This is a genomic window from Microvirga massiliensis (genome assembly GCF_001006805.1).
Lineage (GTDB): Bacteria > Pseudomonadota > Alphaproteobacteria > Rhizobiales > Beijerinckiaceae > Microvirga > Microvirga massiliensis.
On sequence record NZ_LN811357.1, the window covers coordinates 283027 to 340697 of the forward strand.

Below are 57671 nucleotides of genomic sequence, written 5' to 3' on the forward strand. Positions count from 1 at the left end.
TCTCAGCCATGGCGCACCTCGCGGCTCGGGATGCGGATCATCACAATGGCGGTGCAGACGATGGGCAATGCATAAGGAGAGCGGATCTCCGGCGGTCGTACCGGCGATGTCCTGGTCAATGGCACTGTCGCATCGTTGGGCTGCTCGTGGGCGGCGGCTCGGGGCATGGTCGACTCCAGTGACACCTGGCATTTTCTGATTTTCAGAAATTTCTGTCAATCAGAAAATCGGCTGCCCTTAGCCATGCGTCCGACGCGGTGGACCGTTGCGCTCCACACCGAGTTCAGCCTACATGGCGTCGCCGCCGCGAAGATTGGAGTGCGCCTTTGGCCAGTTCTGACGTCATCCTCGAAACAGAGGGACTGACCAAGTCGTTTCTGGGTTTCGTCGCCGTCCAGGACGTCACGTTCACTCTGCGCCGCGGCCACATCCACGCGGTGATCGGCCCGAATGGCGCCGGGAAGACGACCTTCTTCAACCTGCTCACGAAGTTCCTTCAGCCGACCCGCGGGCGCATTCTCTACAAGGGCGAGGATATCACGGGCCTGAAGCCGGCCGAGATCGCCCGTCGCGGCGTGGTGCGCTCCTTCCAGATCTCGGCGACCTTTCCTCACCTGACGGTGCTCGAGAACGTGCGCATAGCCCTGCAGCGCCACACCGGCACCGCCTATCACTTCTGGAAGCCGGAGGAGACGCTGCACGTCCTCCACGAGCGAGCACGGGAGTTGCTGCGTGAGGTCGGTCTGGAGGGCGAGGCCGACCGGCTTGCCGTCGAGCTCCCCTACGGCCGCAAGCGCGCCCTGGAGATCGCGACGACGATTGCTCTCGAGCCGGAACTCATCCTTCTCGACGAACCCACCCAGGGTATGGGCCATGAGGACATCGACCGCGTGAAGGCGCTGATCCAGCGCGTCGCGAAGGGACGAACGGTCCTGATGGTCGAGCACAACATGAGCGTCATCGCCGACATCTCGGACCGGATCACTGTTCTCCAGCGCGGACAGATCCTGGCCGAAGGACCCTATAGCGAGGTCTCGAAGGATCCTCGCGTCATTGAAGCCTATCTGGGCCAGGGACACTGAGCCGTGACCGATTCTCCCTTCCTCTCCATTCAGAATCTGCACGGCTGGTATGGCGAAAGCCACGTCCTGCATGGCGTCGACGTCAAGGTCCATGAAGGCGAGGTCGTGAGCCTCCTCGGAAGGAATGGCGCCGGCCGCACGAGCACGCTCAGAGCCATTCTCGGTCTCCTGTCCCGCCGTGAGGGCTCGATCCGGATCGCCGGCAAAGAAACGATCTCGATGGCTCCCTACAGGATTCCCCGGCTCGGGATCGGCTACTGCCCGGAGGAGCGCGGCATCTTCGCGAGCCTGACCACCGAAGAGAACCTGGAATTGCCCCCGCGGGTGGCCGAGGGCGGCATGAGCGTCGAGGAAATCTACCGGATTTTCCCGAACCTCGCCGAACGGCGCTCGAGCCCGGGCACGAAGCTGTCGGGCGGCGAGCAGCAGATGCTCGCCATCGCGAGAATTCTGCGCACCGGGGCGAAGCTCCTCCTCCTGGACGAGATCTCGGAGGGACTTGCGCCCGTGATCGTGCAGAAGCTCGCCGATACCATCCGCTTTCTGAAAGGCCGCGGATACACGATCGTAATGGTCGAGCAGAATTTCCGGTTCGCAGCGCCTCTGGCAGATCGCTTCTACGTCATCGAGCACGGCAGCGTCGCGATGGAGCTCAAACAGGCGGAGCTCGAGGCACGGCAGGAAGAACTCGCCCGCTTCCTCGGGGTATGAACAACCATTCTGGAATAGTTTAGGGAGAGAGCATGCGTACATTCCTGATGACGACCGTGGCCGGGGTCGCGATGGCCGTGGCGAGCCCCGGCATGGCCCAGCAGATCTCAGACGACGTCGTGCGGATCGGCATTCTGACCGACCTGTCGGGTGTCTACGCAGATTTCGGCGGCAACGGTGCGATCGAAGCGGCCCGTCTGGCGATCGAGGATCACGGTGGCAAGGTACTCGGAAAGCCGGTCGAACTGATTTCCGCGGATCACCAGAACAAGGCGGATGTCGCGGCGAGCAAGGCGCGGGAGTGGTTCGATACACAGGGCGTCGACCTGATCGCCGAGTCCCTCAACTCCTCGGTGGCGATCGCGGTCTCAAAGGTCGCGACCGAGAAGAAACGGCTCCAGATCGTCACCGGTGCGGCGACGGCCCGTCTGACGAACGAGGACTGCGGCCCGTTCACGATTCACTACGTCTTCGACACCTATGCACTGGCGCACGTCACGGGTTCCGCGGTCGTGAAGGCCGGTGGCGACACCTGGTTCTTCCTCACGGCCGACTACGCCTTCGGGCACAGCCTCGAGAAGGATACCGGCGACTTCGTGACGGCGGCAGGCGGCAAGGTTCTCGGCGCAGTACGGCACCCGCTCTCCGCGTCGGACTTCTCGTCCTTCCTGCTCCAGGCCCAGAGTTCCGGCGCCAAGGTCGTCGGACTCGCGAATGCCGGCGCCGATACGGTGAACTCGATCAAGGCTGCCTTCGACTTCGGCCTCACACCCAAGCAGCAGCTCGCCGGTCTGCTCACGCTGATCACCGACGTGCATGGCCTCGGCATCGAGCAGGCACAGGGACTCTACACGACGGAAGCCTGGTACTGGGATCAGGACGACGCGAGCCGGGCCTTTGCGAAGCGTTATATGGAACGCATCAAGAAGATGCCGAACTCGAACCATGCCGGCGTCTATTCGGCGGTCGCGAACTACCTGAAGGCGGTCGAGGCCGCGAAAACCGACGAGACCGAAGCCGTTACCAAGCAGCTGAAGTCCATGCCCATCAACGACATGTTCGTGAAGAACGGCAAGATTCGCGAGGACGGTCTGCACGTCCATGACATGAAGCTGTTCCAGGTGAAGTCACCGAGCGAGTCGAAGGCGCCCTGGGATTATTACAAGCAGATTGCCGTGGTCCCCGGCGACGAGGCCTTCCAGCCGCTCTCGAAGTCGCGCTGCCCGCTCGTCAAGTCCTGATTCCGTGAATACGCGCCGCGGGAGTCTGCTCCCGCGGCGCAAGTAGCAATCCCGAAAGGCGTCTGATGGAGATCTTCGGCAAGCCGCTTCCCGCCCTCGCCTCGCAGATCGTGCTGGGGCTCGTGAACGGCTCGTTCTATGCGATGCTGTCTCTCGGGCTGGCGGTGATCTTCGGGACGCTCAACATCGTGAACTTTGCGCACGGTGCCTTCTACATGCTCGGCGCGTTCGGTGCTTTCTTCGCACTGACGGCGCTCGGCGTGAACTACTGGTGGGCGCTCCTGCTCGTTCCGCTCGGGGTTGGCCTGATCGGTGTTCTGGTCGAACGCGGGCTGCTGCGCTGGCTCAAGGGCCTTGACCCGCTCTACGGCCTTCTTCTCACCTTCGGGCTGTCGCTCATCCTGGAAGGCGTGCTGCGCGACTTCTACGGCTCGTCCGGGCGCTCCTACCCTCGCCCGCCGGCGCTCAACGGTGTCTGGAATCTCGGCTTCATGGTCCTGCCGGTCTCGCGCGCCTGGGTCATCGGGGTCTCGCTGGTCGTCTGTTTCGCGACTTGGTTCGTCATCGAACGGACCAAGCTGGGCGCCACCCTGCGCGCCGCGACCGAAAATCCGTCTCTTGCGCAGGCCTTCGGTCTCAACGTGCCGCTCCTCGTGACGCTCACCTTCGGTTTCGGCGTCGCCCTCGCCGGGCTCGCCGGCGTACTTGCGGCCTCGGCGGTGCAGATCACGCCGCTCATGGGCTCGAACATCATCATCGCGGTGTTCGCCGTCGTGGTGATCGGCGGCATGGGCTCGATTCTCGGGGCCATCGTGACCGGTCTCGCTCTCGGGGTGATCGAGGGCCTGACCCGCGTCTTCTGGCCGGAGGCCTCGGCAACCGTCGTGTTCCTCGTGATGGCCATCGTGCTCCTCGTGCGGCCTGCCGGCCTGTTCGGAAAAACCTGATGACGAAGTCCCCGCGTCCGTTCCTCGTCTTCGCCGCCCTCGTCGCGATCGGGATCGTTGCCCCGTTCCTGGGGCTCTATCCCATCCTTCTGATGAAGCTCCTATGCTTCGCCCTGTTCGCCTGCGCGTTCAATCTTTTGCTCGGCTTCGTCGGGCTGCTCTCCTTCGGGCACGCCATGTTCTTCGGCGGGGCAGCCTATGCCGCGGGTCACGCCATAAAGGTGTGGGGCTTCTCACCCGAGCTCGGTCTCGTGTTCGGGACGCTCGTGGCGGCGCTGCTCGGCTTGGTGGTGGGGAGCCTCGCAATCCGGAGGCAGGGCATCTACTTCGCCATGATCACCATGGCGCTTGCGCAGATGTTCTATTTCTTCGCGCTGCAGGCGCCCTTCACGGGTGGCGAGGATGGCCTCCAGGGCGTCCCGCGCGGAAATTTGTTCGGCATTCTTCCGATCGGCAACGATCTGACGCTCTACTACGTCGTGCTCGTGGTCGTCGTCGCGGCTTGGCTCCTGATCGCCCGTATCGTGCACTCCCCGTTCGGACAGATCCTCCAGGCGATCCGGGAGAACGAGCAGCGCGCCACGTCGCTCGGCTACGACGTCGACCGGTTCAAGCTCGTCGCCTTCGTGCTGTCTGCCGCCCTTTCGGGCCTCGCCGGCGCCCTGAAGACGATCGTACTCGGCTTCGCAACCCTCACCGACGTCCATTGGGCTACGTCCGGCAGCGTCATCCTGATGACCCTGATCGGGGGCATCGGCACTCTGACGGGTCCTGTCCTCGGGGCTTTCGTGATCACCGGCCTCGAGAACGTCCTCGCCGACCGCGTCGGGTCCTGGGTCACCGTGGTGCTCGGTGTGATCTTCGTCCTGAGCGTGCTGTTGTTCCGCCAGGGGATCGTCGGCACGCTGAGCCACCTGTGGCCACGCTCGAAGGCGAGAGCGTGACTCGGCGCACCGGTGCAGGCGCGGCGAACGGAAACGTGAACCAGCGTCCCTGAAAACTGCCTTTTGCGGAGGGAACGACCCTCCGCCCCCGAGGAGAATTACACTTCTTCGATTTGCTGTTGGCTCCGACGGTCGGGTCTGCCCGAACCGCTCGCACGCAAACACATTCCAACTCGAGCCTGACTTATCCGGGGACCTACGGCCTGCTGGAACGAAGCGCACGAGCGGCACCGGGTCCGGACAGTGTCCTCGCGCAAGCTTCCTATAGCCCTGACGTAAAAAAGCCTTCGATCCGCCCCACATTACGTTACGTAGGGGGATCGTCGATCCCCTATCGAGAGCACGGCTCGCGAAAGTGCTTGCCGGTTTCGCGAGTCGGTCGGGCTCCAGTTGCTAGCGTGAGTGCCATCTCCCGCCCAACCGGCATCCACTTGGGGGGAGAGGACCTCTCGAGCGGAGAGACGCCAAATGGAACATCGGGCGAAAGACGCGCTCCTCACAATCGCCGACGTGACGGCTCAGGAAAGAGGCTTTTTAACCCGCCGTGAGCGCCTCCTGCGCTGGGCCGAGTGCCTGGAGCAGGATCCCTCGCGCCGGCTCCGGTCTCTCGGTGAGATCGAATTCGTGCCCGCTGCCGAACGCCGGGACATCCGCGCCGACGAATCCCCGCTGACCGTCGCCTTCGCGGATCCCATCCTGCGGGCGGACGGCCTCGCGAGCGACCGCCTCGGCGATGCGATGGACTATTTCGAAATTTCGGAATGGCGTGCCCACCGGCTCCTGTGCTCCTGCATGAACGGGTGGCACATCCAGGCCGGATCGTTTGCGAAGAAGCTCCGCCGCATGAGCGATCCCCGGGCGGATCTCCGCACGGGCGCTGTGGTTGCCGGAGCCGTGGGACTGCCGCTGCTCCTGATGCTTCTGATCTGATTGCAGAGGATCGAACCGGCCGCGACGAGCGGCCGGTTCAATGATCATTTCCGACGAGCATGCGGTCGGCACCTGATGCTCACCGCGCAACTGTGGCCGCTCTTAGCCAATCTCACTCGATCCGCACCGTCACACTGACGGATGCGCCCTTTGCATCAATGACGGAGAGTTGCACGAAGCCGGCGCCGTCGGGACGCCATGACGCGTTCCGGCGCAGCAAGCCGGTCTCCACCGGCGCGCCGTTGACGAGCCAGGTGAGCGGAGGCGAACCACCCGTCGCCTTCATGACGAGCCGGCTCCCGCCCTCCACCCCGCCAGTCATACCGAGTTCGACGCGCGATCCGTCGATCGGATAGCTGATGTGCAGGGGCGCCTGCGCGAGGGACAGCAATGTCTTCGGCACGTCGTTGCGCACATGGCGAAGCGGCGGTGGCAAGTTTGCGGTGGTTGCAACGAGCGCATGGGTCGGACGAGCGATCGGCTGCGGTTCAATCCCGAGCCGCGCAAAAGCATCGAACAGGATCGGCGCGGCAACGACCCGGCCCACGAGCCCGGGAACCGCACTGCCATCCGGCCGACCGACCCAGACGCCGATCGTGAAGTCGCGGTCGAACCCGACGGCCCAGGCGTCGCGGTATCCGTAGGACGTGCCTGTCTTGTAGGCGATACGGTTTGCGAGCGCCCGATCCGGCGGCGGCGCCCCTCGGAGGATGTCGGCGACATACCAGGCCGCGACCGGATCCGCGATCGCACCGCTTTCGGTCACAGGATCGGAGTCTTGCCTGCGGCGCAGCACCGGCACCGAGCCACCTCGCGCCAGACCCGCATAGAGCCTCGTGAGATCGGTCAGCGTCACGCCGAGGCCTCCGAGACCCACCGCCAGCCCCGGCGGTGCATCCCGCGGCAGCACCGCCTGCGCACCAGCGCTGTCGAGGCGAGCGAGCAGTCGCGCAACACCGACCTGCTGCAGAAGTTCGACGGCGGGCACGTTCAGCGAGAGCTGGAGCGCGCGCCGCGCCGTCACGATGCCGAGATGATGGAGGTCGAAATTCTCCGGCTGCCAGATTCCGAAGCGGGTCGGGCGATCGTCGAGCAGTGTCTCGGGATGGGCGATGCCCTGCTCGAAGGCGAGAGCATAGATGAAGGGCTTCAGCGCCGATCCGGGCGAGCGGATCGCGGTGGTCATGTCGATGGCCCCCGCACGCTCGCTGTCGAGATAGCCGGCGCTCCCCACAAGGGCCCGGATCTCGCCGGTCGCGTTATGGACGACGATGATCGCCACCGACAGCCGTGGGCCGAGTTGTGCCGCTCGCTCACGCGCCAATCCCTCGAGCGATTCCTGCAGGCGGCCGTCGATCGCAAGGCGGTGCACGGCATCAGCGGGACGCTCGGTTATGGCTGCCTCGGCCAAGTGGGCAGCATGCATGGGGAAGGCCTGCCGCCCTGCCGGCAGCGCCTCCGCACTGGCTCGGCGAACCTCGTCCTCGGCCACGAGGCCGGCGGCAGCCACGCGCTCGAGGACTCGATCACGAGCCAGCCGCGCCGCCGCGGGAAAGCGATCCGGGCGCCGTGCTTCCGGTGCCTGCGGCAGCGCGACGAGGAGCGCTGCTTCGGTGGCCGACAGGCGCTTCGGCTCCCGTCCGAAATAGGACAGGCTCGCGGCACGGACGCCTTCGAGATTGCCGCCGTAAGGCGCGAGCGCGAGATAGAGTTCGAGGATCTGCGACTTCGACAACCGCTGCTCGAGTTGAACGGAGCGGATCATCTGGCGCAGCTTCGCCGCGAGCGAGCGTTCGGCGCGCGGCTCGAGAAGGCGCGCCACCTGCATCGTGAGCGTCGAAGCTCCGGACACCACGCGTCCATGCCAGGCGAATTGGAATGCAGCACGAAGGAGCGCGCGCGGGTCGATGCCGTGATGGGACTCGAAGCGGGAATCTTCGTACGCCTTCAGCATCGCGAGAAAGCGAGGATCGACATCGCCGATACTTACCGGGAGACGCCAGCGCCCGTCACGCGTCGCGAAGGGACGCAGCAGGTTTCCATCGCGGTCGAGGACGACCGTCGAGCGCTCCTCTGCGACAGCAAGATCGAGCGGCGGCAGCGCGCGTGCGAGCAAAATCGCGCCCACGGCTCCTGCGAGAACCACCGCAGTAATGCTACCGCCCACTGCGAGAAGGCTCTTACGCAGCCTCGTCCTGCGCCCTGACGACTCCGGTTTCATGGTCAGGGTCGTGCGGTGACGATCTCGACCGTTCCGGTGGCGGTGCGTCCGAAGTTTTCCGGGCGGTACATGTCCTCGATCTGCGCCGGCGGGTGCACGTAGCGGCCGGGCGCAACTGCACGGACGATGTAGGCCACCATGAACGATGCCGGGCCGTTCGCAGGCCGGTCGAACGCCGCCACAAATCGGTCGTCCCGATATTCGGCATGCGCGGGTTCGATCTCCGTCTTCAGCCAATCGAGCGCCGCAACGGAGCCGCTGCTGACCAGATTCGGATTGTCGATCTCGAAGCCGGCCGGCAAGCGGTCGACGAGGAGAAGGCGCGCGGCGGTGCTCGTCGCGTCATTGATCTTGAGGACCGTGACGAGGCGATCGTTCTGGCGCACCTGGGCGGGATTCACCGCCGTTCCGTCGAGGCGGAAATAGGACCGCTCCACATTGTAGCCCCGCGACAGGGGCGGCTCGGGTGCCAGCGGATTTCCGGCCACACTGACGACGAGTTGCACCGGTACCGCGCCCGCATTGGCGATGGTGAGCGGCTGCCGCGCCAACATCTCGTCGGAGAGGCGGCGCTGGAATGCGCCTTTGTGCTCGGCGCCGTCGACGCGGAACATCATTGCCTTTGCGTCCGGCAGAGCCGCGTCGGCCGCAAGCACCATCCAGGCATTCTCCTGCGTGCTCGTAGCACGTCCAGTGGCCCGTTCGTCCTCCAGGATTTGCGCAACCGGCTGCACGAGATCCGAGGCTCTGCCTGCTTCGCTCGCGAGCGCGAGGAGCCCTGCGCCGTCGCGCAGGCGCGATCCGTAATCGGCACGGTACGTGTTCCGATCCCGGATCTCTCGCAGCCGAGCCAGAGCGGCGGAGAACACCGTCTGTGCGCGACCGCGATCGCCGAGCAGTGCGAGTGCCGCGCCGATCTGCGCGCGCGCGAGGGGCGACTCGAAGGCAGCGAGCTTCGTGTCTGCGAGATAGCGGAGATCTCCCATCACGGGCCGCCCATTGCGGGCCAGCACGTAAGCCGCATAGGCGAGTTCCGCTGCGCTTTCCTCGACATTCGTCGTGTTGGCGACGAAGTTGCGCAGCCGGTCGAGCGCCTGGCCGAATGCCGATTGCGGCAACGTGAAGCCGCGCTCGCGGGCACGGGTCAGGAAATCCGTCACATAGGCATCGAGCCAGAGATCGTCGCCACCAACAGTCCACAGTCCGAACGAGCCTGCCGAATCCTGACGCGCAAGAAGGCGCTCGATCGCATCGCGCACACGCTCGTCGACGTCGAGATCGGGGCGCAAGGCTTCCGCTGCAGCGAGGCGGTTGACGTAGAGCAACGGCATTGCCCGGCTGACGATCTGCTCCGAGCATCCATAGGGAAACCGGTCGAGCGCTGCCAGGAGACCTGGAACGTCGAGCGCAGCCAGCGTCGTGAGGGACACGGTTGTCTCGGCCGTGCCCGGCACGAGATCGGCGACGAGATCGTGGGAGAGCGTCACACTCGCGCCGGGATCGAGCGTTCGCACGGTACGCCGCACGAGTCCGCCGCTCCCCGGCTGCACGCGCAACGCGTAGCTCTGGGTCACGGCAGTTCCCTCGCCCGACACGGTGACATCGATCGTCGCGGTTCCCGGACCTGCTGCCGTCACGGGCAGGGTCAACGTCGCCCGACTCTGCGGATCGAGGCGCAACGTAGTGCGCAGCGCATCGACCGGCACGATGACCGGTCCCTTGATGTCGACATCGACCTGGTACTCGCCACCCCTCCCCTCGACATTGTCGACCTGAATGAAGAACCGAGACTGATCGCCGATCGACAGGAAACGCGGAAGCGTGCCTGTGACCACCACGGGATCGCGGATCACCGTCTCGGCCACCGCGTGGCCGACGCGGTCCTTCGTCCAGGCCACGGCCATGATCCGCGCAGTCCCGTTGAAGGACGGGAGTTCGAAATCGGCCCTGGCGGAGCCATCCGCCGCGACGCGCACGATTCCCGAGAAGCGTGCGAGCGGCTCCTGTGTCGGCGGGATACCTTCGAGCGCAGCGGGTTCCGCGTCGCCTCCGGAGCGGATTGCGCCGCGCGTGCCCTGCATGCCGTCGATCAGGTAGCCATAGAGATCGCGGATTTCCGTCCCGAGCTGACGCTGCCCCAGGAAATAGTTCTCCGGGTTCGGAGACTCGTAGGCGGTCAGGTTCAGGATGCCGACATCGACCGCAGCAACCGTGACGCGCGCCTCCTCGCCGGGCGACAGGCCGTCGACGCGCACCGGGATCGTCAGCGTTCCGCGTGGCCTGACCTGCGCCGGCGCATCCATGGTGACCGCGAGAGTTCGCGCCGATCGATCGACCTCGAACCATGCGAGCCCGAGCGCCCGCCCTGGCATTCGCCGGGCAGCCTGATCGAGCGGGCGGTGAGCCATGGCGACGACATAGGCGCCCGTCCCCAATCCGGCCTCGACCGGCAGCGAGATCTCGATGCCGTCGGCCGGCACGTCGACGACCCGGATGGCCTGAACCCGGCCGCCGACGATCGCGAGGGTCGCCTTGCCGCCGAACCGCGGCGACAGACGAACCTTCATGATGTCACCCGTCCGGTAGCTCGCACGATCGAGGTTCAGGTCGAGGAGATCCGGCGTCTCGGCGGTGACCTCTCCGGACCATCCCACCGTGAAAGAGAGGCTCGTATGCGCGCGCTCGCCGAGTTCCGGCGCGGCGATGTCGAGGCGGTACGATCCCCAGTTCACCGGCGCCGTGATGCGCGCGACCGCATCGGCGGTCAGATCGAGACGACCATCGGCTACGCGCCGCACGGACTGGATCGGTTCGTAACCCCACCGGCCTTCGCTGTTGTACCATTGATACCGCTTCTCGACCCGCGACAGCGTCCAGGCGACACCCGATTTTGCGAGGCGCCGGCCATCGGGCGCCGCCAGCACGGATTCGAAGGTCGCGGTGTCGCCGTCCTTCAGTTCGCCGAAGGCCTTCCTGATGCCGATGACGGGTCCACCGGGGAGGATCGGAAGCACGATCCTGCGCTCCACGGCGCGTCCGCCGGGCTCGCCGACCCGCAGGACCACGCGTGCCTGCGTCGGGCGCGGCGCCGTCACCTCCTGGATGGGCGCCCGCACGGTTGCACGGCCCTCAGCATCCGTCGTGACCGTCTCCTCGAGTTCGACGGTCGAGGCTTCGAAATCCTCGTCATCGAGTCCGACCGTGAAGCCCTCGAGGCCCGGAACTGCGCTCACGCTCGCCTCTTCTACGGACACTTCGCCAGAAATCTCGAGGCCTGAGCCGGGTGCGCCGAAGAGATAGCGCGTCTCGACATCGATCTCTGCGGGCTCTCCCGGTCGCAAGCGTTTCGCCTTCGGCGTCAGCACCACATCGAGCCGCTCGGGGACGTAATCCTCGACGAGGAAGCTCGTCTCGCCGACGGCACTGCCCTTCGGATCCGTGAAAGCAGTAACGCGCCAGGTGCCGCGCATGGCTCCGGGCAGAATCGGGACCGACAATATGCGACCGCCGAGTCCCTGATCCTCGACGACCATGCGGCGCGCCTCGACGCCGTCCGGACGCTTTACCACGAACGTGAGCGGGACACCTGAAACGGCAACGCCACCGGAATCGCGCAGGAGGGCGGAAACGAAGGCCGTCTCTCCGGTGCGATAGACGCCGCGCTCTGCGTAGAGGAACGCATCGACTCCCGCGGCCGGCGGACGTCCCTTAACGCCGCGGTCGGTCAGGTCGAAGGCCGAACCGGTGAGATCGAGAAAGCCGTAATCCGTTTCGAAGCTCGCAACAACGAGACCGGGCGCGAGACCGCCCTGCCCGCGCGCGAGACCGGGATCAAACACCGCATATCCATTCGCATCCGAAGTCTTCGTGGCAAGGACCTCGTTGTTGCGCGCAACGAGGCGCAGTTCGACATTGGCCACGGGCTCGGCGCTCGCGAGCGAACGCACGAAGACGTGGACACCGTCCTTGCCCTTGAAGGCCGTCAGTCCGAGGTCCGAGACGACGAACCACTGGGTTGCCGTGGGCTCCCAGTCCGAGCCGTTATCGGGCGCACCTTTCGGCCGTGCGGTCATCACATAGACGCCCGGCTGAAGGACGCCCACCGCCTCGGTGACGGGGAATGCCGTGATGACGTCGCGGTTCAGGTCGGAGGTCGTATCGAGCGTCCCGGACCAGATTTTGAATCCACTCTCGGAAGCAATCTGCGCAGCGGAGGACCGGCTCAATTGCGCCAGAAATTCCTCCGACCGGACCGTCGGCAGCAGGCTGCGGTCCCCGATCCGGGCAATGTCGATCTCGACCTGCGAGGTGTTGACGGAGACAACGGGAATGCCTTCCTGTCCCGTTCGCGGCAACACATAGGTGCGGCCCGTGAAGCGGACCTGCGGCGAGCGATCCCGTACATAGACTTCGTAATCGGCATTCTTCAGGAGCGTTTCGTCGACCGCGGACGGCAAGCCCTGGCGCAACACGAAGGCATAACGCTGGCCGTGCTGAAGCCCATCGACACAGAGCTGATTTCCCTCGGCCGTCACCGCCGCATTCGCCGTGCCGGAGATCGCCACGAACGGCGCAAAATCGACCTTGCCGTTCGCCAGCGGATCCGAGAACTGGAAGCAGACTCGCGGCGACGCGGAATCGGAATCGATCCTGTAATCGACGATACGGAAACCATGCATTTCGCGGAGCGACTCGTACGTCTGCCGCACCGTCGGATCATCGGCGATCTGCAGGCTCGCGCGATAGGTATTGAGCGCGGGGTGCCACATCTCCCTGAGAACATAGATCTCTGCGAGGGTCGCGAGGGCGCGTGCCTCGTCGGCGCTCGTCGTCGCGCGCAGATAGGCCGTATGAGCCGCGACCGTCATCCGTTCCTGCAGGCGATAGCGCTCGCTCCAATCTGCCGGCTGAACCGCCTGGGCGGAGCGCGCATAGGCGAGCCAATTCGCGGCATTCGAGGGCTCGGTCGCGATTGCGGCAGTTGCCAGCGCAAGCGCGCGGCGGGGGTCGCGCGCGAGGACCGCCTCCGCATCCCGTCGCATCTGCGCCGCGCTGCCGCCTGCCGTGCGTCCGGCTTCGCCCTTGAGCTGCGCCTCAAGCCGCTGTCCTTCACCAGCCAGCGCCTCCGGCTGATAGGTTTTCTGGGCAGCTGCCGACGAAGCCGACAGGAGTGCAGCCGCAAGAGCGACGACATAATGGATTGTCCGGATCATTTCGCACCCCGCGGCAGATCCCGGGAGCCTATTCCTGTTCGATGACGCGCGGAAGATCGCTCCGAGCCCTCACCTTCGAGTCACGATGCCGAACGAGATTGCTTGCAATCGTCGTCTGCTCTGCAACGATGCACCGCCAGAGGGTTCGTCACACATGCTCGTGCGTGTCGGCGTCTGCATCGCCGCACTTCTCATGATCGTCCTCCCACCGGGTGCCGTTGCGCAAAGTCAACCGGCCGCATCGGCACGCGCCATGCAGCAGGCGTTCCAATCCGCAAAAACAGCCTTCGAGATGCTCCCGGAACAGGAGCGACGCCGGATCCAGGAATCTCTCGCCCTGATCGGAGATCTCAGGGCCGTTGAAGGTACGGGTTTCAGCCGGCCCGTCCTCGATGCGGTTCTCGCATTCCAGCGCAGAGCTCGACTTGAGGCGACGGGTCTCGTCGATGCCAAGACGCGCGCTGCGCTGGCAGCAGCCGCGAAGGGGCCTCGCGAGGCGAGCGGTTTCAGGCTGATCGATGACGAGCGCACCGGCGTACGGATCGAGGTTCCCGAGCGCGTGCTCCCGAAGCGAAGCGTGAATCCGGGCGGCGGCTCACGCTGGCAGAGCGCGGACGAACGGGTCACCCTCGACACCCGGCCCGTTCAGGAAGCGGGCGCTACCCTGCAGTCCCTCTATGATCGCAACCTTTCGATCCGCGCACCCGGCCGCCAGGTCACCACGAAGCGGATCGGTCCCGACTCCTTCGTGATCGCGGGAGAGACGCCGACCGGTCGATTCTACACGCAATACGGCAGCGGTCCGGACGGCCTGCGTGGATTCTCGATCGGCTACGACAAGGCGCTCTCGTCCGAGATCGATCCTCTCGTCGTCGCGATAGCGGCAAGCTTCGCGCCGTTCCCAGCGCCCGCCGCGCCTTCCGCCGAAGATCGTTCGGCCGCCGCGAGCGAGGCCAACCGCCCGCGCCTGATCGCGACGGGACTTGTCGTAGCGCCCGGGCGCATCGTCACAGCAGCCTCCATCGAGACCTGCAGGGATCTTCGCGTGGGCGATCGCGCCGTGAAGGTCCTTCCGGTGACGGGTCCGCTCCGGATCATCGAGACCGACCAGATCCAGCAGACCACGAGTCCCGGCGCGCGTGCGGCGCCGCTGACGCCCGAGACCGCGCTCCTCGCTCTGTTCTTCATGCTCGATCGCGGACAGCCGACTCTGGTCGCGGCATCAGCGCTCGCCATGCCGGACGGCACGGTCTCGGGGCCGCTGCAGCATGGCGCCGCCGGGGCGCCGCTCTTCGATCGCTCGGGCCGGCTCGCGGGCTTCGTCGGAGATCTGGCGCCGCCGCGATTCACTGCCGGCATTTCGCCCTCGGCCCACCATCCGCTCGTCCTGGCCGCGGCCACCGATGCGATCCCAGCCTCTGCCCCGCAGGCGACCTCCGCGGGAGAACGCAGTGCAGGAGACCTCGCGGCGGCATTTCGCGGCGCAATCGTGCCGCTCTTCTGCGGTTCATGAGCGCCATGTCCGAATCATCGTATCGCCGCCGCCTCACCGCTGATCTCCGCAACTGGCAGGAGAACGGCTGGGTCACGCCGGAAGGCGCGGCGGCCATCCTGCAGTCACTTCCGGTCTCTCGCGTGCGCGGCGGTTTCTCGGGCCTGATCGCCATCCTCGGCGCCGTTCTGCTCGGTCTCGGCACCCTGTCTTTCGTCGCAGCGAATTGGGAGGCCATCCCACGCCCGATACGGCTCCTGCTCCTGATGCTCGCCCTCGGGGGAGCCCACGGCCTTGCGGCTCACCTGTGGACGCAAGGTCGAATTCTTGCCGCGGAAGCGAGCATGCTTCTCGCCGGTCTCGTCTTCGCGGCGTCCATCGCCCTCATTGGACAGAGCTATCATCTGTCGGGTGAGTTCAGCGACGCTGTTCTCCTGTTCGCAGGCGGCTGCCTCGGAGCGGCTTTCTTGGTGCATTCGACAGCCATGATGGCTCTCGGTATGGCCGGCGCCCTGTTCTGGTCCGGGCTGATCACGGAAGCGACCGAGGCGCCGCACTGGCCCGGCTACTGGCCCGTTCTGGCAGGGCTGGCACTCGCCGTGCACCTCGACAACCGCATCGCCCGCATGGCGGCGATCTCCGGGTGCCTCGGCTGGATCGCGCTCGTGCTCTATGCGCTCGGCCAATCGGGGGACTGGCCCGCCGGCGGTGTTCTTGCCACCGGTGCCGTCACGGCGCTGGCCCTATGGGCGGTCGGCGTCACCGTCACGAACCACCCGAATGCAGCAATCGGACGCCTGGGCTCCGACCTTCTGGTCCCGGCCCTAAGTGCAGTGCTCCTCGCGCTCTTTGCATTGCAGGTCGTGCCGCTCGCAGAGACGCCGGACCGCCGTCTCGACTGGCTGCCGTTCGCCTGTCTCGGCGCCCTCGTGCCGGTTGGTCTCGCGGCCTTCGCCTTGTCTCGGACGCGCGCCTCCCGGACCGATCTCGGTGCCGTGGTGCTCCTGGCGGGCGGGAGCCTTGCACTCGCGGCCCTGTCGCCGGAGGACGGATTCATGGCGCGTCTTGCCGGCGGTGCCCTGGTCCTGCTCGGCGGGGTTTGGGTCGCCGCGCTCGGCCACGAGGGCCGCAACGGATTCGGCTCCCGTACCGGTCTCGTCGCGTTCGGTGCCGAAGCGGTCTATCTCTACACCATCACGCTCGGTACGCTCCTCGATACGGCTGTCGCGCTGTTCGCAGGCGGGCTCCTCTTCATCGCCGTGTCCTATGCGCTTCTTCGGTTTCGACGCCGCCTCGGTGCGGCAGGAGCAACCTCGTGATCGCCCGTCGCATTCGCCGCGGTGCGCTGGCGGCTTTCCTGCTGCAGGCCGCGCTGCTTGCCTGGCTCGTTGCCGACCGGGCCATTCTGCTGCGAACCGGCACCGAGATCCGACTCGCCGTGGTCCCCGTCGATCCGAGAGACCTGTTGCGGGGCGACTACGTCGTCCTCGCGACGCCGCTCTCGCGAATCCGCACGGACGTGTTGAGCGGCGACGATGCATTCAGCATCGGAGAGACGGTTTTCGTAGCTCTGGAACGTAGCGGGGACGCGTGGCGGCCCATCGCCGTGCACAGGAAGCGACCTGCCGACGCACTCGTTCTGCAGGGCCGCATCTCGGGGCCTGACGGGGTCGCGGATTGCACCGATCCCTGTCGCGCCTATCGTGTGGAATACGGCCTCGAACGCTTCTTCGTCCCGGAGGGAAAGGGCCGGGAGCTCGAGCGTCTGCGCAACGGCGAGCAGCTCGAGGTCGACGTGGCGGTTGCCGGAAGCGGCCGCGCCGCACTCAAGCGCCTTATTCGAGACGGGCGAGTTCTGTACGAGGTGGATCTGCTTTAGGGCAATCCGGGAGCAGAAGCCACGTTCCGCCTTCGAGTGCTGCCGGAGGAGCGTGGCGGCCGGACGCACTCGCCCTAGCTTGCGCCTCAATGGAGGGTTGCATGTCGGAAGTCGGCAAGGCCCAGGAGCCGTGGCAATGGGACGAGGCCACATGGCGTGCCAAGATCGCGCGCGTTCGGGCCGGACGGTCTCTCAAGCCCGTCCGGTGGAAGGGGAGTGCGCGCTGCGCCGTTGCCCTGTCGTTCGATGCCGACCATGAAACGGCGGAACTCAGATACGGAGGACAGTCGGTCGGGAAGCTCAGCCAGGGACAGTTCGGCGGTCGTGTCGGCAGCCCGCGCGTCCTGCGCCTCCTCGAGCGTTACAACGTGCCCGCGACATTCTTCATGCCGGGCGTGTCGGCTCTCATCCATCCGGACGAGCCCAAGGCCGTGGTGGATTCAGGCCATGAACTCGGTATCCATAGCTGGATCCACGAGTTCAACTCCACGCTGCCCTTCGAGGCCGAGCGTGAGCTCGCGTTCCGGGCGCGCGATACGCTCGCAAAGCTTTCCGGCAAGGAGCCCGTTGGCATGCGAACGGCCTCCTGGGACTTCAGCGACCATACGTTGAAGATCATTCGGGAGATGGGCCTACGCTACGACTCCTCGCTGATGGCCGATACGGAGCCCTATGAGCTCCTGGAGGACGGCCAGCCGACTGGGATCGTCGAAGTCCCGGTCGAGTGGATTCGCGATGACGCCGTCTATTTCAACATGGACCGGGCGAGCGCAACGCGGCCCTACACGAGCCCCGACGCGGTCTTCGACATCTTCCGCCGCGAATTCGAGATGGCCTACCAGGAGAAGGGCCTTTTCGTCCTTACGATGCATCCGCACGTCATCGGGCAGCGGTCGCGCATCTGGATCCTCGAAGAGCTCATCCGGTTCGCGCGATCTCTCGACGGCGTGTGGTTCGCGACCCATGCCGACATCGCCCGCTACTGCGCGGCCGAGGCGGATCTCGGCACGACGATGCCGCCACCGAGTGTGAGCGGGGTGCGCCGTTCCTGACAATCCTGCTCTGCCGTCCCGCGGGCCTGCACTGCGACCGGCCAACCAGCCCCTCACAACGGCCCCGAGATGAGCCCCCCGTCGACCTGGATCACAGTGCCGGTGATATAGCTCGCCGCGTTCGACCCGAGAAAAACGGCGAGCGCGGCGATCTCCTGCGGTTCCGCCAGGCGCCCGAGCGGGATCGTTTCTTGGATCTCAGCCTCGACCTCCTCCGTGGAACGCCCCTGCCCGCTCGCCTGACGGGCAATCAGGGCCGAGATCCGCGGGGTCCGCGTCCAGCCCGGACAGATGGTGTTCACGAGGATGTTGTCCCGGGCGACTTCGGCCGAGAGCGACTTTGCCCATCCGATGGTCGCGAGCCGGATGCTGTTGGACAGCATCATCGCCGGCATCGGCATCTTCACGGAATAAGACGAGACGTTCAGAATCCGGCCCCACCGCTGGCTGCGCATGCCCGGCAGGACATGGCGTGTCGTCCGCAGGGCCGAGACATGCGTCAGCTCGTAAGCGACACGCCACACCTCGTCGCTCGTATCCTCGAAGGTCCCGGGTGGCGGCCCGCCCGCATTGTTGACGAGGATATCGACCGTCCCGAACGCGTCGAGAACATGCCCGCACATCCGGTCGACATCGACGGCATCTGTGAGATCCGCCGCGATGGCGACGACCTCGGCGCCCGGCCGCGCCTCGAGAGCCGCCTGCGCGCGCTCCAAGCGGGCGGGATCGCGGCCGCAGATCGCGACCCGCACTCCCTCGGCGAGGAACCCCTCCGCAATGGCCTTCCCGATCCCGTCACTGCCTCCCGTGACCAGCACCGACCGGCCCCGCAGCCCCGTTTCCATGCTTCCCTCGCAAGCCCCATCCGGACGCCGAATTGCCCCCTCTCGGCGCCCGGGCAGCCCGATACGCCATCGATGGGCTTCCAGATCAAGCGGCGAGGTCGAGTGCCCTTCCGTCAGGGGCCGGCCGCGCCATCTTCGAGGAACCCCTCCTTTCGTGCAGGCTGAGGAGAAGGAACCGGCCCGGCGCGGATCACCCGCTCCATATTCGAATGGCCAAGCATTCGTGACTTTGACGGAGAAACCGGGTCCACTCCGACCCATCCGTCACATCCTCGAACAGGAAGCCCTCATGAGCAAAGCACTATCCGCTGCACCCGTCCTTCTCATTCACGGGGGTGCGGGCGCGATCGCGCGCGGCGAAGCGAGTGCGGAGCGTGAGGCGGCTATCCGAAAGGACCTGCGCCGTTCTCTCGAGGAAGGCTGGGCCGTGCTCATCGAGGGCGGCAGCGCTCTCGATGCGGTCGAGCGAGCCGTCCGGGTCATGGAGGACAGCCCCTGCTTCAATGCCGGCCACGGCGCAGCGCTCACCAGCGAAGGGACGATCGAGCACGATGCCGCGATCATGAACGGGCGGGACCGCGCGGCCGGGGCCGTCTCCGGCACAACGCGGATTCGCAACCCGGTCTCGGCCGCACGCGCCGTGATGGAGCTTACGCCGCATGTCCACCTGACGGGCGCCGGGGCGGAGCAATTCGCCCGGCAGGAGGGGCTGCCTCTGGCTCCGCCGTGGTATTTCTTCACACCCGAACGGCTCGCTGCGCTCGAGCGCGTCCAGGCCGCGAAGAAGCGCCGCACAACCGCGACGGAGCGCGATCGCCATGGCACTGTCGGCGCCGTGGCACGCGATCGGGCCGGCGGGCTCGCCGCGGCGACCTCGACAGGCGGCTATGCGAACAAGATGCCGGGCCGGGTCGGCGACAGCCCGATCATCGGCGCCGGCACCTTCGCGGATAACCGCACCGTGGCGTTCTCAGGAACCGGCCACGGGGAGATCTTCATGCGGCTCGTGCTGGGCCATCGCCTGTCCTGCCGAATCGAGCTCGAAGGCCTCGATCTCGCGGAGGCGAGCCGGCGCGTGCTGGATGACCTCGGTGCCTTCGGGGGCACCGGCGGTTTCATCGCGGTTGATCACCGGGGGGAGATCGCCCTGCCCTTCAACACGCCGGGCATGTATCGCGGCATTGCGCGCGAGGGGCACATCGCCGTGGCGATCTTCGGCGACGAGACGCTTTCGACCTGAGAGGAAATTGTACCGCGTGCCCTCAACGACTTCGATCCGGAAGTATTCCGGCTGGGTTCGCCGGCCGTTTCCATGCGGGTTTCTACCGACGCGATGATCGAGTTCAACCGCGGCCCGGCGAAAAGCTGTCCCGGGACCGGGCGCAAGCCGGGGGTCCGACGTCGCTGCTTGAATGCTTGTTCGCCCTCAGCCACGACGTTGAAGAGGGTACGTTCCTGACATATCCACCCCATGAGCGGGCCGAACTGCCTGTCCACGTCTTCGATACGGCCCTGGGCATAGGCAGAATCATTGCCCTGATCGCATTACGACTGCAGGGTCGAGACGTGCGGCGCGGTCGGCCGGAAGCAACCCGAACAGAAGCCCGATGCCGGTCGAGCAAGCGACTGCCAGGAGAGCCATTGTCGTGTTGAATTCGACCGGCCAACCCGCGGTGTAACTGATCATGCGAGCCGCTGCATAGCCGGAGGCCAGTCCAAGAATTCCGCCAATCGTGCAGAGGAGAGAGGCCTCCGCGATGAACTGGTAGCGGATGTCACGAGGGCGGGCACCAACCGCAAGCCGAATGCCCACTTCCATCGTCCGCTCGGTGACCGATACGAGCATGATGTTCATGACTCCGATTCCGCCGACCAGGAGCGAGATACCAGCAAGGATGGAGACGAGCAGCGTGAACTGGCGATATGCCTGATCTCGGGCTTGTGTTACCTGGACGAGATTGAGGATGCGGAAATCGTCATCTTTTCGCTCAGTAATTCTGTGACGCAGCCTCAGCAGCTGTCCGATTGACTTCTCCGCCTCGCTCAAGGACGCCGTCGAGACGGTTTTGACGAGAATGGACTGAACGGCGTCAGGATTGACCTGGTTGCGGCCAACCGTGAAAATCTTCGCTGTCGTCAACGGAACGAGCACGACGTCATCCTGATCCCGGCCGGAAAAGTCTTGCCCCTTCTCGGCGAGCACCGCCAGCACGGTATACGGGGTATGTTCGATCCGTACGATGTGCCCGATCGCATCCCCTTCCGGGAACAGCTCGCGTGCCACCGTGTGCCCGATCAATGCGACCTTCGCGGCAGTGGTTAGATGATCGCCGCTGAAGATGTCACCCTTTGACGGCTTCCACTCGCGCGCCGCCAAATACTCGGGCGTCACCCCCGCAACGAGCGGGAACCAGTTTCGATTGCCGGCCACTGCCGTCTTCCTGTCCGCAACATAGGGCGCCGCAACGACGATGCTGGAAATTTCGCGGGCAATGGACCGCGCATCCGCAGCCGTCAGCGTGAGGTTCGATCCTGCCTCGTGGCGCACGCCTTGCTCGCGTTGCGTACCAGGCTGGATGAGAAGCAGATTTGAACCGAGGGAGTCGATCTGCCTCGATATCTCAGCGCGAGCTCCCTCGGCGACGGAGACGACGATCAGCACGGCCGCGATGCCGATGACGATGCCGAGGACAGCGAGCAGCGAACGCAGCATTTGTGCCCGAAGCGAACGAAGGGCGAGACGAACATACGCGCCGGCGCGCATCAGGAAAGCTCCCGCCCATTGGCGGATGCCAGTCGGGAGATCGCCGAACGTTCGTCGCTCGTGACTGCACCGTCTCGCAGGCAGATGATCCGCCCGGCCTGCGCAGCCACGGCAGGATTGTGAGTCGCAACGAGCAAGGTCAGGCCGGCGCGGTGCAACTCCTGCAGCAGCGACAGGATCTCCTCTCCAGTGCGGGTGTCGAGTGCGCCGGTTGGCTCATCTGCGAGAAGCAGCTCCGGATCATTGATGACGGCCCGGGCAATGGCCACACGTTGCTGCTCGCCGCCCGACATCTGGGCCGGCCGGTGGTCCGACCGCATTCCGAGCCCGACCCGCCGGAGCAGGCGCTCGGCGAGGGTCCGTCCGTCAGCCCGCGCCTCATCACGATAGAAAAGAGGAAGTTGAACATTCTCAAGCGCAGTCAGGCGCGGCAACAAGCCAAAATTCTGAAAGACGAATCCGATGCACGTGTTTCTCACCCTGGCCAACCGACTCCGATCGAGGCTGGACATGTCGGTCTCATCGAGAAAGTAGCGCCCTTGGGATGGACGATCGAGGCACCCGAGGATGGACAGCAAGGTCGATTTCCCCGAGCCGGACGGGCCTACGACCGCAACGAACTCTCCACGCTCGATCTCGACTGAGACGTCCGACAGCGCCTGAACCACCTCGCCGCCGACGAGATATCGCTTTCCGATGCCCTCAAGTCTGACCAACCGTCCCATATTCGTGCTTCCGGCCCGCATTCCGCCTGGAGCGAAGCAACTCAAAAGTCCAAAGTGACTCCGCGACTGAATCGCTCTCGGGTCAGTCGCGATAGCCAAGGGCGACTTGCTCGCCGAGCCGTAGATCAGGCGATACGATTTCTGTAAGAGAATCGCTGCTTGCGCCCAGCGATACCGTCGTTTCGGCGAGCCCTCCCGATTGCGTCAGGACCCAAAGCACACCCTTCCCCGGCTCGACGCTGCGGCCTCTTCCTCCGGACGCGCGATCGAAACTCAATGCAGCATTGGGTACAACCATCACATCGTGATGCTCCTGGATCACGATTTGCAGGTCGGCGGTCATTCCCGGCAGGAGAAGGCCATCCGGATTGAGAGCGGAGGCTATGACCGTATAGGTTACGACGTTCTGCACCGGATGCGGCGCCTTGCGAATTTCGAGCACTCGCCCCCCGAAGGAGCGACCAGGATAGGCATCGACCGCGAAGGTGGTCCGTTGCCCGACCTGCACCGAGCCGATATCAGCCTCATTAACCGATGCATTGACGCGCATGTCCGCCAGATCGCGGGCGAGAGTGAACAGCGTGGGCGCCTGAAAGCTGGAAGCAACCGTCTGACCGAGCTCCACGCTGCGCCGAATCACAATGCCGTTAATGGGTGATCGGATCACCGTGCGTCGTAGATCGATCTCGGCGCGCGTCAGAGCGGCGCGTGCAGCAACCGTCTGGGCCGAGCGGACCTGCTCGCGTGCCTTGGTGGAGGCCAATTCCGCAGCCAGAGCTTGAGCAGCGGCACGGGCTCGGTCGACCTCTCTCGGGGAGGTAGCCCCTCCCCGAGAGAGGGAGCTCTTCGCCTCGAAGTCTCGCAGGGCTTCATCGTAGCGAACTTGAACGCCCTCGATCGCCGCCCTAGCATCTTCGAGTTCCGCCTCAGCGACCTTTAGTGCAGCCTTAGCTTCCTGGACACTTGCTTCGTAAGTCGCACTGTCCAGGGCTGCGAGAGGATCACCTTCCCGCACCATGGAGTTGTGATCCGCCATGACCTTGGCAATCTGCCCGGAGAGCTGCGAGCTGATCTCGACCGTATCGACAGCTTCGAGTGTTCCAGCCGCGGTTATGCCGCGGACGATATCGCCTTGCACCACGGATGCGTAGCGCAAGGTACGCTCCTGGCCGCCGATACCGGACGGCACTTCCCAGCGGACCGATGAAAGAAAGATGACAAACGCGAGACCGACAACCCACTTGGCCGCGGCCGAGCTCTCGTGGCTCTCACGCGGAGAGCCTTCAAGCATGGGATGGAATGCACTTCTCTCGCTCCTGTCCATGATCGCTCGACACGTATCAAAGACGGCATACCCCCCAGGCCCTGGCCGGGACTGCTTGCGCATCCGGCGGCCACGACAGGCCCAGACATGTGGTGACTGCTATGTCACTGCACTCTCTGCGTCCTCAGGATTGTCCGGATCTTCGCACAATGGCTGAAACGATTGTCTTGCGCAGCCAACTGCCAAGCCATGACCCAACCTCAGTGTTCAAGATCACGCGACTGCGGCAGGGGATACGCATCAACCACTTGATATTACAGCGCAAACCATGGCTGAAACAGAAGGCGGAAGTGCGGCCGCACGCCGTCGCCGTGTAAAGATTTCGTGTATTATTTGCAGGGGCGAGGGACAGAAGAAGGACCCCCTCAATGAGACACCCCATTGCAGCCGCTATCACCATAAGCTCGTCGGTATTCCTCGCTGGGTCCGGAGTTGCCTTAGCCGCCAACCCTCATACCGGCACGTCCACCGGGCAGCCGAACAAATCGTGTGAGGACTTCGCAGACACTGCGAGGCCCGGCAACGCCATGTCAGCACCGGGCTCTGCCTTCAATCCTGACGGAAAGGCAGGAACCGTCTACGCGGGAGAGCAACCGCAAAACTCGAACAATCAGAATAGTGTCTCCCAGTATGATGTCGCGTGCTTCCAGCAGTCGCCTCCATAGAGCATTGGTGACGTAGGTCAGACTCACCATCAGAATGCAAGAACGCCATGCATGAGAGCTGATTCCGGGATGACGGGATCAGCTCTCGAAACGGTTCGACTGAGCATCCGGACGTGCAGTAGCGCGCCCAGCCGTGACTTTCGGCAATGACTGCTCGAATAACCTCGGTGCTCGCGAACACTTCGCCACGACCAGCCCGACAATCCCGATTGGTGACCACATCCAGACTTGTCGACCGTGAAATCGCATCGGACCATTACAATCACTCATGATCCAATCCACTCCGCCGCGCCCCTACCGTTGACCGCTTGGCAATGGCTCGAGGATCCTGGCGAGGAGGTGTCAGCTTTCTGCAGATGACCGACTTCGTTCTTCCGACGAATTTATCGCCAGACAGGCGATTAAGGCCTTAATCGCCTGCTCTGAACGGCATTTGTTCTGAACGGCATTGCTGCGGCGACCAGCAGTGCCATAATCATCCTGTTCCGTCGCTCATTCCGCCGTACGAAAGTGGCGATCTCGATAACGTTCTCTACCAAACTCGTCACGACGGCTCGTTCCGCGAACTCGCTGCTATTCAATCCGTTGCCGACTGATGACACTGCCCCTCGCTTCGTCGCCCCTATCGGCGCAGCAGGCTTTCGCGACAGCGAGAAGTAAAGAATCGACAATCTTGCGGTTTCTCTTTTCGCTGATGCGTATTCTGACCTGTCAGGAACCGATTCGAGCCGAACCTGTTGGACCCGAGAATGTGGCAGGAGCGCAAGGGGCAAGGGTGCCGAGAATACTGACCTACAACGTGCATCGCTGCATCGGGACGGACGGGCGTCTGCGCCCCGAGCGGATCGCCGAAGTCATCGCATCCTGTCAGCCGGATATCGTCGCTCTCCAGGAACTCGATGTCGGGCGTGCGCGAACCAACCATGTCGATCAGGCGGAATTCATTGCACGCGCGCTCGACATGCAGTTCCACTTTCATCCTGCCCTGCATCTCATCGAGGAGAAGTATGGCGACGCGATTCTGACCCCGAGGCCCGCGAAGCTCGTGAAGGCGGCATCCCTTCCGGGACTGGCCGGACGTCCAGCCCTCGAACCGCGCGGGGCATTATGGACCTCGGTCAATGTCGGCGGCGCGGAGATACAGGTCATCACCACCCATCTCGGGCTACGCCGCGACGAGCGTCTTGCGCAAGTCGATGCCCTGCTGGGTCCGGAATGGCTCGGCCATCCGGCCTGCCGCGAGCCGATCATTCTCGCGGGCGATTTCAATGCCCTGCCACGATCCCGCGCCTATCACCGTCTCACGGCACGTCTGGCGGATGCCCAATGCTCACCGCTCGTCCGGCAATCGCTGCCAACCTTCCCGAGCCGCCTTCCCTTCCTGCGGCTCGATCATGTCTTCGTCAGCCGATCGATCCAGGTGCTCAGGGCCGAGACGATCCGTACACCGCTCGCCCGCGTGGCCTCGGATCATCTCCCGCTTCTCGTGGAGTTCCAGATCCTGCACCGGAATCAGGGTCGTGCTCCCGTTGCCTGAGTCGATCGGTTCCCGTTCCAGGTGTCGGGACGGACACGGATTGCCTCTGTTGCGTTGTAGGATCCTGAGAGCCCCAGACGTCGAGGAGATCGGGTGAGCACTGACCGAAGATGCGAAGATCCGGCACGGGCTTCGACCGGGAGCGCCGGCGGACGACGGACGGCCGGGAAGAAAACTCTCTTCCGAGGCTGGGGGCCGATCATCGCGATCGCTGCCATTTCCCTGGCTGTATTCCTGCTCTATCGCACGTTGAGCCGCTACAGCCTTGACGAGATCACTTCCTCTGTCATGGCGATTCCCAAGTCACGGCTCATCATGTCCGGTGCATTCGCTGCCGCGAGCTATACCTGCCTGACGGGCTTCGACTACCTGGCGCTTCGTTATGTCGGCCGGCCGCTTGCATATCCCAAGGCAGCGCTCGCCTCTTTCACGAGCCTCTCTCTCGGCCACAACATCGGGCTGGCATTTTTGAGCAGCGGGGCCATACGCTACCGTTTCTATTCCCGTTGGGGCCTCACTGCAGGCGAGGTCGCGAAGGTGATCCTGTTCTGCGGCGCCACGGTCGGTCTTGGTCTTGCAACACTGGGCGCCATGGCCCTCCTCCTGCGTACGGAACTGGCGCAGCAGATCACCGGACTGGAAAGACCGATCGTGCTTGCCGCGGGGTGGGCATGCCTTCTCGCGGTTGCGGCCTATCTCGTACTCGCGGCCATGCGCTGTCGCCCCTTGAGGATCTATCATTGGACATTCGAGGTGCCGCCACTTCGCCTCGCGATCGCGCAGGTGATCGTCGGGTCGTGCAACTTCGCCTTCGTCGCGGCCTGCCTTCACCAGGCGCTCGCCGCGGTCGCCGATGTCGCTTATCTCGGGGTAGCATCCATCTACGTGATTGCGAACACGGCCGTGCTGATCAGCCATGTCCCGGGAGGCCTCGGGGTCATCGAGAGCGTGGTCATGTACTTCTTGCCCCAGGCCGATGTCATCGGGCCTCTGGTCGTCTTCCGCTTCGTCTACTTCCTCGTGCCGCTCGCGCTCGGCGGGGCGACGCTCGCCGTCACGGAGTTGCTGTTCAGACGCCGGAACGCCGCGCGAAAGAATTAGGCGTCCGTGGAGACGTCTCGGCGCGCTGATAGGCATGAGTAAATGCGCTACGCCATCGACATGCCTCTCCGTCATCGTGTGTGGAGTGAATCAGTCCAGGAGCACAATGGTCGACGGGTAGATTGCTTCGCCTCCGGCTCGCAATGACGGCAGTGCAGTGGTATGGGTGGTGCATCGCGCCTACGGCGCGCAATGACGGGGGTGCGGCGGAAGCGGCAGTGCATTACGCCTGCGGCTCGCATGGACGGCCGTGGATCCAGCGCCACTCCGTTTCCGGCCCTGCTCCTCGCGTTCTCACGCTCTCTTCGTCATTGCGAACGAAGTGAAGCAATCTACCCGTCGACGGATGGTTCGCCTCGCCCGCGGCTCGAAATGACGGAGTGTGTCGCGACGAGCGGCGAAGTCGCCAATCCAACATCCCTCACAACCTCCCAACGCAAACTTGCGCAAAGAGCATCACGACCATCACCTCGAATGTACCCGCCTCGCAAACCACAGCGGCTCGAACGGCTTTGTCGGGTCGAGGAGCCGCGTGGCGAAGATCGGCTTCGAAGGGCCACGGTCATCCATCGCCTCGAAGGCTCGCAGTCCGCGCGGATTCCGATTCAGGGCATCGATAGCCCGGATGAGGGAGCCCGTCTCCATGCTCGCTCGGGATACGTCATCCGGGCGGACTGCGAGATGCTCTGTGAGGAGTCGGTCGCGAATATTCGCAATCGCGCGGCGGGTTCGCACATCCTGCGCCTCGATGGCCAGATCACACTCGGTGTCGAGCCCGACGGAGCGATTGTTCAGGTTCGATGAGCCGACGCGCAGGAACACGTCGTCCACGATGATGAGCTTGGAGTGGATGAGGACCTGACGGCGCTCACCATCCCGTGTCGGGACGCAGGGATAGAAGACCCGCAAGCGTCCATGGCGATCGGCGTTCCGCAGGCGGCGGATCATGCGATCGCGATTGCTCCCCATGACGAGGCGCTCGACCAGCCCGTTGGACTGATGCGTCATCACGACAACGATCTCCGGCCCGTCCGGCCCGGCGAGACGCGCGCACAGGATGTCGCCGACGAAGCCGGCCGTCATGTATTGCGCTTCGATATAGATGCGATTCCGCGCGGCACGCAGCGCATCTGCCGTCAATGCAGCCGCCTCTCTGATTTCCGGCTCGCTGCCCCACGCCGGCGCGGTGCGCGCGATTGCAACGGGCACATTGCAGAAATCGGACATCAGATCGGATGGCCAGAGGTCCTGCCTCGTCTCGACGGCGCCCAACTTCTCGCCGGTCGCGATTCTCCAGCGCCGACGCGCAAGTTGCGCCATGGCCAGGGCTGCTTTGCCGTCGACTGCCATCTGGATATCGTGCAGCGGGGCGCATGGCTTGCCGTTGGCTCCGAGCCGAACCGGGTCGTCTGCCGCATGGCGAGAGGTATCCCAGCGCCGGACTGTCAGATCCATCCCGCCCGCGAAGGCGAGAGAATCGTCGATGCACACGATCTTCTGGTGGTGCGCGGCATAGAGGGGATGATGCGTATCGAGCCGCACGACGAGGCGTGGATGCTGCTGCCAGTCGGTGCCGAGAAGCAGCGGCACCGGGTCACCCGGCGCATGGACCGGTGCAAGGCTCCACACCAGGATCCTGATCTCGAGGTTGGGTCGCGCCTCGACGAGGGATCGCAAGAGTGGACCGAGTGGTGGCGATTCCTCCGGTCCGACATCCGGCCGCAACCGGATGCTCCCGTCGAAATCCCAACCGAGAATCCAGATCGACCGCTCCGCGCGCCGAAGCGCGGCCTCGAGCGTGGAGAAATACGAAGCGCCGTCGATCAGGACAGCGGCATTCCGACTCTCCTCGACCCGCCAGCAATTCCGGCCGGGCGCCAGAATCCGCCTACCCTGTGCCGAAGACACATCGGGCTCGACAACCCTTTCGGCATGGCTCAGGTCTTGCTCTACGCGCACGCCAGACAGCCCCTCGGAACCCAAAGGGCTAACCCGGCACCACGGCCGAGGTTCCGCGGCCATTCCCGATGAGCATCCACGGGCCGGTTCCGGGCCAGCGACGAGGCATCAATCCGACGACAGGTCTGCCGCCTCGTGATGACGCCGCTCCGCCGCACGCAGCGTCCGCCGCCGCTCGCGCAGCTCCTCGCGATCGGGCCTCCACCAGCCCCGTCGCTCTCGCTCCTCGCGGGATGCCGGCTCACGCTCCGGCTTCACGGCCGCGAGCTCTCGGAAGGTCGGCATGCGCCACCATCCCCAGACGAGGTCCCCGCCTCCCGTGTGGGGAAACGCGACCGGCAGATCGGTCACGACCTCCCCCATCGCTTCGAAGACCACAACTCCGAAACGATAGATGGAGACCGGCTCGTCCACAGGCGGAGGGTCGTCGGCCCGCAGCGGATAGCGCCGGCGCCGCCGCTCCGCCTGGAGGGCGGCTTCTTCCGGGTTCGGTCCCACTTGCTCGCGCCGCAGCCGCTTCGCCTCCGGCTCGTTCCGACGAGCAGCCGCCTCGACTTCGGGCCAGCGACGGCGCAGCTCTTCGAGCGAGCGATACGGTACGCGCCAGACCCGCTCCTCCGGATCCCAGCGCGCGAAGGGAGTTGCGCGCAATTCCCTGACCACCGTCCGCGAATAAGGCGTGCGCACGAGCAGATCGTCGGCAGGCGTCAGATAGGGGCTCTCGATCGGCTCGAACGCGAAGGCGTCGCGCCCTCGCGCATCCGCGTGGCGATCGAGGTCGGCGAGCTCCCGGGCGATCCAGGCCTCGACGCGCGCGACGGCTGTCGTGCCCGGGATGAACCAGGCGAGCTCGTCCGCACGCCAGCGCGCGCGGGGAAAGGACTCCCGAAAGCGCTCCACGAGAGCGGTGTCATACGGAAACGAGGCCAGCGCTCCGGGGCGCTCACCCTCGGCCGGGCTGACCGTGAAGGCGCCTGTGATCTCCATGGCTTTGTCGTGTCTGCCGATCGGTCAACCATCCGGGACGGGGTTCGATCCGGAAGACGATCAAAGACCGATGCGCTCTCTCAACTTGCGGACAGCCCCGCCCTTGAGGTCGCGCGCGATGACCCGCGCCGCATTGTGCCCCGGTGCGCCGGTCACGCCGCCGCCGGGATGCGCGCCGGCACCGCAATGATAGAGGCCCGGAAGTGGCCCGCGATAATCGGCGTGGCCAAGCATCGGGCGCGCGGAGAAGAGCTGGTCGAGGGACAGGGCGCCATGGAAGATGTCGCCGCCCGTAAGCCCGAAGACGCGCTCGAGATCGAGCGGGCTCAACACTTGGCGGCCCAATACGCTCGCCTTGAAGCCCGGTGCATAGCGGTCGACCGTCTCGATCATGAGATCCGCGACGGTGTCGCGCACGTCATCCCACGAACGGCCGTCCGGCAGCTCCGGTGCGACGTGCTGACAGAACAGGCTCGCGACATGCCGGCCGGGCGGCGCAAGCGTGTCGTCCAGGGTCGACGGGATGAGCATCTCGACGATCGGCTCACGGCTCCAGCCGAATTGCCGTGCGTCCTGGTAAGCCCGGTCCATATAAGCGAGGCTGGGCGCGAGAATAATCCCGGCCGTGAGGTGATCTCCGGGTCCGGGAAGAGCCGAGAAGTCCGGAAGCCGCGACAGCGCGACATTCATCCGGAAAGTGCCGGAGCCGCAGCGCCAAAGCCTCATGCGGTTGAGAAACGGACCCGGCAGCGCGCCGTCCGAGACGAGCCGCGTATAGAGAAGCTTCGGATTGACGTTCGCGACGACGGCCCGGGCGCGCAGGGCCCGCCCATCCTCCAGTACGACCCCGGTCGCCCGGCCAGCCTCGACGATCACCTCCGCGACTGGCGCATCGACCTCGATCTCGGCGCCGGCGTCGCGTGCGGCGCGTGCCATGGCCTGGGTTATGGCGCCCATGCCCCCGATGGCATGGCCCCAGGCCCCCTTGCGTCCGTTCACCTCGCCGAAGGCGTGATGGAGAAGGACGTAGGCCGTGCCCGGCGTCGCCGGGCTCGCATAGGTGCCGACGACGGCATCGAAGCCGAACAACGCCTTGACGAGCTCGCCTTCGAACCAGCCCTCGAGGTAATCCTGCGCCGAGCGGGTGAAGAGCCAGAGCAGCGAGCGCTGCTCTTCGAGACTCAAACGTCCGAGCCGGCGACCGAGTGCGCCGGCACGCAGGAGTTCCCCAAGACCGCGCAGGCTCATGCCCTCGACGACATTCGGCGGAGCCTCCAGCACGAGCCCGCGCAGCACATCCGCGATCGTGTCGATCTCGCGCGAGAAGGCTTCGTAACGCTCGGCGTCGCGCGTGCTGAGCTTTGCGATCTCCTGCCGTGTCCGTCCTCCTCCAGTGAGCAGATAGCGCCCGTCGGGAGCAGGCAGGAAATTGGCTGCGCGGCGCTCGACGATCCTGAGGCCGTGACGGGCGAGTTCGAGGTCCGCGATGATCTTCGGGTGAAGCAGGCTCACCGTGTAGGACGCGACGGAGTTGCGGAAGCCCGGATGGAACTCCTCCGTGACCGCAGCCCCTCCGACAACCGACCGACGCTCCACGACCTTCACGGACAATCCCGCCCGCGCGAGATAGGCCGCGCAGGTCAGGCCGTTATGCCCGGCCCCGATGATGAGGACATCGTACAAGTCGCTCACGTGTTCTTCCCTGTATGTTGCGAAATGACGAGCTCCTCGCCGAGAAGGCCGCGTGGCCTCACCACGAGGATGGCGGCGAGAAGCACGCCGATCAGCACTACCTGGAGCGTCGCCGCCCGCGCCTGCTCCGCGGCGGGCACGAGATCCCGCAGCAGACCGCCCGCGAGGCTCCAGAGCGCCCAGACCAAGAAGGCGCCGAGGATCGCACCACGGTTGTTGCCAGAACCTCCGACGATCAACATCGTCCAGAGCTGGAAGGTGAGGATCGGCAGAAAATCCTCCGGCGCGATATAGCCCACGAAATGGGCGTAGAGCGCGCCGCCGAGACCCATCACCATGCAGCCGATCACGAAGGATTGCAGGCGGAACAGGAAGGCGCGCTTGCCGAGGGACTCGGCCGCCGTCTCGTCTTCGCGGATCGCGCGAAGCACCCTCCCCCAGGGCGACCGCACGAGACGTTCGAGCGCGACATAGGTCACCGCGAGGATCAGAAGCACGATCGCGAGGTAGACAGCGTTCCAGGCGAAATTATCCTCGATCACGCTCGCCAAGGGCCTCGGGATGAATTGCAGTCCGAACGGGCCACCGGTCAGCACGCGCGCATTGAGCGCCACGAGCTGCAGCGAAACAGCGATCCCGAAGGTCGTGATCGCCAGATAGTCATGGCGAAGGCGCAGGGCCGCGACACCGACGATCAGTGCCGCAAGTCCCGACATCAGGATCGCGCCAATCCAGCCCACGAGAACCGGCAGCCCAAGCCCGCCGAGCTGCTCCGGATAATCCGGCGCGGTCAACAGCGCCGAGGTATAGGCGCCAATCCCGAAAAAGGCCGCAACGCCGACATTGAACAGACCAGTGAATCCCCACTGCAGGTTAAGGCCGAGCACGACGAGTGCGAAGATCGACGCGAAGACGAGGAAGAACGTCCCGTAGGAGAGGATACCGAGAAGATCGGGCATCAGGGCTTCTCGCCGAAGAGGCCGGTCGGCCGCACCAGGAGGATCGCGATCAGCACGAGGAAAGCCGTCGCTGCCCTGTATTCCGCTCCGAACACCGGCACCGAGAAGCTCTCCGCGAGGCCGACGATGAATCCCCCCGCGACGGCGCCATAGACGCTCCCGATCCCGCCGAGGATCGCGGCAGCGAAGAGAGGCAGAAGGAGCTCGAACCCCAGTTGCGGCCGCAACTGCACGGTCAGGCCCGCGAAGACACCGGCCACCGCCGCGAGCACCGCCCCGATGATCCAGGTCGCGCGAACGATCGCATCGATATCGATTCCGGTGACCTGCGCGAGCGCTGGATTCTCCGAGGTCGCCCGCATCGCTCGCCCGAGCGTCGTGCGGCTGAGAAAGAGATGCAGCGCAACCACCGTCACGATGGTCAGGCCCAGAATGAAGATCTGATCCGGCGTGATCCGCAATCCGCCAAGGACATTCCGCGGCACGAGCCGCAACGCGACCTGGATCTCGCGGCTGTAATATTCCGGCACGGGTCCGTAGATGAACTGCAGGAGATTGCGCAGTACGAGAGCTGCTCCGAAACTCGCGATGATCAGCGTGATCGTCGTGCCGTGGCGACGCAGCCTTCGGAACAGAAGCGCGTCGAGCGTAAGCGCCAGCAAGGCCGTCAACACGGCGGCACAGCCGAGCGCGAGCACGAGCGGCCACCCGAATGATAAGGGTCCAATCGGATCGACCGGCCCCGTCACCGCAACGATCCCGCCGAGCGCACTCAAGGCAAAATAGGCGCCCCACGTCAGGTATTCGCCATGGGCGAAGTTGGCGAAGCGAAGAATCGCGTATGTCAGCGTCACGCCGATCGCGCCGAGGGCGATGATCGAGCCGATGATGATACCGTCGGCAAAGAGCTGCAGCATCATGCACGCTCCCGCTGGCGGCCCAGATAGATCGCCGCGACTTGCGGATCGTCCGCGAGCGCATCTGCTTTTTCGACGATGCGCTCGCGTCCTTCGACAAGCACGGCGGCCCGGTCGGCGATCGCCAGAGCCACCTTCACGTTCTGCTCCACGAGCACGATCGTGACGCCCGACTTTCGCACCTCGACGAGCTTGTCGAACACGATTCCAACGAGTTTCGGCGACAGGCCCGCGGAGGGCTCGTCGAGCATCAAGACCTTCGGCGCACCGACGAGAGCCCGTGCGATTGCCACCATCTGACGTTGCCCACCGGACAAGCGGCCGGCCGGAAGATTGCGTTGCCGGGCGAGATCCGGAAAGAGGTCGTAGAGCGCAGAAAGACGCCCGCGGGGCGCCTTCAGGATCGCTGCCGCGAGTTCGAGGTTCTCGGCCACCGTGAGCTTCGCGAAGACGTTCTCGGTCTGGGGAACGAAGCCGAGGCCCTCATGCGGCAACAGGTGAGCCGGCCGGCCAGTGATGTCGCGACCGGTGAGCTCTACGCGACCTGACGAAATCGGCACGAGCCCCGCGACGGCCTTGATGAGCGTCGACTTGCCGGCCCCATTGGGCCCCAGGATCGCGACGATCTCGCCAGTGCCGATGGTGAGCGAAGCGCCGCGCACGATCGGCAGGCCCGGCTCGTAGCCAGCCTCGAGCATCTCGATCGCCAGAGCATCACTCACACAGGCGCTCCGCCGAGATAGGCTTCCACCACGCGCGGATCGGCCTGCACCTCTTCCGCGGTTCCCGTGAGGAGCAATCGCCCCTGCGCCATGACCAGGATGGGCCGGCACAGAGACATGACGAGGTCCATGTTGTGCTCGATGATCAGGAAGGTGATCCCTTGCGCGTTGAGAGCCTCGATGCGCGCGACGATAGTGTCGAGAAGCGCTGGGTTCACGCCGGCGCCGGGCTCATCGAGGAGGATGAGCCGCGGATCGGCCATGAGTACCCGTGCGAGTTCGAGGAGCTTCCGCTGGCCACCGGACAATACCCGTGCGGGCTCCGGCGCAAGATGCGAGAGGCCCACGAAATCGATCCAGTGCCGGGCCTTCTCGACGAGGACACGCTCCTGCGCGGCCACCCCAGCGGGTGTCAACCAGTTCGCCCAGAAGCGCTCGCCGGCCTGTCCGACCGGCGCGAGCATCACGTTCTCGAGCACGGTCATTTCCGGGAACGGTCGCGGGATCTGGAAGGTCCGTGCGAGGCCGCGGCGGAAAATCCGATCCGGCGAGAGGCCGTCGATGCGGCTGCCCTCGAACTCCAGCCGTCCGCTCGTCGGTTTCAGTGCACCTGCGAGACAGTTGAAAAGCGTCGTCTTCCCGGCCCCGTTCGGCCCGATCAGCCCCGTGATCGTCCCGCGTTGGACCGTGAACGACACGCCATCGACGGCAGCATTCGCGCCGAAGGTCTTCGTGATGGCGTGCGCAGTCAGCATTGCTTCGAAACAGGCAGTGGACCGAGGGCTCTGCATGGACGAGGGAGGGACGCCTGTCCACTGCGATGGATTGCCGGGTGGAGATCGGGGTGTATGGTGCCCGGCAACGTGGAGTTGCCCCTTGCAGGACGACAGTTTCGAACTTTACGATCTCCGGGTCGAGGTCGTCGCCCCTGAAGGCGCACGCCTCTATTGCGGCGCGGAGCCCGGCGACTTCTTCGAACTTCGCGGCGAGATGCTCCACCTGCCGCCGGGCCAGGGTATCTCGATCTATTCGCTCGCGGCCGTGCTGCCGCTACTCGCCGCCAAGCAGCGGGAGACTCATCCGAACGACTGGATGTCGACCGACGCCGAGGTCGCCTGCCCGGACCCGAACTGCCCCTCGCGCCTGCGCATCACGCGGATCGGGCGGCGCGTGTTCCGGCACGCGGACGTTACCGCCGTGCCGCTTCAGGAGAAGCGGTAACGTGCAGGTCGAACGCTTCACCCTCGCGCCGGGCTACAAGATCTCCCGCCTGTTGCGCGGCGGCTGGCAGCTCGCCGGCGGCCACGGCGAGATCGATGCAGAGCGCGCGGTCGCCGACATGGCAGCCTTCGTGGATGCCGGCGTAACGACCTTCGACTGCGCCGACATCTATACGGGCGTCGAGGAAATGATCGGCCGGTTCCGCGAGCGTCTCCGGGCCGAACGCGGCGAGGCCGCGCTCGCGAAGCTGAAGGTCCATACCAAGTTCGTGCCCGACTGGGAGGCGCTCCCGCGTGTGGACCGCACCTATGTGCGCGACATCATCGATCGCTCGCTGCAGCGGCTGCGCACCGACCGACTCGATCTCGTGCAGTTCCACTGGTGGGATTACACCGTCCCAGGCGCCGTCGAGACGGCGCTCCACCTCAAGGACTTGCAGCAGGAGGGGAAGATCCACCTCGTCGGCGGGACGAACTTCGACATGCCGCACACGCAATCTCTCCTCGAGGCCGGAGTGCCGCTCGTCTCCATGCAGACGCAGTATTCCCTGCTCGATGTGAGGCCCGAGAACGGGCTGACACAGCTCTGCAGTGAGACCAGGCTGAAGCTCCTCTGCTATGGGACGGTTGCCGGCGGCTTCCTCTCGGAACGCTGGCTCGGGCAGCCGGAGCCGGTCGAGCCCTTCGCCAACCGCTCGCTCGCGAAATACAAGCTGATCATCGACGATTTCGGGGGTTGGGCGCTCTTCCAGGAGCTGCTGCAGGTCCTGCACGGGATCGGGCGGCGGCACGGAGTGAGCATCACGGCGGTCGCGACCCGCTGGACACTCGATCGCCCGCACGTGGCCGGGATCATCATCGGGGCCCGATACGCCGAGCATCTCACGGACAATCTCGCCGTGTTCCGCTTCTCCCTCGATGCCGAGGACCGGGCCGCGATCGACCGGATCCTCGCCCACCGAGCAGGGCCGCTCGGAGACACCTACACTCTCGAGCGGGATCGCACCGGACGTCACGGACGGATCATGCACTACAACCTCAATCAGGCGTGAGGCGGCGACACGCGAATGCATCCGCTCGCCGCGTCCGCCATCCGTGAGGTCCGGGAACTGCACGAATTCTTCGAGGCTTGGCTCGGCGGAAGCGGGCCCTCCGGGGACCTCGCCTTCCGTCGCGTGGAGGCCGCCCTCGCACTGGACTTCACCCTGGTGGCGCCGACCGGACAGCGTCTCTCCCGGTCCGAGCTTATCGGCTGGCTCCGCTCTGCCTATGGAAGCCGCCGCAGCCCGGAGCGCTTCCAAATCACCATCGAGGAGCCGATGGTGATCCGGTGCGAGCCACCGCTCGTCGTCATGTCCTATGTCGAGGTTCAGGGCGGCGCGGAGGTGAGCGCGCGCCGATCGCTCGCTGTGCTGCGCGAGGCTGAAGATGCGCCCTGTGGGGTCCTCTGGATCGCACTGCAGGAGACCTGGACGACCGCATGGACTGGCGCTTCCGCATCCGAACCCTCATAGTCAAGGTTGCGTGGGGAGGAGTACATGGCGGTGGTCGCTGCATGGCGGGGCATCCTGGTCGGGATCGTCGTCGTGTTCGGCGCATGGGTTGTCGCCCCGGTTTTCGCAGCCGAGATCCGCACGATCGATCATGCCGAGCTCGGGATTCCCCTCCTTCAGATAGAAGGCGACATTGCCGAGGGGGATGAGCGGCGGGTTCGAATGGCTCTCATCCTGCTCAAGGGCCGGGTGGCGCCGGATCAGCTCTTCGTTTCGCTTCGCTCTCCCGGAGGTGTCGTCGAGACGGCGATCGCAATTGCGGAGCATCTTCGCCAGAACGGCGTCGGCACCGTGCTCCTTCCCGGCGCGAGCTGCCTGAGCGCCTGCGCGATGATCTTCTTCGGAGGGTATTCAAAGGAGGCCGGGGCCCCGAGGCGCATCGCCTTCGCGGGCTCGCGCCTCGGGGTCCATCGCATGCAATTGCGCGCGAAGCCGCGGAGCGGCAGGAGCCTGATGGCGCGCGATGCTGAACTCGTCGAGACCTATGATCTGCTTCAACAGGATCTCGGGTCGACTCTGGCAGCGCTCGCGCGCATCGAGATGCCCGCCGAAATCCTCGCCCGCATGCTCCAGACTCCGCACGAGAAGATGTCCGTTCTGAGCCCGGCGGAAATGGCAGCCGCCGGCGTGACGACCGTAAACCCCTATCGGGGCGGCTGGCGGAAATCCGGCCTCTTCCTCTCGGATGCCGCGCTTCCGCCCAGGTTACGCGAGGATCAGTCCGCGAAGGCGACTCCTGGAATCCGAAGAACCCAGCCGCTTGGAACGGCGGAAGCGGACATGCGCGAGAGCGTGGCGCTCGTCGAAGGCCTATCCGGCACAGCGCAATACGTGGCCATCCGCTGGACGCGGAGCCTGAGCTGCCTGCAAGCCAGTCCGGAGGACGGGAAGACGCTCGGCGTGAGGATCTGCCTGAACGGTCGGAAAGGAGCCGGCATCAACCTGAGGTTCGACCGCATCGCCATCGGGTTGCACGACAGCCCAAGACCCGATTTCCCCGGACCGCATCGGCTCGAATTCCACGACGGCGCCCGCATCCGTGCCAGCGTCGACGCGACACTTACCCGATCCGACGACGAATCCGCGTCATTCACGGTCCGCTCGGACGAGGAACTGCCGCTGCTCCCGTTCGGCGCCCTCAAACGGCTCGTCCTGGATCTCAAACCGCTCACCATCACCCTGGCTCCACCCGCCGCCCTGGTGGACGCCGCTTGGGGCCCAGGGCTCGCGGCCACGGGAGTGAGGACGCCGTAGTTCGGAGTGACTACTCCGTTGTCGTAAGGCGCAGTCGCCCAGCCTGTTTGCTGATCCACATCGTCATTGCGAGCCGCGGGCGAAATGATTCATCCTGAGGCGGCAGCCTGGATTGCTTCACTTCGTTCGCAATGACGATGAGGGCGTGAGGGAGGGAAGAACACACTCGGAAACGAGAGCAGGCGCTGGATCCTCCACCGTCTTTGCGAGCCGGAGGCGAAGCAATTTACCCGTCGACGGATGCGCTCCTGGATCGCTTCGCTCCACCCTGAACCGAGACAACTCGCATATCGTCATTCTGCAGTGGGAGCCTCGCCTCCACGCCTCACCTTTCGTGAAAGTCCTAATGCAACCGGGTGCTCTACCAAAGTGTAGCAGAGCACTCATCATAGGTTGACCGCTCGAAACCCGCAAAGAACGGCGCCACGCCCAACTTATGATCCGCCCGAAGTGAGGCAACCCAGCTAATCTGCGATCATTCGAAACGGGGAGATTGGGAAATCTCTCCTGCCACGCTCTTCCCCCGACACTCGCACGACGGATGGCGGCCATGCGGGATGCTGCCGCACCGGAGTTAAAGCCCGCCGGAGGGTGAGACGCTTGCCAAAGACGGGCAGAGCCTAAAAACTGAACTGACGGGCGGTTTCGTCCGGAGAAACAAAGCTCCGTCCCGACCAATGACAGGAGCACCAGGGAGAGTTCGGCCGTGCGCCTCGCATCGTTCCTTTCGGCTGCGGCCTTCGCCGCGGCTCTCGCACCGTTTTCTGCTGCCGCGCAGGGCGATTGCCCCCACACCGTCGGAGTGCTGGTCGAGCTCACCGGGCCTGCCGGGCGGTTCGGGCAGGCGGCGGCCAAATCGGTCGAACTGGCTTTCAAGGAAATCAACGAGGCCGGCGGCGTGGCAGGCTGCCCGCTTGCGGTGGATCTGCGCGATTCACAGAGCCAGGGCTCGGTGGCCGTCGATCAGGCCCGGCAGCTCGTCGATCTTCGGCGCGTGCCGGCGATCATCGGCGGAATCATCTCTTCGGTCTCGATCCCGGTCCTGACCTCCGTGACGGCCCCCGCGGGCGTCGTCCAGATCTCGCCTGCTTCCTCCTCCCCCACCCTCACCCGCATCGCGCAGGAAGGCAAGGCGAACGGCGTCTTCTTCCGCACGATCACCTCGGATGCTCTCCAGGGTACGGCCGCAGCCAAATACGCCATGGATCAGGGGCTCAAGAAGCTCGCAATCATTCACGTGAACAACGACTTCGGCGTCAACATGGTGGCCGAGTTCCGCCGCGCTTATGAGGCCCTCGGCGGCGAGATCACGAGCATCACTCCCTACAACCAGGGGCAGGCCTCCTATGCTCCAGAAGCCACGAACGCGCTCGACGGCGATCCGCCGGCCCTTTATCTCGTCGCCTATCCGGGTGACGGCACCACGATCGCGCGAACCTGGATCTCGCAGGGCGGCGCTGCAACGTTCCTCCTCAATGACGGCATGAACAGTGCAGATTTCATCCGAGACGTCGGTCCTCGGAACCTGAATAACGCCTTCGGTACGTCGTCGGGCACGACGCGTACACCGTCGACGGAGCATTTTGCGAATGCCTACGCGGCCATGTCGGGCGGCATCGACCCGAATGCGCCCGCTGCCGATCGCACCTATGATGCAGCAGCGATCCTTGGTCTCGCGATCGCACAAGCCGGCAAGTTCGAGGCGTCTGCGATCCGCGATGCGATGCGCAAGGTGACGGGCAGTGAAGGCGAGGTCGTTTACGCCGGGCCGGACGGCTTCAGAAAGGCGCTGCAATTGATCAAGGAAGGCAAGCCCGTACGCTATGTCGGTGTCATCGGGCCGGTGAGCTTCGACAACTTCGGCGATATTACGGGTCCCTTCCGCCTGTGGCGCATCAAGGACGGCGAGGTCACGACCGTCGGCCAGATGTCGGTCGATGAAGTGAATGCCGTCAAGGCGAAGGCGCAGGCGCGGTAGACATCAGCGCGTCGCACGCTCCTTCCCTCGCCTCGATGGCGGAAATCACGCGTCGCGCACACCCGTGCCCGCGGCGCCGTCCTGCCTGGACGTATGCCACCTTTGGAGTGTCTCATGAAACCTCGGCAGCCTGACCGGGTCGAACTCGCGCCCAGTCTCGAGATCAGCCGCGTCGTCACCGGCCTGTGGCAGGTCGCCGACATGGAGAGGAATGGACGCGTCCTCGATCCCGATCTCGCGGCGGAGCACATGCTGGCCTATGCCCGGGCCGGCTTCGACAGCTTCGACATGGCCGACCATTACGGCAGCGCCGAGATCATCACGGGCCGTCTCCTTGCACGCGCAGACACGGCCACGAGGCCTGTCGCTTTCACGAAATGGTGCCCGGCTCCGGAAGCGATGACGCGCGCGGTCGTTCGGGCCGGAGTCGAGGAGCGGCGTGAGCGTCTCGGCGTGCAATCGATCGATCTCCTGCAGTTCCATTGGTGGACCTTCGAGCATCTCGCTTATATCGACGCCTTCAAGGAGCTCACCGCTCTCCGCAATGAGGGCGTGATCCGTTATATCGGCGTCACGAATGTCGACACGGATCACCTGCGGCTTCTGGTGAAGCACGGATTTCCGATCATCTCGAACCAGGTCTCCTTCTCGCTGCTCGACCGCCGGGCGGCGGAAGACATGAGCGCATTCTGCCTCCAAAGCGGAGTGCGCCTTCTCGCCTATGGCACTCTGCAGGGCGGCTTTCTCACGGACCGCTGGGTCGGCGCCCCGGAGCCGACGACGATCCCGGACTGGAGCAAATCGAAATACAAGCGCTTCATCGACGAGGCAGGAGGCTGGGATGCTCTCCAGGGCATTCTCGCCGCGTGCCGTGAGATCGCAACGAAGCACGGCGTTTCCGTCGCGAATGTCGCCTCGCGCTGGGTTCTCGAGCAGCCGGCCGTCGCGACGATCATCGTGGGCGCTCGCCTCGGCGAGAGCGAGCACCGCGACGACAACCTCGCGCTCTTCTCGTTCGCCCTCGACGCGGAGGATCATGCCCGGATCGATGCGGCGCTCGCGCGCACGAAACGCATTCCCGGCGATTGCGGCGACGAATACCGCCGCCCGCCGTTCCTGACCGCCTCCGGCGATCTCAGCCATCACCTTTCGGGCATCCCGAAATACTTCGAAGCGTCTCCGGTTCCAGGGCGGCCGGGGCGCCAGCGGGTCGACACGGGCAGCGTCTGGGAAGGGATCTGCGGCTACAGCCGCGCCGTTCGCACCGGCAATCGCATCCTCGTCAGCGGCACCACCGCGACCCATGGTTCCGGCGAGGTCATCTGCCCGGGCGATCCCGCCGGGCAGACCGTCTACATTCTCGACAAGATCGCGGCGAGCCTGTCCGCCCTGGGCGGCAGCCTCGACGATGTCGTGCGCACCCGCGTGTATCTGCAGAATGCCGATCATTGGGAACTGGTATCGCGGGTGCATGGGCGCCGCTTCGGAGAAGCGCGCCCCGCCAATACGCTCCTCGAGATCTCACGCCTCATCGGCGATTACCTCGTCGAGATCGAGACCGAGGCCCTAGTGGAATAGCGGTAGCGCCTGGAACCCTCCCCGTGTCCGCCCGTTGGGGCCTCGTCACGGGAGGAAGATCATGGCGCACAACCATCAGCCCACACTTCCTCCGAAATCTCGAGCCTTTGGCCTAGGTTCTGCGATTATCGGAACGGCGGGACTCCTCGCGGGCCTCGCTCTCGCAACGGTCGTCCGGACGCGCCAGGCCGAGCGGCGCAATCCGCCTGAAGGCCGTTTCGTGACGATCGGCGGCATTCGGGTCCATTACCGGGATATCGGGTCGGGCCCGCCGACGCTGATCTTTCACGGAAATGGCGCGACCACCGAGGAGATGACGGCGAGCGGCCTGGTCGAGGAACTTGCCAGCAGCCATCGCGTCATCATCCCCGACCGGCCCGGCTTCGGGTATACGGAGAGGCCGCGCTTCCACCGATGGACGCCGGAAGCCCAGGCGGACCTGTTCCTGCATTTTCTGAATCGACTCGGCATCGAGCGAGCTCTCGTCATCGGACATTCCCTCGGAGCCCAGGTTGCCCTCTCGCTCGCAGTGCTCGCCCCAGACCGCGTCGCTGGGCTCGTGCTCATGTCAGGCTATTACTATCCGACGGCCCGTCCCGACGTTGCGCTCGTGAGCCCCAATGCGGCGCCGATCCTCGGCGATACCATGTGCTATACCGTGAGCCCCCTCGTGGTACACACTCTCCTGCCGGGGCTCTACAAAGCAATCTTTACGCCAGCGCCCGTCACACGTCGGTTCAGACGCAGATTCCCGCACGATCTCGTCCTTCGGCCCGGGCATCTGCACGCCGCGGCATCCGATTCCATGTATCTCATCCCGACAGCGGCTCGCCTGCGCCGGCACTATTCCAGGCTTCGCATCCCGACCGCGATCGTGACCGGGAGCGGTGACCGGATCGTCCACAAGGAGCCGCATGCCCTCAGGCTCGCGGGTGACCTTCCCGATGCGCGCCTCACGATCGTGTCCGGCGCGGGGCACATGGTCCACCACGTTGCGCCGGCCGCCGTGGCTCGCGCCATCGAGGAGATCGCCGCAGCAGCCGGCATGCGCAGGTAGTCACCCCGATGCCGTGGACCGCAGGCAGGCCTATCGGGACCGGTTTTCGATCGAGACATCGACGCACACGATCTCGTGGTCCGAGATCGGTAGGCTGTTCTCGTCGAGGGCGGGGATGACGCGAGGATTGCTGGCGGTGACACCGCGTACGAGCAACCAGTCGAGCTTGCCGTAAGGCGGGTTCGGCTCGTCGAGTGGTCCCGCGCGTTGCGTCGCTGCCGAACGATTGCAGGATGCCCACTCGAAGCCGGCCCTGCGCACATGCGCGAAGAGCGGTTCGAATCGTTCCGGATCGTCGAGAACCGCAGCGAGGCCGGCCGCGTCACGCGGCAGAGCCTTGGTATTGAAGTCTCCTCCGATCACCATTGCGGCATCGGGTGCAAGGTCATCCAACGCTTCGAGCAGGCGTCGCATCTGCATGGCCCGATCGTCCGGATCCGACTGGCTCTCGAGGTGCACGGAGACAACCCAAAGAGGCACTGCCGCTCCTTCGAGCCGCGCCACGATCGCGATGCGCCCGCCGATCCTGTGCTGCCAACCGTTGCGCCCCGCAAACCATCTCCCTGACTCCTCGAGCCGTACGAGTTTCGGATCCGCCAGAGCATGCGCCGAGACGATCGCGTTTCCATGGAAGCTGCCACGGTTGGTCTCACCTGCATGGATGCGCGTTTCATTTTCATCGCCGAGGTCGAGTTCGACGAACTCGACTCCAAATACGTAGCCCTCCTGGTTCGGCGCTGCGAGCGTCTCGACCGTATGCCGGTTGCCGGACCGCGCCATGCCGCCATCGACTTCGCTCAGGAGCGCAATGCTCGCCCCAGCTTGATTGAGCAAGCGGCGCGCTATGTCCGGATATTTCAATCGTTCGCAGTTGAACGCGGCAATCGTCAGGTGACCGGGGACGGGAGCAGGATCCACCGGAGGATGCATTTCCAGCACATGAAGTGCCTCGATGCGTGCCAGGAATCGTGCATGCTCGTCCGCCGACTTCTCGGCGGAGCGCGCCGCCTGCAACACCGATTCGTCGACTTTCGGAATCCGCGATTCCACGCGATCGACTACAGCCCGCATGGTGAGCCTCGCTTCAGTGACAGTGCATGCGCCATGCCAGCGAAATCCGGTGGGCGGCGATATGTTCCGAAAGCCTCCTTCGCTGCATAGTTCAGTGAGCGTGGCAGCGCACTCCTCGAATTCAGAAAACAAAGCGCAGCTGAAAAACACAGCGCTGATCAGCGCGCGATGCCGACACGCTTACTCGCGCGGCCTCTCTCCGATGAGGCAGCACCGCAGCAATTCACTCACGCCGCATTCTCGTCCGAACCCGACGAATCCCCGACGAGGCCATCTACATTGAAGACCTCGAGTGCCTTGGAGATTCCGCGCAGGTGAACCTCGCCGAGGGATGTCGTTCGGGCGGCATCGGCGGACTCGAGGGCGACGCGACGCGTGACGAGGATCTGGCCATCCCGCGCCTCGCTGCAGAGGCGCGCGGCGATGTTGGTGACGGTGCCGATCGCGGCGTAATCGAACCTCCCCTCGAACCCAATCCGCCCGAGCGTCGCATAACCCTGTGCGACCCCGACCCCGAACCCGATCGTGTGCCCTCTCGCTGCAAAGAATCGGGCCAGCTCGGCGCATTTTGCCCGCATCTCGACGGCAAGCGAGACCGCCTTGACGGCCGGCGCCTCGCATGGCAGCGGATCATTGAAGAACACCATCATTCCATCGCCGGTGAACCGCTCCAGCGTACCCTCGGCCTGATGGATGAGAGGACCGAGGGTCGCGTGGTAGCGGCCGAGAAGATCCATGACCTCCTCGGGCTCGGCGCTTTCCGCAAAGCTCGTGAACCCTCGCAGATCACAGAACAGCACCACGATCTCGCGACGATGATGATCGAGGATCGAGGCCTCGTCCCCCTGCTTCAGGAGGAAATCGGCGACCTGGGGAGCCAGGAACCGCTGGAGGCTGCGGGTCCGCTCGAGTTCGGCAACTTGGCGCGTGACGCGGGCTTCGAGATCCCGGTTGAGGATCGCGAGCTCCGCTGCCTGCCGCTCGGCGGTGTCGTAAAGCGCCTTGGTGCGGAGCAGCGAGCGGACACGGGCGGTGAGCGTGGAATGATCGAAGGGTTTCGTGACGTAGTCGTCCGCTCCGGCGTTCAGGCCGTCGACGACGTCGTGCACATCGGCCTTGGCCGTCAGCAGCAGGACGGGGATCGGCCGTGTCGCCGGATCGCCCTTCAGCCGGCGCGTCACTTCGATGCCGTCCATCCCGGGCATCATGATATCGAGGAGGATGAGATCGGGGCTGGCATCCGAGACGATCGCGAGTGCGGCCTCCCCGCCCGTGGCGGTGAGCACCTCGTAGCCCTGCGCTTCGAGCCGCACCCGGACGATGTCGAGGTTCTCGGCTCGGTCATCGACCGCAAGAACAAGGGGCTTGTCTCGCATCCTTCGGCTCTTCCCACATCCGCTGTGCGATGTCACGGGCTGCTGTTCAGGCCACCTGCAAGGAGAGCGCGGATCGTCGCGAGGAGTTCCCGAGGGCTGAACGGTTTTGTCACGTAGTGGTCGCAGCCTGCGCGGCGGGCCTTCTCTTCGTCGCCCGGCAGGGCAAAGGAGGTGACCGCGATGATCGGGACCGCAGCAAGGGTGGCCTCCCCCCGGATCTGGCGCGTCGCCTCGTAGCCGTCGAGCACCGGCAGCTGCAGATCCATGACGATGAGATCAGGCCGGATCGCGCGCGCCTCGGACACGCCTGCCTCGCCATCGGCCGCCTCGACAACCTCGAACCCTGCATGGGTCAGGAGATCGCGCAGGATGGCGCGGTTGTCCGCGGTATCCTCGACGACGAGGATCCTTCCGGATGTCACGCGACCATCTCCCGGCTCCTGCGACCGGCCGGCAGCGTCACTGAGAAGACCGACCCGCGCCCGACCTCGGATGTGACGCTGATCGAGCCCCCGTGCATCTCGATGATCCTTTTCGAGATGGCGAGCCCGAGACCTGTGCCCGACTCGGCGCGCGGGATCGCATTGCTGCCTTGCTGGAAGCTCTCGAAGATCTGCTCGCGCTCGTCCTCCGGGATTCCGATGCCCGTATCCTGAACATCCACGCAGATGCCCGACGCTCCGGCCGCAACACGGATCCGGATCGAGCCGCACTCGGTGAACTTGACGGCATTCCCGACGAGATTCAGGAAAACCTGTGTCAGGCGCCGCTCGTCGCCCTGCACGAGCGGCAGGCAATCCGGGAGTTCCGCGACAAGGGTCAGCCCCTTGCTCTCGGCAAGGCCTTCGGTTGCGGCGAGGACGGCCTGGACAATGTCGCGAATGGAGGTGGGCGCCTCGGCGAGCCCGAGTTCACCTGCCTCGATCTTCGAGAAGTCGAGCACGTCGTTGATGAGCGCGAGGAGGTGCTTGCCGTTCGCTTCGACCCGCATCAGCGGCTCCCTCGCACGCGCCGCGACGTCACCGTAGAGCCCGTCGAGTACCATCTCGGTATAGCCGAGCACGGCGTTCAAGGGTGTTCGCACCTCATGGCTGATGCTGGCCAGAAACTGGGATTTCGCTCGGCTCGCCGCCTCCGCGCGGGCCGTCGCATCGCGCAAGTCATATTCGATCTGCTTGAGCGCCGAGATGTCGAGATAGCTCAGCATCCGGCCACCGTCCGGCAGCGGTATGATGCGAGACTGGATGACCTTGCCGTTGGGCAAAAGGCGCTCGCGCATCGGCTCGGTAGCGTGCCGGATCGCGGCCTCGCGCTCGCCGATATAGATCTCAAAATCCTGCTGCAAGAGAGGATAGAGCCCGTTTTCCCAGCGCCTCCATAGGTCGTCCGCAAGCCGCCGAGGCTCAGTATAGAATTCCGCAGCGATGCCCCAGATTTCGCGATAGGCGCGATTCGTGAGACGGATCCGCAGATCCGCATCGAGAAACAGGACGCCGTAATCGATGGCTTCCAGAAGCGCGGAGAGATCCCGAAGTGCTGCATCCTTGCCGCGATTGGCCTCTTCGAGCTCGTGCTCGCGGCGCTTGATGTCGGTGGTCTCGAAGTAGGTCAGCATGCGCCCGCCATCCGGCAGCGCGATGCACTGGTACTGCACGGTCGTCCCGTTTGCGAGAAAGAGCTCGCGCGGCGGAATACTGCCGGATTTGATCTCCTCAATACGGTCGCGGACGTAGCGGTCCCATTCTGCCGGGGAAACGCTATAGAGGCTCTGGTCCCGGCTTGCCTCCATGTCCTCGCCGAGAGTGCGAGGTCGATCATAGAAGCTGGCTGGCATTTTCCAGATTTCACGGTAGGCGCGGTTTGCAAGCCGGGTCCGGAGCTCGTGGTCGAGAAACAGAATGCCATAATCGATCGTGTTCAGGACGGCGTTCAGATCTCGCACGGCTGCGTCGGTTGCGCGCTTGGCCTCGAGGAGCTGGTGCTCACGCTCCTTCAGATCCGTGATGTCGTTGAAGGCCGTCAGAAGGACGCGCTGCCCCTCCCAATCCGCTGCGACGGCACTCGTCAGGGCCCAGAACAGTCGGCCGTCGCGCCCGCGCATCGGCACCTCGAAATCGCGGACCCGCCCAACCTCGGCGATGATCTCGAGCACTCTCCGGCGGTCGCTCGGAACCGCATAGAAGTCCGGCGCAGGCCTGCCAACGATGCCGTCCACGGGGATCCCGAAGATCTCTGCCGCACGCTGGTTCGCATAAAGAACGATCCCGTCGGCGAGCCGGCTTACGGCCAAGGGGAATGGGGCGACTTCGAGGAAATGGCGCGAGCGCTGCTCGGCAGCCTCAAGGTCCCGCTCCCGCCGAACCTGGTCGGTGACGTCCTGGTAGGTCAGCATCCGGCCGCCGTCCGGCATGGCGACGCACTGATAGCGCAGGATTCGCCCGTCGGCGAGGTTCAGCTCCGTGGGTGCAATGTCGCCCGCGCGGATCGCCTTCAGGCGCATCTCGACATAGGCATCCCACGCCCTGTCCCGAAACGGATAGACGCCGCGCGCTCGGCAGAATTCGAATAGATCGCGTGCATTCGGACAACTTTCGACGAGGCTGGCGGGTACGCCGAAGATCTCCCGATAGGCCCTGTTTCCAAGGCGAACGTTGAGATTGGCGTCGAGGAAGAGGATCCCGTAATCGACCGTGTTCAGCAGAGTGTCGAGTTCGCGGCGTGGATGCAGCATGCCCATGTCCGCTCATGCGCCATCGGTCCGGCCGATGCCGGAGCGGGAAAGAACCCGCCGAGGCACAAGGGCAGCGCCGATCGCGGCCTGGATCGTCATGAGTCGATTGCCGTCCGCGCCGCAGCCATTCGCGGGCACTTTCCTGGCAGCTCTCCCCTGAAAAGCACAGGAAGACAGCACGCTGAGGGAACCACGCCCCCCGAGCAGGCCTTGCACCGAGCCCTGGATGGCGGATGGACAACGAAGCGCATGACTAAGCAATCGGCTAGCTTCGGCAGGACCTTACCAGAGACCTCGTGCGCTCCCAAACAATCATCGGCGAAATGCATCGTCCGCCGCCTTCGATGGCAGGAAGGGATCGGGCAAGGCCCGATATGGATCACCCTCTGGATACGTCGGAACGGCTGCCATGCGCCCCCTTGCTGGCAGCGTCCGTATAGGGTTCACTACGCCACCATGAAAACCATTCTCGTACCCGTCGAGGAACACAGCCTCGTCGACTCGGTTCTGGAGACCGCGCTCCTGCTCGGACGCAGGTTCGACAGCTACATCGAGGGCATCGCGGTCACCTTCGACCTTCCGGTGGTGCTGCCCATCGATATTGCAATAGGTGTGCCGTCTCCCGTGGCCCCGGAGACGCGGCACGAGATGGCTGCGACCTGCCGGAGGCACTTCGAGAGCTTCATGCGCACCGCCGGCATTTCGTCCTCCGCATCGGCGGGAGTGCCGGGATTGTCCTTCGGATGGCGCCAGAAGGACCTCATGGACGATGCCTTCGTGGGATCGTACGGGCGCATCTTCGATATCTGTGTCGTCGGACGCCCGGACGGATCGGCCAACCACCCGCGCGCGTCGACCGTGGAGGCCGCCCTGTTCGAAGCCGGACGGCCGGTCCTGATCGCAGCCCCGAACGTTCCCGAGACGCTCGGCGAGACCGTCGTCATCGCATGGAACAGGAGCACCGAAACGGCGCGCACGGTGGCGGCCGCCATGCCGCTGCTCAAGCGCGCACGCCGGGTGGTCGTTCTGGAACTCGAGGGTTGGGGAGTGGAAGGCCCTGTCGGAGCGGATCTCGCCCGTCTTCTGCGCATGCACGACCTGGCGGTCGAAGCGCGCACCATACCGGATCCGGACAACCGGCCGGGTGAAGCCATCTTGGCCGAAGCAACGGCACTCGGCTGCGATCTCCTCGTGAAAGGCGCCTATACGCAGAGCCGCCTCCGTCAGATGTTCTTCGGTGGGGCAACGAGCCATATCCTCGCCCGGACCACCATTCCGGTCCTCATGGCGCATTGACAGCGCCGCGGCGAGCGGCACAGGGAGAGCGCGCCCGCGTTCCGCGGCCGTCCCTGGCATCAGCTTTCATGAACATGCACACCACTCCGGTGGCAGGCCGCTCTGCGTCGTTCCACGGCATCCTGCTGATGCTGCTGGGCATCCTGCTGTTTTCCATCAATGACGTCATGGGAAAATGGCTCGTGGCGACCTATTCGGTCGGACAGGTGCTCCTGCTCCGCAGCGCCGCGGCCCTGGTGGTGTTGACCGCGGCCATCTGGTACCGAGGCGAGCGGCTCTATTTTCCGTCTGCGCCTGGCCTTTACATTCTGCGGATCGTCTTCTCGACGCTCGAAGTCGCCTGTTTCTACTGGGCGGTCATGTGGCTGCCGCTCGCCGACGTCATGACATGCTACCTCGCAGCCCCGATCTATGTCGCCGCGATCGCGGCCGTCTGGCTGAAGGAGCGGATCGACCTATTACGGGTGTCGGTCATCGCCGTCGGCTTTGTCGGTGTCGTGTTGGCCCTGCGTCCATCATCCGAGACACTGACCCTGCCGGTCACGGTGGCGCTCGTGGGAAGCCTTTGCTTCGCCCTCCTGATGATCACGACGCGGCGGCTCCGCGACACCAGCGGCACGAGCTTGGTGCTCGGGCAGACGCTCGGTGCGCTCGTGTTCGGCGCCATCGCATCGCCCTTCGGCTGGGTTTCCCCGAGTTCTCTCGATTTCGTGCTTCTCTCGCTCCTCGGCCTCATCGCCATGACTGGCCATATCTGCGTCAACCGCTCTCTCCGGCTCGCGCCCGCTTCGGTGGTAGCGCCCTTCCAGTATACCCTCATCGTCTGGGCCATCATTCTCGGTTATCTCGTCTTCGGCGATATCGCGGAACTCTGGACGATCATAGGCGCGGCTGTGATCTGTGGCGCCGGTGTGGCCCTGATCGTCATCGAGCGCCGCGCCAGGCGGGCCATCGCCGCATCTCCACCCTCGCCCGCTCCTTCGGGGCAGCCTTTCCCGTCGGCGGAGACGTGAAGATGGCACTTCCCGCCTGTACCGGCGCGCTCATAGGGTAATGGCCATGACGGTTTTCACAGCCGGCGAGCCCAAATTGATGTAAAGTCATTCCGTCGCGCAACCAGAGGCTGCGCCGCGGTGCTGGGAATGCGTATCCGTCCATTCCTTCAGGGGAGGATACAATGCCGACTTGGCGTCCCGATCCGAGTTTCTACCCTTCGCCACGCATAGCCGAGCAAGGCCCGCCCGAGGCCCTCGCCTACGTCGCCGTGTTCGATCCCGAACGGCAGCGGCCCGACGGCATCGCGGTCGTCGATGTCGATGAGAAGTCGCCGTCCTACGCGCGGATCGTCGGTTCGGTGTCCATGCCCAACACGGGCGACGAGCTCCATCATTTCGGGTGGAACGCGTGCTCGTCCAATCTGTGCCCCAATGCGCCGCACCCGCATGTCGAGCGGCGCTATCTCGTCGTGCCGGGACTGCGTTCGTCGCGGATTCATATCCTCGACACTAAGCCTGATCCGGTAAACCCGAAAGTCGTCAAGGTGATCGAGCCCGAGGAGATCGCGGCAAAGACCGGATATACGCGCCCGCACACGATTCATTGCGGACCCGACGGCATTTACGTCACGGCGTTGGGAAACGCGGAGGGCAACGCGCCGGGCGGCATCTTCATGATCGACCACGAGACCTTCGAGCCGCTCGGCCCGTGGGAGAAGGATCACGGTCCGCAGAAGCTGGCCTACGACGGCTGGTGGCACCTCGGTTACGACACGATGGTGACGAGCGAGTGGGGAACGCCCGACACCTTCGAAAACGGCCTCATTCCTGAGGTGCTGCTCGGATCGCAATATGGCCGACGGCTGCATTTCTGGGATCTCAACAAGCGGACGCATCTCCAGGAGATCGACTTCGGCGAGGAACATCAGCTCGTATTCGAGCTGCGTCCCGCCCATGACCCCACCAAGGCGCACGGCTTCGTGAACTGCGTCATCAGCCTGAAGGATCTCTCGTCCTCGATCTGGACCTGGTATCGCGACGGTGAGCGCTGGGCGGTCAAGAAGGTGATCAGCATACCCGCCGAACCGGCCCATGCCGATGACCTGCCGCCCATGCTCAAGGGCTTCGGCGCGGTGCCGCCCCTCGTCACCGACATCGATCTCTCGATGGACGATCGCTTCCTTTACGTGGCGTGCTGAGGTACGGGAGATCTCCAGCAATACGACGTGTCAGATCCTTTCAATCCGAAGCTGACCGGCAAGGTGCGGATCGGCGGAATCGTCTCGCGGGCGAGCCATCCGGCGGCAAAGAACGGGCATCTCACGGGCGGCCCACAGATGGTCGAGATCAGCCGCGACGGGCGGCGGGTCTACTTCACCAACTCTCTCTACGGCGCCATCGACAAGCAGTTCTATCACAATGGTCTCGAGGGCTGGATGGTGAAGCTCGATGCCGGTCCGGAGGGTGGAATCGAATTCGACCCCGAGTTCTTCATCGAGTGGTCGAAGGGCCATCTCCCGCATCAGGTCAGGCTGCAGGGAGGCGACTGCTCGTCCGATTCCTATTGCTTCCCGTAAGGGCGGCTCCGAGGGGAGGTGATGGAGATCACCGCGGGCAGTTGGGCGCCCTGGCTCGCGGTTGCGGGCCTCGGCGCGTTCCACGGACTCAATCCGGCCATGGGCTGGCTGTTCGCAGTTGCCCTCGGTTTTCAGCGACGGAGCGGCGCTGTCGTTCTGGCCGCCCTCGCCCCGATCGCCCTCGGCCATGCACTGTCGGTCGCGGTCGTCCTGGTTGCAGTCCTCTTTGCCGGTCTGCTCCTGGATCAGCACCTGTTTTCCAGAACGGCCGGCATCATCCTGATCGGCTGGGCCTGCTGGCATGCCGCCTACGGACACCGCCGCCGCGTGCGGATTGGCATGCAGACCGGCCTGCTCGGGCTCGGAATCTGGTCCTTCCTGATGGCGAGCGCCCACGGAGCCGGCTTGATGCTCGTCCCCATCGTTCTACCTCTGTGCCTCTCGCCGGGGTCGGTCGGCGGAGCAGCGCCGGACCAGCCGACCTTGCTGGCTTTCGCAGCCTTGGGCGTGCACACCGGAACGATGCTGATCGTGATCGGAGCGGTCTCCACCCTGGTTTACCGCTGCACGGATCTCGCTTTTCTAAGGCGTGGCTGGATCAACCTGGACCTCGTCTGGAGCGCAGCCCTCATCGTGACGGGAAGCTTGTTGCTCATCCGATGAGCACGCCCGCGACGCCCCGGAACGCCCCTGCGCCCCATACGTTGGGCTGCGTGTTCACATCGGCTCGGAGGCCGCGAATGACGAAGCCCAAGCTGTTATCGATCGTGCTCCTGGGAAGCCTGCTCGCAACGGGCATAGCAGGAAGCGTTTCGGCTCAGCCCTGGGATCGAGATTGGGACCGGGGACGAGGCTGGGATCGTGATTGGGAACGAGACCGCGATTGGGATCGTGACCGGGAGTGGCGTCGCAGAGGGCCTGATCGCGACTGCTACTGGGTCCGTCGGCAATTCAGAGATCGATACGGCGATCTCGTGATCAGGCGCTACCGGGTCTGCGAGGATTAGGCAGAGTTTACGGTAGCCAGGGAGTGGCGGGCAGCGCCCGCCACACGGTCGATGCCAATCCTGGCTACCGGGAGGGAGAAGTCGTGGACGGTGATGCCGGTGCGGTCGAGCCCGAGGACGTGTCCTGCCGCGACCGCACGCGGTCGAACATGGTCAGCGCAGCATCGACACACGTCCGCATCGATTCCCGTTCGTCGCAGACGATGCGCAGCTGCGTGTCGCCGCTGCGGAGAAAGAACCGAGCGCCAGTTGCGCGTCGCCCCTCACCGTCGTCCCACCTGGAGCGATCGCGCCAGTCGTCCGAACGCCGATCGTCAGAGTGCCGATTCCATTCCTTCCTCATCTCACGCCAGTCACCCCGATCGTCGTCATCGCGGTCCCGCGTGGACTGGCTCCACGCCGAAGTCGCGGCGAGAGTGAGTCCGGCTGCAAGCAAGAGTGCCTTTCGCAAGTGAGCCTCCCTGAGCGAAGAGCTGACCAAGGCGCATTCAGGCCCGGGACTGATGCGCCTGAGTGAACTGACCGCAGGGACCTTGGTTCCCGAGCGGAACCGAAGCCCGCGCACGTTGCGCGCTCCCTTCTCGCGGTGCGGAAACTCGGTCTACACTCTGCCCGTGGAGGGTAGACGCCATGAAGGTTCTCGCGCTCGTGACGCAAAAGGGCGGGACCGGGAAAAGCAGTCTCGCCGTTTCGCTCGCGGTTGCTGCAGAGGAGTCGGGTCTGAAGACGTGCATCCTCGACGTAGACCCGCAGGGCACGGCGGCCGAGTGGCGAGCCCGCCGCACGGCGGAGCGTCCCGAGGTCGAGGCGATCAACTGGAGCTTCCTCTCGTCGCGACTCTATACGTTGAAGCGCGAGAGATGCGACCTCATCATCATCGACACGCCCGGTGCGAACAATGCAGCCGCCGAGGCCGCGATGCGCGACGCGACCCTGTGCATCATCCCGGTCCGGCCGAGCGTTGCCGATATCGAGGCCGCAAAGCCGACGATCCGTTACCTGAGCGACCGTGACAAGCCGTTCGCCTTCGTGCTGAACCAATGCCCGGTCGGAGGGCGCACAGCCCGCACCTCGAACGCCTATCGGGCTCTTCAGCTCCTGAGCGCCGTCTCCGACGCGACGCTGGCCAATCGTGCAGACCACATGGACGCGCTTGCAGCAGGCCTCGGCGTGACGGAGCATGCACCCTCGGGCAAGGCGGCCGCGGAGACCCGCGCGCTCCTCTCCTGGCTCCTCGCGCAGCTCGAACGTCCGCAACGCGGGCGGCGTAACGAAGCACCCGCACGCGAGGCGCGCGGGTAAGATACTTCCTGTCCCCTGCCACTTCCGTCATTGCGAACGAAGTGAAGCAATCCAGCAGCGCGGAGGTGGGCAGGCTGGATCGCTTCGCTGCTCTCGCGATGACGGGGTGAAGCGAGGGTAGCCTGCTCCTTCAGGCAAACTTCAGCGCAATGATCCCGGAGACGATCAGGCCGATGGCGCCGAGGCGCATGGCGGTGGCCGGCTCGGCGAAGAGGACGATGCCGAGAATCGCTGTGCCGACGGCTCCTATGCCCGTCCAGACCGCATAGGCGGTCCCGACAGGGAGCGACTTGAGGGCAAGTCCGAGGAGCACCACACTCGCGATCATGCTCGCGGCGGTGAGCAGGGTCGGCACCGGGCGCGTAAAGCCATCGGTATATTTCAACCCGATCGCCCAGCCGATCTCGAGCAGACCCGCGACAAAAAGGATGGTCCAGGCCATGGCAAAACTCCGTCATGGCAGGCCGTCCCGCCGAGTTTTCGGGAAGCGCGGGGTCGTCCCCGCGCAAGGGAGATGGGTTTGGCGTGCGCACTTGGCAAGACAGCTCTGCCGTATTCGGCAGCATTGCCTTCGAGCCACGCCGCACCTGGGACCCTTGGGCATTCGCCAGGCAAGCGGCTCGCGACGTCGGGGCAGAAGTGTCTGCCTGCCTTCCGAGACCTGGCTCTCAATTCCACAGAGCCGTCCGAGGCGGGGGCAAGTATTCGCGCCGAGGTGAAGAGTCAAAACTGATTCGGAACGACTCGCCCGAGAGTCGCGTTTGAGTCGCACGCGGATCAGATCGACTCTGCCGTGGACATTCAAGACTCGCCCCACCAAGTAGTTGTGTTGGAGTATACAATGGCGCCACGGGCGAACTGGAAGGGATACTTGAAGTTGTCCCTGGTTTCCTGCGCAGTGGCGCTGTATCCGGCGACCAGTTCATCGGCGCGGGTGCGGTTCCATACGCTCAACCGCGCCACCGGAAACCGGGTCAAGCGGCAGTTCATCGATTCGGAAACCGGCGAGCCCGTGGAGACCGACGCGCAGGTCAAGGGCTACGAGGTCGGAAAAGGCTCCCACGTCTTCATAGAGGACGAGGAGCTCGAGGCGATCCGCATCGAGAGCAGTCATACGATCGATATCGAAAGCTTCGTTCCACGCGATCAGGTCGATCAGCGCTATCTCGAGAGCCCCTATTATATTGCTCCTGACGACAAGGTCGCGCAGGAGGCATTTGCCGTGATCCGCGATGCCATGCGCGAGAAGGGCCGGGCGGGCGTGGCGCGGCTCGTGATCGCCCGGCGGGAATGGATGGTTCTCCTCGAACCGCTCGGCAAGGGCATCCTCGCGACGCTGCTCCGGTTTCCTTACGAGGTCCGAAGCGAGGACGCGTATTTCGACGACATTCCAGACCTGAAGCTCCCTGCCGAGATGCGGGATCTCGCGGGACACATCATCGACACCAAGGCGGCGGATTTCGATCCTGGCCGTTTCGAGGACCGATATGAGAATGCCGTGATCGAGCTCATCCGCACGAAGCAGGGCGGCAAGGCTCCGAAAGCACGCGAGGCGCCAAGACCCTCGAACGTGGTCAACCTGATGGATGCGCTCCGCCGCAGCATCGATGCCGAGCAGCCGGCTACCGTCGCGAAGAAGACGCCCCCGATGACGAGCACCGGCCGGTCCGCTCGCAAGGCGACGGCATCGAAGAGGAGTCGTGCCGGTATCCGCAAGGCGAGCTGAAGCGGGATCTCACGCGATGCCCAAAGACCGCAAGACCTGCACGTCCTCGAAGCGGCCGAAAACCGGCACGACCAGACGGGACCTGCCGCGACGGACGAGTCCCGACCCGGTCGCACGCTCGGCGATCACGGGCACGTCCTCGAAGGCAGATCGAGGCGAGTCGGGACTGCTCCAAGCCTACGAAGCGAAACGGAATTTTACCCGGAGCCCCGAGCCGAAAGGAACGACGCGCGCAGGCACGGACCGTCGCTTCTGCATCCAGAAACACGATGCGCGGCGCCTCCACTACGATCTCCGGCTCGAACTCGATGGTGTGCTGAAGAGCTGGGCGGTCACTCGGGGCCCGAGCCTCGTGCCGGGCGAGAAGCGCCTTGCAATCCATACCGAGGATCATCCGCTCGAATATCTGGCTTTCGAGGGCGTGATCCCCAAGGGGGAATATGGCGGCGGCACGATGATCGTCTGGGATCGCGGCTGCTGGGAGCCCATCGGGGATCCGCGCGAGGGTTACGCGAAGGGCCATCTCGAATTCTCGCTCCACGGCGAGCGTCTCAAAGGCCGCTGGCATCTCGTCCGAATGCGACCGCGTCCGCACGACAAGAAGGAGCAATGGCTGCTCCTGAAGGCCGATGATCGTTTCGCGCGAGCAGCGGGGCAGGTCGAGATCACTGCGGAGGAAACCACCTCTGTGATCTCCGGGCGGACAAACGATGACCTAGCGAAGGCGGGTGACGTTCGCGGAGACCATGCCGCGCGCGCAAAGGTCGCGCAAGGCAGGCACAAATCCGGACCGGCTCCGGCTCGAGCGACTGGTGCGCGAAAGGGCTTCCTCCCAATATTTCTCGAACCGAGCCTTGCGATGCTGGTCGAGACGGCGCCAGCGGGCTCCGGATGGATCCACGAGATCAAGTTTGACGGATACCGCCTGCAGACTCGGATCGACGGAAGGTCGATCAAGCTCCTGACGCGCAAGGGCCTCGACTGGACCGAAAAATTCCTGCCGATCGCGAAGGCTTTTCTGGATCTGAAACTCGCATCGGCCATCATCGACGGCGAAGTGGTTGTCGAGGACGCGGCCGGTGTCTCGAGCTTTGCGGAGTTGCAGGCCGATCTGAAGACCGGGCGCACGGACCGCCTCGTGTACTATGCGTTCGACCTTCTCTATTGTGACGGGCAGGATCTCACGCAGACGCCGCTCATTGAGCGCAAGACGTTGCTGGCAGGCCTCCTCGATGACGTCCCGGCAGATGGCCCGATCCGATTCAGCAGCCACATCGAGGGAGATGGTGAGGTCATGATCCGCCATGCCTGCCGGCTCGGACTCGAGGGTGTCGTGTCCAAGCGAAAGGACAAGCCGTATTTCGCCGGACGCGGGCGGCATTGGCTGAAGATGAAATGCACGCAGCGTCACGAATTCGTCGTAGCCGGCTACGTGCCCTCCACAACATCGCAAAAGGCCATCGGCTCGCTCGTGATGGCGGCTTACGACGATGGCGAGGTCGTGCATGTCGGTCGGGTCGGAACGGGATTCACGGGCGCGCTGGCCGGCAGCTTATGGGCCAACCTCGAGGCGCTCCGGCGGCCTGCCCCGCCATTCGCGCGTCGACTATCGGCCGAAGCCGCCCGTGGTGTACGCTGGGTGGAGCCAATGCTCGTCGCGGAGGTGGAGATCAGAGGCTGGACTTCGGACGGGCTCATTCGCCACGCTTCGTTCAAGGGCCTGCGGGAAGACAAGGACCCGAAGGACGTCGCCGGGGAATTTCCCGCCCTAGCTATGCGGAGTGCCGAGAGCATGCCAGAACGCGAGTTCCACCTCACCCATCCCGACAGGGTCTTCTGGCCCGATATCGGCCTCACCAAGCAGGGACTCGCGGAATATTACGCAGATGTCTGGAACCACATTCTGCCGCACGTTGTCCGGCGCCCTCTCGCCCTGGTGCGCTGTCCGTCCGGGACCGGCACGACTTGCTTCTTCCAGAAGCATTCCTGGCAGGGCATGGCGAAGGACATCAGGCGCAAGACCGTCCGTGGAGAAGAGCTT

At 64.9% G+C, this 57671-nt stretch carries 47 protein-coding genes and 1 pseudogene (2 of these 48 only partly in view); 28 read left to right on the forward strand and 20 right to left on the reverse strand.

The window, feature by feature from the left end:
• Together BN1233_RS23665 and BN1233_RS47210 are read right to left on the reverse strand one after the other, a co-directional pair.
• A protein-coding gene (locus tag BN1233_RS23665) for a hypothetical protein (RefSeq protein WP_046866049.1) crosses the window boundary here: on the reverse strand, nucleotides 1-10 show its start. It extends 590 nt beyond the left edge of the window; only the first 10 of its 600 coding nucleotides appear in the window; the start codon lies at nucleotides 8-10; its stop codon lies beyond the left edge, outside the window.
• A complete protein-coding gene (locus BN1233_RS47210) occupies nucleotides 3-167 on the reverse strand; it encodes a hypothetical protein (protein ID WP_154678290.1) in 165 nt (54 codons plus the stop codon). The genes BN1233_RS23665 and BN1233_RS47210 overlap by 8 nt, the downstream gene beginning before the upstream one ends.
• Before the next feature lie 159 nt (nucleotides 168-326).
• Here BN1233_RS47210 and BN1233_RS23670 point away from each other — a divergent pair, with 159 nt between their 5' ends.
• The 6 genes from BN1233_RS23670 (at nucleotide 327) to BN1233_RS23695 (ending at nucleotide 5855) form a co-directional block, all read left to right on the forward strand.
• Nucleotides 327-1082 (forward strand): ABC transporter ATP-binding protein, encoded by a 756-nt coding sequence (locus BN1233_RS23670; protein ID WP_046866050.1) that lies wholly within the window; start codon nucleotides 327-329, stop codon nucleotides 1080-1082.
• Nucleotides 1083-1085: 3 nt separating this feature from the next.
• Nucleotides 1086-1793 carry an ABC transporter ATP-binding protein gene (locus BN1233_RS23675; RefSeq protein ID WP_046866051.1) on the forward strand — a complete coding sequence of 236 codons (708 nt, stop codon included), beginning with the start codon at nucleotides 1086-1088 and terminating at the stop codon, nucleotides 1791-1793.
• A 32-nt stretch (nucleotides 1794-1825) separates the two neighbouring features.
• Nucleotides 1826-3034 (forward strand): ABC transporter substrate-binding protein, encoded by a 1209-nt coding sequence (locus tag BN1233_RS23680; RefSeq protein WP_052763899.1) that lies wholly within the window; start codon nucleotides 1826-1828, stop codon nucleotides 3032-3034.
• Between the two features lie 65 nt (nucleotides 3035-3099).
• Complete coding sequence (locus BN1233_RS23685; protein WP_046866052.1) at nucleotides 3100-3981, forward strand: branched-chain amino acid ABC transporter permease; 882 nt, start codon at nucleotides 3100-3102, stop codon at nucleotides 3979-3981.
• A complete protein-coding gene (locus BN1233_RS23690; RefSeq protein WP_046866053.1) occupies nucleotides 3981-4925 on the forward strand; it encodes a branched-chain amino acid ABC transporter permease in 945 nt (314 codons plus the stop codon). Before BN1233_RS23685 ends, BN1233_RS23690 begins: the two co-directional genes overlap by 1 nt.
• A 468-nt stretch (nucleotides 4926-5393) precedes the next feature.
• On the forward strand, nucleotides 5394-5855 hold the full coding sequence (locus BN1233_RS23695; protein WP_048708419.1) for a hypothetical protein: 462 nt from the start codon (nucleotides 5394-5396) through the stop codon (nucleotides 5853-5855).
• Between the two features lie 112 nt (nucleotides 5856-5967).
• Here BN1233_RS23695 and pbpC read toward each other — a convergent pair whose 3' ends face one another.
• A complete protein-coding gene (gene pbpC / locus BN1233_RS23700) occupies nucleotides 5968-8076 on the reverse strand; it encodes a penicillin-binding protein 1C (protein ID WP_046866054.1) in 2109 nt (702 codons plus the stop codon).
• Between the two features lie 2 nt (nucleotides 8077-8078).
• The gene (locus BN1233_RS23705; RefSeq protein WP_046866055.1) at nucleotides 8079-13289 is read right to left on the reverse strand and encodes an alpha-2-macroglobulin family protein; all 5211 of its coding nucleotides are present in this window, start codon (nucleotides 13287-13289) and stop codon (nucleotides 8079-8081) included.
• A gap of 154 nt (nucleotides 13290-13443) precedes the next feature.
• On the opposite strand from BN1233_RS23705, the gene BN1233_RS23710 reads away from it, so the two are divergent.
• The 4 genes from BN1233_RS23710 to BN1233_RS23725 all read left to right on the forward strand — a co-directional run bounded on the left by BN1233_RS23710 (nucleotide 13444) and on the right by BN1233_RS23725 (nucleotide 17712).
• Nucleotides 13444-14802, forward strand: coding sequence for a peptidoglycan-binding domain-containing protein (locus BN1233_RS23710; RefSeq protein ID WP_046866208.1), 1359 nt, complete (start codon nucleotides 13444-13446; stop codon nucleotides 14800-14802).
• A gap of 5 nt (nucleotides 14803-14807) precedes the next feature.
• Nucleotides 14808-16100: a DUF2157 domain-containing protein gene (locus BN1233_RS23715; protein ID WP_046866056.1), complete on the forward strand. Its 1293-nt coding sequence runs from the start codon at nucleotides 14808-14810 to the stop codon at nucleotides 16098-16100.
• Nucleotides 16097-16660 (forward strand): GDYXXLXY domain-containing protein, encoded by a 564-nt coding sequence (locus tag BN1233_RS48525; RefSeq protein WP_046866057.1) that lies wholly within the window; start codon nucleotides 16097-16099, stop codon nucleotides 16658-16660. The genes BN1233_RS23715 and BN1233_RS48525 overlap by 4 nt, the downstream gene beginning before the upstream one ends.
• Before the next feature lie 101 nt (nucleotides 16661-16761).
• Entirely contained in the window at nucleotides 16762-17712 is a 951-nt protein-coding gene (locus tag BN1233_RS23725) for a polysaccharide deacetylase family protein (protein ID WP_147707472.1), read from the forward strand.
• 53 nt (nucleotides 17713-17765) lie between these two features.
• Here the strand turns inward: BN1233_RS23725 and BN1233_RS23730 are convergent, their stop codons facing one another.
• Nucleotides 17766-18557 (reverse strand): SDR family oxidoreductase, encoded by a 792-nt coding sequence (locus BN1233_RS23730; protein WP_046866059.1) that lies wholly within the window; start codon nucleotides 18555-18557, stop codon nucleotides 17766-17768.
• 289 nt (nucleotides 18558-18846) lie between these two features.
• On the opposite strand from BN1233_RS23730, the gene BN1233_RS23735 reads away from it, so the two are divergent.
• On the forward strand, nucleotides 18847-19797 hold the full coding sequence (locus BN1233_RS23735; RefSeq protein ID WP_052763909.1) for an isoaspartyl peptidase/L-asparaginase family protein: 951 nt from the start codon (nucleotides 18847-18849) through the stop codon (nucleotides 19795-19797).
• A gap of 288 nt (nucleotides 19798-20085) precedes the next feature.
• Here BN1233_RS23735 and BN1233_RS23740 read toward each other — a convergent pair whose 3' ends face one another.
• The 3 genes from BN1233_RS23740 to BN1233_RS23750 form a co-directional block, all read right to left on the reverse strand.
• Nucleotides 20086-21321: an ABC transporter permease gene (locus tag BN1233_RS23740; protein ID WP_046866060.1), complete on the reverse strand. Its 1236-nt coding sequence runs from the start codon at nucleotides 21319-21321 to the stop codon at nucleotides 20086-20088.
• Complete coding sequence (locus tag BN1233_RS23745; RefSeq protein WP_046866061.1) at nucleotides 21321-22046, reverse strand: ABC transporter ATP-binding protein; 726 nt, start codon at nucleotides 22044-22046, stop codon at nucleotides 21321-21323. Before BN1233_RS23745 ends, BN1233_RS23740 begins: the two co-directional genes overlap by 1 nt.
• Before the next feature lie 82 nt (nucleotides 22047-22128).
• A complete protein-coding gene (locus BN1233_RS23750) occupies nucleotides 22129-23337 on the reverse strand; it encodes an efflux RND transporter periplasmic adaptor subunit (RefSeq protein WP_048708422.1) in 1209 nt (402 codons plus the stop codon).
• A 1473-nt stretch (nucleotides 23338-24810) separates the two neighbouring features.
• On the opposite strand from BN1233_RS23750, the gene BN1233_RS23755 reads away from it, so the two are divergent.
• Nucleotides 24811-25572 carry an endonuclease/exonuclease/phosphatase family protein gene (locus tag BN1233_RS23755; protein ID WP_046866211.1) on the forward strand — a complete coding sequence of 254 codons (762 nt, stop codon included), beginning with the start codon at nucleotides 24811-24813 and terminating at the stop codon, nucleotides 25570-25572.
• A 93-nt stretch (nucleotides 25573-25665) separates the two neighbouring features.
• Nucleotides 25666-26673: a putative bifunctional lysylphosphatidylglycerol flippase/synthetase gene (locus BN1233_RS23760; RefSeq protein WP_244470768.1), complete on the forward strand. Its 1008-nt coding sequence runs from the start codon at nucleotides 25666-25668 to the stop codon at nucleotides 26671-26673.
• Nucleotides 26674-27138: 465 nt separating this feature from the next.
• Here the strand turns inward: BN1233_RS23760 and BN1233_RS23765 are convergent, their stop codons facing one another.
• The 7 genes from BN1233_RS23765 to BN1233_RS23795 all read right to left on the reverse strand — a co-directional run bounded on the left by BN1233_RS23765 (nucleotide 27139) and on the right by BN1233_RS23795 (nucleotide 34664).
• Nucleotides 27139-28632, reverse strand: coding sequence for a phospholipase D-like domain-containing protein (locus BN1233_RS23765; RefSeq protein ID WP_244470769.1), 1494 nt, complete (start codon nucleotides 28630-28632; stop codon nucleotides 27139-27141).
• A gap of 108 nt (nucleotides 28633-28740) precedes the next feature.
• A complete protein-coding gene (locus BN1233_RS23770) occupies nucleotides 28741-29619 on the reverse strand; it encodes a hypothetical protein (RefSeq protein WP_046866062.1) in 879 nt (292 codons plus the stop codon).
• A 60-nt stretch (nucleotides 29620-29679) separates the two neighbouring features.
• The gene (locus BN1233_RS23775; protein WP_046866063.1) at nucleotides 29680-31311 is read right to left on the reverse strand and encodes a phytoene desaturase family protein; all 1632 of its coding nucleotides are present in this window, start codon (nucleotides 31309-31311) and stop codon (nucleotides 29680-29682) included.
• A complete protein-coding gene (locus BN1233_RS23780; RefSeq protein ID WP_046866064.1) occupies nucleotides 31308-32270 on the reverse strand; it encodes a branched-chain amino acid ABC transporter permease in 963 nt (320 codons plus the stop codon). The genes BN1233_RS23775 and BN1233_RS23780 overlap by 4 nt, the downstream gene beginning before the upstream one ends.
• Nucleotides 32270-33190, reverse strand: a complete 921-nt coding sequence (locus BN1233_RS23785; protein WP_046866065.1) for a branched-chain amino acid ABC transporter permease — start codon at nucleotides 33188-33190, stop codon at nucleotides 32270-32272. Before BN1233_RS23785 ends, BN1233_RS23780 begins: the two co-directional genes overlap by 1 nt.
• On the reverse strand, nucleotides 33187-33909 hold the full coding sequence (locus tag BN1233_RS23790; RefSeq protein WP_046866066.1) for an ABC transporter ATP-binding protein: 723 nt from the start codon (nucleotides 33907-33909) through the stop codon (nucleotides 33187-33189). Before BN1233_RS23790 ends, BN1233_RS23785 begins: the two co-directional genes overlap by 4 nt.
• Nucleotides 33906-34664 (reverse strand): ABC transporter ATP-binding protein, encoded by a 759-nt coding sequence (locus BN1233_RS23795; protein WP_244470770.1) that lies wholly within the window; start codon nucleotides 34662-34664, stop codon nucleotides 33906-33908. The genes BN1233_RS23790 and BN1233_RS23795 overlap by 4 nt, the downstream gene beginning before the upstream one ends.
• 121 nt (nucleotides 34665-34785) lie before the next feature.
• Between BN1233_RS23795 and BN1233_RS23800 the strand changes: the two genes are divergently transcribed.
• The 7 genes from BN1233_RS23800 (at nucleotide 34786) to BN1233_RS23830 (ending at nucleotide 42549) form a co-directional block, all read left to right on the forward strand.
• Entirely contained in the window at nucleotides 34786-35130 is a 345-nt protein-coding gene (locus BN1233_RS23800) for a TIGR04076 family protein (RefSeq protein WP_046866068.1), read from the forward strand.
• A 1-nt stretch (nucleotide 35131) separates the two neighbouring features.
• Nucleotides 35132-36181: an aldo/keto reductase gene (locus BN1233_RS23805; RefSeq protein ID WP_046866069.1), complete on the forward strand. Its 1050-nt coding sequence runs from the start codon at nucleotides 35132-35134 to the stop codon at nucleotides 36179-36181.
• Nucleotides 36182-36196: 15 nt separating this feature from the next.
• Entirely contained in the window at nucleotides 36197-36643 is a 447-nt protein-coding gene (locus tag BN1233_RS23810; RefSeq protein ID WP_046866070.1) for a hypothetical protein, read from the forward strand.
• Between the two features lie 24 nt (nucleotides 36644-36667).
• Nucleotides 36668-37936 (forward strand): COG3904 family protein, encoded by a 1269-nt coding sequence (locus BN1233_RS23815; RefSeq protein WP_046866071.1) that lies wholly within the window; start codon nucleotides 36668-36670, stop codon nucleotides 37934-37936.
• A 706-nt stretch (nucleotides 37937-38642) separates the two neighbouring features.
• Complete coding sequence (locus BN1233_RS23820; RefSeq protein WP_046866072.1) at nucleotides 38643-39914, forward strand: ABC transporter substrate-binding protein; 1272 nt, start codon at nucleotides 38643-38645, stop codon at nucleotides 39912-39914.
• Nucleotides 39915-40028: 114 nt separating this feature from the next.
• Nucleotides 40029-41492, forward strand: a complete 1464-nt coding sequence (locus BN1233_RS23825; protein ID WP_046866073.1) for an aldo/keto reductase — start codon at nucleotides 40029-40031, stop codon at nucleotides 41490-41492.
• A 61-nt stretch (nucleotides 41493-41553) separates the two neighbouring features.
• Nucleotides 41554-42549, forward strand: a complete 996-nt coding sequence (locus BN1233_RS23830) for an alpha/beta fold hydrolase (RefSeq protein WP_046866074.1) — start codon at nucleotides 41554-41556, stop codon at nucleotides 42547-42549.
• Nucleotides 42550-42579: 30 nt separating this feature from the next.
• Here the strand turns inward: BN1233_RS23830 and BN1233_RS23835 are convergent, their stop codons facing one another.
• The 4 genes from BN1233_RS23835 to BN1233_RS23850 form a co-directional block, all read right to left on the reverse strand.
• The gene (locus BN1233_RS23835) at nucleotides 42580-43620 is read right to left on the reverse strand and encodes an endonuclease/exonuclease/phosphatase family protein (protein WP_046866075.1); all 1041 of its coding nucleotides are present in this window, start codon (nucleotides 43618-43620) and stop codon (nucleotides 42580-42582) included.
• Between the two features lie 227 nt (nucleotides 43621-43847).
• Nucleotides 43848-44996, reverse strand: a complete 1149-nt coding sequence (locus tag BN1233_RS23840; RefSeq protein ID WP_046866076.1) for an adenylate/guanylate cyclase domain-containing protein — start codon at nucleotides 44994-44996, stop codon at nucleotides 43848-43850.
• A 32-nt stretch (nucleotides 44997-45028) separates the two neighbouring features.
• Nucleotides 45029-45418, reverse strand: a complete 390-nt coding sequence (locus BN1233_RS23845) for a response regulator (RefSeq protein WP_046866077.1) — start codon at nucleotides 45416-45418, stop codon at nucleotides 45029-45031.
• On the reverse strand, nucleotides 45415-47727 hold the full coding sequence (locus BN1233_RS23850; protein WP_187144357.1) for a PAS-domain containing protein: 2313 nt from the start codon (nucleotides 47725-47727) through the stop codon (nucleotides 45415-45417). The genes BN1233_RS23845 and BN1233_RS23850 overlap by 4 nt, the downstream gene beginning before the upstream one ends.
• 456 nt (nucleotides 47728-48183) lie before the next feature.
• Between BN1233_RS23850 and BN1233_RS23855 the strand changes: the two genes are divergently transcribed.
• From BN1233_RS23855 to BN1233_RS23880, 6 genes and pseudogenes are all read left to right on the forward strand, one after another.
• Nucleotides 48184-49023, forward strand: coding sequence for a universal stress protein (locus tag BN1233_RS23855; protein ID WP_046866079.1), 840 nt, complete (start codon nucleotides 48184-48186; stop codon nucleotides 49021-49023).
• Nucleotides 49024-49091: 68 nt separating this feature from the next.
• Entirely contained in the window at nucleotides 49092-50036 is a 945-nt protein-coding gene (locus BN1233_RS23860) for a DMT family transporter (protein WP_046866080.1), read from the forward strand.
• Nucleotides 50037-50200: 164 nt separating this feature from the next.
• Nucleotides 50201-51595, forward strand: a pseudogene (locus tag BN1233_RS23865) (selenium-binding family protein).
• A 21-nt stretch (nucleotides 51596-51616) separates the two neighbouring features.
• Nucleotides 51617-52258: a hypothetical protein gene (locus tag BN1233_RS23870; protein ID WP_046866081.1), complete on the forward strand. Its 642-nt coding sequence runs from the start codon at nucleotides 51617-51619 to the stop codon at nucleotides 52256-52258.
• Nucleotides 52259-52335: 77 nt separating this feature from the next.
• A complete protein-coding gene (locus BN1233_RS47215) occupies nucleotides 52336-52602 on the forward strand; it encodes a hypothetical protein (protein WP_147707474.1) in 267 nt (88 codons plus the stop codon).
• 630 nt (nucleotides 52603-53232) lie between these two features.
• The gene (locus BN1233_RS23880; protein ID WP_046866082.1) at nucleotides 53233-53904 is read left to right on the forward strand and encodes a ParA family protein; all 672 of its coding nucleotides are present in this window, start codon (nucleotides 53233-53235) and stop codon (nucleotides 53902-53904) included.
• Between the two features lie 130 nt (nucleotides 53905-54034).
• Here the strand turns inward: BN1233_RS23880 and sugE are convergent, their stop codons facing one another.
• Nucleotides 54035-54346 (reverse strand): quaternary ammonium compound efflux SMR transporter SugE, encoded by a 312-nt coding sequence (gene sugE / locus BN1233_RS23885; RefSeq protein ID WP_046866083.1) that lies wholly within the window; start codon nucleotides 54344-54346, stop codon nucleotides 54035-54037.
• Between the two features lie 399 nt (nucleotides 54347-54745).
• Between sugE and ku the strand changes: the two genes are divergently transcribed.
• Entirely contained in the window at nucleotides 54746-55630 is an 885-nt protein-coding gene (ku, locus tag BN1233_RS23890) for a non-homologous end joining protein Ku (RefSeq protein WP_046866084.1), read from the forward strand.
• 16 nt (nucleotides 55631-55646) lie between these two features.
• On the forward strand, nucleotides 55647-57671 hold the 5' portion of the coding sequence (gene ligD, locus BN1233_RS23895; RefSeq protein WP_082145621.1) for a DNA ligase D. It continues 627 nt past the right edge of the window; the window shows 2025 of its 2652 coding nt (coding positions 1-2025); the start codon lies at nucleotides 55647-55649; the stop codon falls past the right edge of the window.

Coding starts and splice junctions, on each gene's coding strand:
- BN1233_RS47210 (WP_154678290.1), bottom strand. CDS start 167: ATGCCCCGAGCCGCCGCCCACGAGCAGCCCAACGATGCGACAGTGCCA.
- BN1233_RS23680 (WP_052763899.1), top strand. CDS start 1,826: ATGCGTACATTCCTGATGACGACCGTGGCCGGGGTCGCGATGGCCGTG.
- BN1233_RS23685 (WP_046866052.1), top strand. CDS start 3,100: ATGGAGATCTTCGGCAAGCCGCTTCCCGCCCTCGCCTCGCAGATCGTG.
- BN1233_RS23690 (WP_046866053.1), top strand. CDS start 3,981: ATGACGAAGTCCCCGCGTCCGTTCCTCGTCTTCGCCGCCCTCGTCGCG.
- BN1233_RS23695 (WP_048708419.1), top strand. CDS start 5,394: ATGGAACATCGGGCGAAAGACGCGCTCCTCACAATCGCCGACGTGACG.
- pbpC (WP_046866054.1), bottom strand. CDS start 8,076: ATGAAACCGGAGTCGTCAGGGCGCAGGACGAGGCTGCGTAAGAGCCTT.
- BN1233_RS23705 (WP_046866055.1), bottom strand. CDS start 13,289: ATGATCCGGACAATCCATTATGTCGTCGCTCTTGCGGCTGCACTCCTG.
- BN1233_RS23710 (WP_046866208.1), top strand. CDS start 13,444: ATGCTCGTGCGTGTCGGCGTCTGCATCGCCGCACTTCTCATGATCGTC.
- BN1233_RS23715 (WP_046866056.1), top strand. CDS start 14,808: ATGTCCGAATCATCGTATCGCCGCCGCCTCACCGCTGATCTCCGCAAC.
- BN1233_RS23725 (WP_147707472.1), top strand. CDS start 16,762: ATGTCGGAAGTCGGCAAGGCCCAGGAGCCGTGGCAATGGGACGAGGCC.
- BN1233_RS23730 (WP_046866059.1), bottom strand. CDS start 18,557: ATGGAAACGGGGCTGCGGGGCCGGTCGGTGCTGGTCACGGGAGGCAGT.
- BN1233_RS23735 (WP_052763909.1), top strand. CDS start 18,847: ATGAGCAAAGCACTATCCGCTGCACCCGTCCTTCTCATTCACGGGGGT.
- BN1233_RS23740 (WP_046866060.1), bottom strand. CDS start 21,321: ATGCGCGCCGGCGCGTATGTTCGTCTCGCCCTTCGTTCGCTTCGGGCA.
- BN1233_RS23745 (WP_046866061.1), bottom strand. CDS start 22,046: ATGGGACGGTTGGTCAGACTTGAGGGCATCGGAAAGCGATATCTCGTC.
- BN1233_RS23750 (WP_048708422.1), bottom strand. CDS start 23,337: ATGCTTGAAGGCTCTCCGCGTGAGAGCCACGAGAGCTCGGCCGCGGCC.
- BN1233_RS23770 (WP_046866062.1), bottom strand. CDS start 29,619: ATGGAGATCACAGGCGCCTTCACGGTCAGCCCGGCCGAGGGTGAGCGC.
- BN1233_RS23780 (WP_046866064.1), bottom strand. CDS start 32,270: ATGCCCGATCTTCTCGGTATCCTCTCCTACGGGACGTTCTTCCTCGTC.
- BN1233_RS23785 (WP_046866065.1), bottom strand. CDS start 33,190: ATGATGCTGCAGCTCTTTGCCGACGGTATCATCATCGGCTCGATCATC.
- BN1233_RS23795 (WP_244470770.1), bottom strand. CDS start 34,664: ATGCTGACTGCGCACGCCATCACGAAGACCTTCGGCGCGAATGCTGCC.
- BN1233_RS23810 (WP_046866070.1), top strand. CDS start 36,197: ATGCATCCGCTCGCCGCGTCCGCCATCCGTGAGGTCCGGGAACTGCAC.
- BN1233_RS23815 (WP_046866071.1), top strand. CDS start 36,668: ATGGCGGTGGTCGCTGCATGGCGGGGCATCCTGGTCGGGATCGTCGTC.
- BN1233_RS23825 (WP_046866073.1), top strand. CDS start 40,029: ATGAAACCTCGGCAGCCTGACCGGGTCGAACTCGCGCCCAGTCTCGAG.
- BN1233_RS23830 (WP_046866074.1), top strand. CDS start 41,554: ATGGCGCACAACCATCAGCCCACACTTCCTCCGAAATCTCGAGCCTTT.
- BN1233_RS23835 (WP_046866075.1), bottom strand. CDS start 43,620: ATGCGGGCTGTAGTCGATCGCGTGGAATCGCGGATTCCGAAAGTCGAC.
- BN1233_RS23840 (WP_046866076.1), bottom strand. CDS start 44,996: ATGCGAGACAAGCCCCTTGTTCTTGCGGTCGATGACCGAGCCGAGAAC.
- BN1233_RS23850 (WP_187144357.1), bottom strand. CDS start 47,727: ATGCTGCATCCACGCCGCGAACTCGACACTCTGCTGAACACGGTCGAT.
- BN1233_RS23855 (WP_046866079.1), top strand. CDS start 48,184: ATGAAAACCATTCTCGTACCCGTCGAGGAACACAGCCTCGTCGACTCG.
- BN1233_RS23860 (WP_046866080.1), top strand. CDS start 49,092: ATGAACATGCACACCACTCCGGTGGCAGGCCGCTCTGCGTCGTTCCAC.
- BN1233_RS23870 (WP_046866081.1), top strand. CDS start 51,617: ATGGAGATCACCGCGGGCAGTTGGGCGCCCTGGCTCGCGGTTGCGGGC.
- BN1233_RS47215 (WP_147707474.1), top strand. CDS start 52,336: ATGACGAAGCCCAAGCTGTTATCGATCGTGCTCCTGGGAAGCCTGCTC.
- BN1233_RS23880 (WP_046866082.1), top strand. CDS start 53,233: ATGAAGGTTCTCGCGCTCGTGACGCAAAAGGGCGGGACCGGGAAAAGC.
- sugE (WP_046866083.1), bottom strand. CDS start 54,346: ATGGCCTGGACCATCCTTTTTGTCGCGGGTCTGCTCGAGATCGGCTGG.
- ku (WP_046866084.1), top strand. CDS start 54,746: ATGGCGCCACGGGCGAACTGGAAGGGATACTTGAAGTTGTCCCTGGTT.